The organism is Promicromonospora sp. NPDC023987, assembly GCF_040639055.1.
In the GTDB taxonomy this organism is placed as follows: Bacteria; Actinomycetota; Actinomycetes; order Actinomycetales; family Cellulomonadaceae; genus Promicromonospora.
In genome coordinates this window covers 1-42948 of sequence record NZ_JBEZZF010000050.1, presented here as the reverse complement: position 1 = coordinate 42948, position 42948 = coordinate 1, and the positions used below count along the sequence as shown (strand labels likewise).

The window sequence follows — 42948 nt, the reverse complement described above, 5'->3', positions numbered from 1 at the left end:
CTGCGCCGGCGTCGCCCGCCGATTCGGTTGGGACCCCACTCTGGTGCGGGCTCAGGTCAAGCGACCGATCTCAATTGCCTCACCTTGCAGCCGACCGAACTCGCAGCAGGCCCACAGCCGCGGCACGGCCTACCTCGGTCGGCGGGTCCTCCGGAGGCGGCCGGTCAGGTTCAGCACCTTGCTTGCCGCCCGGAGGACGGGGCCGCCGGTGCCGTTCGCGACGTGCAGCAGCTGCCGTAGCTGCTGGTGGGTCACGCCCGAGCCCGGCTGGTAGGCGAGGCGGCCGAGGGGCATCGCCCTGGTCATGACCATGACGTCGTCCGACAAGCCTGCTCCCTGCAGCATGCCCGTGACCGTCGGTCCGATGACGGGGTGCGCCATCGCCTCGCCCAGCGAGGAGTCGACGGTGAGCGGCACGACGACCACGTCCGGCGACACCTCCACGTCGGCGGAGACCCGGAGGTCCCTGCTGGAAGCGCCGACCTCGACCCGGTAGGTGCCGCCCTCGACCCGCCACCGGTCGGCGCGGACGTCCCAGTACGCGAGGTCGTCACGGGGTACTGCCAGCTCGACCGCACGGGACTCGCCCGGCACGAGGTCGACCACGGCGAACGCCGCGAGCGCGCGCGGGGCCCGCGGGACGGCGGAGCCAGGCACGGACACGTAGCACTGCACGACCTCGCGGCCGGCAACCTCGCCGGTGTTGGTGACGGTCAGGCGGACGGTGAGGCCGCCGCCGGTCGAGCCATTCCCGCCGGTCGAGCCATTCCCGCCGGTCGAGCTTGTCGAGACCCCCAGCCCCGAGTACGCGAACGTCGTGTACGACAGACCGTGGCCGAACGGGTACTGCACCGCCAGGTCGCGCGCGTCGTACCAGCGGTAGCCCACGTAGATGCCCTCGCCGTAGGTGACGTGCAGGCCCGTACCGGGGAAGCTCGTCCACGCCGGGGTGTCCTCGAGACGCAGGGGGATGGTCTCGGCCAGCCGGCCGGACGGGTTGACGCGCCCGAACAGCACGTCGGCCAGCGCACCACCACCGGCCTGGCCCAGCAGCCAGCCCTCCACGATCGCGGGCACCCGGTCGGCGAACCCGGACAGGCGGACCACCGAACCGTTGGACAGCACCACGACGACGCGCGGGTTGACCTCCAGCACCCGGTCCAGCAGGTCGAGCTGGACGGCCGGGAGCTCGATGTCCGAGCGGTCGCGACCCTCCGCCTCGGCGGACTGCGGCAGCCCGGCGAAGAAGACCACCACTGCCGCATCCCGGGCGGCGGCCACCGCGTCGGTGGCCAGCGCCTCGGCGGCGTCGGCCGATCGCCTCCAGAGCCGCCCGACCGCCCGCCTGCGGCGGGTCCCACCCGTGGGATCGAGCTCGTAGCCCGGGGCGAAGACGACCTCGGTCGCCGAGTCCTCGATCGCGACGAGGGCGTCGTCGAGCCGGGTCGGGACGATCTGGGACGAGCCCGAGCCCTGGTACCGCGGCGTGCGGGCGAGCTCGCCGACCACCGCGACACGCGTCTGCGGGGCCAGCGGCAACAGACCGCCGTCGTTCTTGAGCAGCACCACCGCGCGGCTCGCCGCCTCGCGGGCCAGGGCGTGGTGGGCGGCGTCGTGCCAGGACTCGGGGTCGTGGCCACGTTCGGCGAGCGACGCCGCCGCAGCTGCCGCACCACCCGCCGTCGCACCACGCGCCGCCTGGGCCGCGAGCGCCAGGGTGACGACCCGGGTGGCCGAGCGGTCGACGTCGGCCACGTCGAGGGCGCCCGACCGCACTACCGTGACGATCTCCTTGACCCGCCCCTCGCCCGCGGCGGGCATCTCCAGGTCGAGGCCCGCGCGGATACCCGCGATCCGGTCGTGGACCGCACCCCAGTCGGACATGACGAGGCCCTCGAAGCCCCACTCGCCACGCAGGATGTCGGTGGTGATGCGGCGGTCCTCGCCGGTGTGGGTGCCGTTGATGCGGTTGTACGACGACATGAGCGTGGCGGGCCGTGCGGTGGTGACCACCCGCTGGAAGCCACGCAGGTAGATCTCGCGGAGGGTGCGCTCGTCGATGTCGGCGGAGACGCGCATGCGCTCGGTCTCCTGGTTGTTCGCGGCGAAGTGCTTGAGGCTCGTGGCGACGCCGCCCAGCTGGATGCCGGTGACGAGGGCCGCGCCGATCTCGCCCGCGAGCAGCGGGTCCTCGGACACGTACTCGAAGTTGCGCCCGCACAGCGGGCTGCGCTTGATGTTGATGCCGGGACCGAGCACGACGTCGACGGCGCGCTGCTTCGCCTCGGCCGCGACGGCGTCGCCCACGCGCCGGACCAGGTCGACGTCGAACGTGCCGCCCAGCGCGACCGCCGGCGGGAAGCAGGTGGCGGGGACGGCACCCTCGATGTCGCCGACGTCGGGCGCGAGCCTGCGCACGCCGTGCGGGCCGTCCGCGAGGAACGTCGAGGGGACTCCCTGGACCTCCGCCGTGGTCCAGAAGGAGGAGCCGGACAGGAGCCGCGCCTTCTGGTCGAGGGTGAGCTTCCGGACGATCGCCGCTGGTGCCCCCGGTGTGCTGAGCTGCGGCCTCTTCGTCATGCGGTCACGTTATCGGTGGCCGCGTGAAAAAGCCGTGCGCTCCGACAACCACGGAGAGCACCCTGTGTCCATGACCCCACCCTCCGCAGTACCCGCTCCGACGACGTCGACGTGGCGGCTGATGGACGTGCCCCGCATCTCCTCCCTCGACGAGCCGGAGGCGTGGCTGTACCGAGGGATGGCGCAGCTGCACGCGGCCGCGGAGCTGGCCGATCTCGGCAACGCGGACGCCGCGCCGACGCCGGTCGGGATCATGGTCGCGCTGAACAACCAGGACTACGTGCGCAAGCTGCGCCGGCTCGCCGTCGTGGACACGCCCAGCGGCCCGCAGGTGGTGGGCAACGCCGTCCTGAATCTCCAGGTCCGCTCGAACCGGGAGCTCGCGATCGGCCTGGTCGTCGTGCATCCCGAGCACCGCCGGCAGGGCATCGGCACGGCGCTGGCGGAGTGGCTGCGCGCGACGGCCCACGCCGAGGGCCGGACGTCGGTGCTGTCGCCGGTCGACTTCGGCGCCGAGCAGGTCGGCGGCGAGATGCTGGTTCCGGAGTCGGGCAACGGGCACGTGTCGGCCGGCCTCCCGGGGGTTCACCTGGCGCAGGAGCAGGGGCTCGGCCTGCAGATCGTGGAGCGCCGCTCGCGGGTGGCCCTGCCGGTCGCCCCGGAGGTGGTGGAGCGGTTCGAGGCCGAGTCCCGTGCCGTGGCGGGCGACGCGTACCGGGTCCACACCTGGACCGCGCCGACGCCGGAGGAGTGGATCGAGCAGTACGCCGCGCTGGAGCAGGCCCTCGCGGACGACGAGCCCCGCGGCGGGCTCGACATGGAGTCCGACGTCTGGGACGCCGAGCGGATCCGCGGCGAGGAGGCCGCGATCGCGGCGAAGGGTGACGAGTACGTGGTGACGGCCGCCGAGCACGTGGCGACCGGCCGGCTCGTCGCGATGACGATGCTGCTGTGGAACGAGCAGAAGCCCGACCACACGGACCAGCAGGCGACCGTGGTGCTCAAGGAGCACCGCGGGCACCGGCTCGGGATGCTGGTCAAGGCGGTGAACCTGCGCGAGCACGCGCGGCTGCGGCCCGGGTCCCGGCGCATCTACACCTGGAACAACGAGGAGAACCCGCACATGCTCGCGATCAACGTCGCGCTCGGCTTCGTCCCGGCGGGCGGCTGCGCGACCTTCCAGGGCCCGCTGTGACGGACTGACCGGTTCAGCGGACGCACCCCGTCAGAGGAGCGTCGGGGTCAGGTCCGGGCCTTCGCCGAACGCCTCGTCGCCGTCGAACGGGTGCACCGGTCCGCCCAGGTTGGTGTGCCGCAGCCGGAGCAGGTCCTGGTCCACGCCGCCCGGGGTGAGCATGAGCATCCAGTCCTCTGCCAGGTCGTACAGCTCGGTCTCGAGCGTGCCGATCTTCAGGACCACGACGTCGGTACCCCGCGGGTCCAGGCCGATCGCCGTGAAGTCGGACTCCAGGTGATAGGGCCGGCGGCGTTCCGTCAGGACGACCTTCAGCCCGCCGGCCGCCACGACGCACACGTTCCCCGCCAGCGGGTCGTCGGTGCGCACGTGCTCGACCACGCCCCGCAGCAGCACGGGACCACCCGGGCCGTCGTCGATCCTGGCGCCCGCCGTCACCTCGACGACGGCGCCCACCCCGGCGTCGGCCACCGCGCGGGCGGCCTCTGGGTCGGGCAGCGAGGCGTAGATGGCGCTCCGACCGCCGGCCTCGGCCGGCACGGCGAACACCGGTTCGGCCAGGAGCCGCGCGAGGGTCCAGGTGACGTCGCCCGCGCCACCGGCCATGGGGTTGTCACCCGAGTCCGACAGGACGAAGGGCCGCGCGTCGCTCCCGAGCACCGCCGTCAGGCACTCCTCGTAGGTCCCGGCCGGCGCGACGAGCTCGAACTCGTCGCGCGCGTCCCAGTACCGGCGGGCCAGCCGCTCGGCCTCGCGAGCGATGAGCGCCTCGTCGTCGCCCGTCACGACGACGGCGGCCCGGCAGCGCGGTTCGTCCGCCCAGGCGTAGCCGACCCACACCGAGGCGTCCAGCACGCCGTCCAGCGCACCGACCCGCGCGACGTCCTCGTAGATGCCCCGTGCGGGCTCGAGCCGTGTGCTCGTCCGCTCCCCCGGCAGCAGCACCGGGATCGGCACCCAGGCCTTGCGGGGACGGCCCGCACCGTCGATCCGGCGCAGCAGGTTCGTGGCCGCACGCTCGCGCGCCTCGTCGTCGTCCTCGTGGGGGGTCATGCGGTGGCAGGTGATGAGATCGACGACCTCGGCGAGCTCCCGCGACACGTTCCCGTGCAGGTCCATGGAGGCGGAGACCAGACAGCCCGGCCCGACGGCGGCGCGCACCGCCCGCACGAGGTCCGCCTCCGCGTCGGTGTACCCGAGCACGGCCATGGCGCCGTGGATGTCGAGCAGCACGCCGTCGAACGGCCCCTGCGCCTCCAGGGCCAGGCCGATCTCGGTGCGGATCGTCTCGTACACCTCGGCTGGGACGGCGCCGCCGGGGAGGGCACCGGCCCGCAGGATGCCCACCCATTCGACGTCCCGGCGCAGGGGGGCGCCGTCCCGGAGGAACGGATACCGCCGGACCAGCTCGTTGCCGCGCAGAAGAGTGAACGCCTCCCAGCCCGAGCGGTGCGGGGAGAACGTGCTGGACTCGATGGCCATGCCGCAGATCGCGATCCGCGGTCGCTGGTGGGTACGGGTCACGCGCGCAGTGTAGGCGGGACGGGTTACGACTTTGTACGCATTCCACAGCAAAAGACCAGGTGGCCGGCAGTCGGGCTGCCGGTCACCTGGCCTCGTGCCAGTCGCGCTGGATCGCTCGTGCGGGGGTTACCCGCACGGGTCAGTCGTCGTCCTGGTCGTCGTCCGCGTCGTCCGGGGTGTTGTCGTCCCGGTCGTCGTAGTTCGAGTCGTCCGGCGAGTCCGCGGACTGGGCGGAGCCCGCGGTGTCGGTCGCCGACTCGTTGGGCGAGTCCGCCGACTCCGGCGAGGGGTCGTAGTTCGCGTCGCCCGGCGAGTCCGCCGACTGCGCGGAGCCCGCGGTGTCCCGAGCGGACTCGTTGGGCGAGTCCGCCGACTCCGGCGAGGGGTCGGCCGTCGCGGCGCCCGCACCGCCGTCGGACGGCGTCGCGGCGTCCAGGGCGACGGCCGCGGAGGACTCGGCACGCGGGGCCGGGTCGTTGAGCGCCGCTGCCGTGGTAGCACCGGCCACGCCGATCACTGCGGCGGCACCGACGATGGCCCAGCGCTTCTTCATGGTCGAGGGGTTCATCTCTGTGGCCTCCGGTCTCGCGGCACCCCCTTCGGGTGCCTCCTGAGATCAGTCTGCGTCGCCAGGATGAGGTGACGAGGAGACGCGGATGAGACGCCTCTCATGTAGGCACGGACCGTCGGGAGACGAGGCCGCGTCAGCCTCGGAACCGGTACCCCGCACCACGCACCGTCTCGATCCGGTCCACCCCGAGCTTCCTCCGCAGGTAGCGCACGTACACGTCCACCACGTTGGAGCCCGGGTCGAAGTCGTAGCCCCAGACGCGCGACAGCAGCTGCTCCCGCGACATGACCTGGCCCGGGTGCTGGAGGAACACCTCGGCGAGTGCGAACTCCCGCGCCGACAGCTCCACCTCGCGCCCCGCCACGGTGGCGGTGCGGGTGCGCAGGTCCAGGCCGACGTCGCCGTGCTCCAGCCGCTCCGGCGACGCGGCCTCTCCCGTGGCGCGCCGCAGCCGCAGCCGGATCCGGGCGAGCAGCTCGTCGAACCCGAACGGCTTGGACATGTAGTCGTCGGCCCCGCCCTCCAGGCCGGTCACCCGGTCGGACAGCGAGTCCCGTGCGGTCAGGATCAGCACCGGCAGCGTGGAGCCGACGTCGCGCAGGCGCTGCAGCACCGTGAACCCGTCCAGCACCGGCAGCCCGATGTCGAGGACCATGAGGTCGTAGCCGCCGGACATGGCGTGCGCCAGCGCCGTCGCGCCGTCGGACACCACGGTGGGCTGGAACCCGTGGGCCTTGAGCCCCTTGCGCACGAACTGCGCGATGCGCTCCTCGTCCTCCGCGATCAGGATCTGGTTCACGCTGCCTCCTCCGTCGCGGTTCCCTTGGCCGTGGGCTGGGCGCCCGGCGCGGCGCCGTCGGCCGGCCAGGTCATCACGAACCGCGCCCCGCCGGCGCGCTGTCCTGAGCGCGTCGAAGGATCCGACCGCTCGACCGCCACGTCCCCGCCATGCCCCTGGGCGATGGCCCGCACGATCGCCAGGCCCAGGCCCGATCCTGGCACCCCGCCCGTCGTGCTGCCCCGCGCGAACCGGTCGAAGATGCGATCGGCCTCGTCGGGCGGCACGCCAGGTCCGGTGTCGCGCACCCAGAGCCGCACCTGGCGGCCGGACGACCCCTGGAACACCTGCGTGCCGATGCCGACCTCGTCGTCCGGACCGGTGAACTTCACCGCGTTGTCGGCGAGCTGCAGCACCGCCTGGGTGAGCCGGTGCGCGTCGGCCACGACCTCGGCGTCGGCCCGTGCGTCCACCACCCAGCGCCGAGCGCCCAGCGCGCGGGCCTTGTCGTGCACGTCGTCGGTGAGCCGGCCCAGGTCCATCGGGACGGGCGTCACGAAGTCGGACCGCTCCGCCTTGGCGAGCAGGACCAGCTCCTCGACGATCTGGCCCATCCGGGACGTCTCGTCGAGCAGGAGGTCCCTGGTCTCGCGCACGTCCTCCGGATCGTCCGGGTCGAGCACCTCCAGGTGGCCCCGCAGGACGGTCAGTGGCGTGCGGAGCTCGTGCCCGGCGTCGTCCAGGAACTGGCGCTGCGTCTCGATGGCCGTGGACAGTCGGTCAAGCATCGTGTTGAACGCTCCCGCGAGCTCGCCGAGGTCGTCCTCGGTGGCGACGGGAACGCGCTGGGACAGGTCGGTCTCGGTCACGCGGGTCGCCGTCGAGCTCAGCTGCCGCAGCGGGCGCAGCAGACGGCTCACGACCAGCCACGCGGAGACCCCGAGCAGCACCAGCGCGACGCTGCAGACGATCGCGTAGGTCCGCATGACGTCGGTCTCCGCCCGGAGCGCCCGGTCCAGGGCGGACGCCATGACGTAGGCGCCCACCTCGTCCCGGTCGGGCACCGTCACCGGCACGACGACGAACCACACCCGGCCGATCTCCGTGTCGATCTCGCGCTGGACGGTCCGTTCCGACTGTGGCGTGAGGCTCTCGACGGCGGCCTGGACCACCGCGCTCTCCTCGACGAACCGGCCCATCGCCGGCGGGCTCGACTGCTGGTGAGTGCCGTCCAGGTAGCTCACGAACATCTCGTTGGCGCCCGGTACGTTCCGCTCCATGGCGACGCTCATGAGCCGGCCGGCGCCGCGGAACTCCTCGCCCGTCTCCGGGTCGACGCCGTTCTTCGCGAGCTGCTGGAGCTCCCCGATCTCCTGGTCGAAGTCCTCGGAGATGTCGTCCATGATCTGCTGGGTCTGGATGGCATGGGTGAGCAGGCCGGTCGCGAGCAGGCCGACGGCGGTCACCGCAACGACCACCGCCACCACCTTCGCCCGTACCGACGGCCGGCGCAGGCTCATGCGCGACCTCTGCCGGGCAGCGCGAGCCGTGACCCGTCCAGCCAGCCGGCCACGACGTCCAGGCGACGTGAGGTCGCTGCCTGCCAGCCGCGCTCCTGCACCCGGTGCGGACCCGTGGCCAGCGAGAGCAGCACGCCGGCGACGCGTGCGGCCAGGTCGCTCCGGTCGACGCCCCTGCCGCCCGGCGCGGCGACGAACCCCTCCGCGTAGTCCGCGGCGAGCCTGCGCATCCGGGCCACGTACGTCGCCTGCGCGGAGCCCGACCCGTGCACGAGGGACAGCACGTCCAGGTGCGCGACGAGGCATGCCAGGTCGTCGGCGCGGTGCCCCGGCCCGGCGGAGTCGACGTCGAGCAGACCGGTGATCCGGCCGTCGGTGAGCATGATCTGCGCCTCGTAGAGGTCGCCGTGCGTGGGATCCGACCCGGTTCCGCGCTCCGCGAGGCGCGTCCGGACGGCGCCGGCCAGGTCGGCGGCCCGACCCTCCTCCGCGGGCAGCGCCGCGCCGATGACGCCCGCGTAGTGCTCGGCCGACTCGCTCCAGGCGGGGCGTCGGGGCAGGTCGCGCACCTCGGCGGGCAGCCGGTCGAGCAGGTCCAGCACCTCCAGCGGCGACGGGATGGGTCCCCCGTCCCGGACCGCGGCACGCATCTCGGTGCCGTGCAGCGGGGACAGCACGAGGAGGCCGTCGTCGGACCAGCCGAGGGGACGCGGGACGGGCAGCCCGGCCTGCGACAGCAGCGTGTGCCGCTGGTGCAGGTCGGCCACCTTGCGGGGCCGCAGCACCTTGAGGAACACGCGGGCCGCCTCGGCCCTGGCCTCGATCACCGCGCGCCGGGTCGGCCGGTAGGCCCGGACCTTGAGCTCCGGGTGCGCGCGTGCCGCCGGGTCGACGCCCAGACCGGCCAGGAGCTCCTCCACGGCGGCGGGGTCGAACGCGCGGGGCAGTGCGGGCAGCGCCGGGTCGCCGGGGAAGCGCCATACGGCGACCGTCGCGTCGCCGTCGGACAGCGTGACCACGCCAGGCTTGCGGCCGTCGCGGGCGCGGCCCACGCTGGCACCGAGAGTCTCGGAACGCTCCACGCCGTCCCAGCGCACCGTCGCGCGATACGCCACGGTGGTGGTGGAGCCCGGGCGATGGTCGACCTGACGCACCCGCCAGCTCACGAGCTCGCCGCCGGCCGTCGCCACGGCGGCGTCGAGAAGAGCCGCGGCGGCGTCACCGGTCAACAGGTCGAGGTGGGTGCTCACCGGGCAATCCTCGCAGCCGCCACCCACCAAAGCCCGCCCATTCGCATGAGAATCCTCTAACCCTGACGGAGCGCGAATCGCGATGGACGGCGCTGCTCCCCTTCGAGGCCTAAGTTTCTTCGCTTTGAAGCGGCTCAAAGCGAAGAAGCTTAGGCCTCGAAGGAGGGAAACAGGGTCGTCTCAGCCGCGGAGCTCGCGGTACTTGGCGATCAGGGCCGCCGTCGACGGGTCCTGCGTCCGCAGCGCGTCCTCGTCACCGGCCACCGCCGGGGCGATCTCCAGCGCGAGCTTCTTGCCCAGCTCCACGCCCCACTGGTCGAACGAGTCGATGCCCCACACGACGCCCTGCACGAACGTGATGTGCTCGTACAGCGCGATCAGCTGGCCCAGCACGGACGGGGTCAGCGCGGGAGCGAGGATCGACGTCGTCGGCCGGTTGCCGCTGAACACCTTCGCCGAGACGAGCTCCTCGGCGACGCCCTCGGCCCGCACCTCGTCGGCCGTCTTGCCGAAGGCGAGCGCCTTCGTCTGCGCGAAGAAGTTCGCGAGGAACAGGCCGTGCACGTCGGCCTCGGCGTCACGCAGCGGGTACGCGGGGTTCGCGACCGCGATGAAGTCGGCCGGGATCAGCCGCGTGCCCTGGTGGATGAGCTGGTAGAACGCGTGCTGCCCGTTGGTGCCGGGCTCGCCCCAGAAGACCTCGCCGGTGTCGGACGTGACGGGCGTCCCGTCCCAGCGCACCGACTTGCCGTTGGACTCCATCGTGAGCTGCTGCAGGTACGCCGGGAACCGGTGCAGCTGCTGCGCGTACGGGAGGACGGCGTGCGTGTGCGCGTCGCGGAAGTTCACGTACCAGACGTTGAGCAGCCCCATCAGCGCGGGCACGTTGCGCTCGAACGGCGTCGTGCGGAAGTGCTCGTCCATCGCGTGGAAGCCGGCCAGCAGCTCGGCGAACGCGTCGGGCCCGATGGCCACGGCGAGCGACGTGCCGATCGCCGAGTCGACGGAGTAGCGGCCGCCCACCCAGTCCCAGAACCCGAACGCGTTCTCGGGGTCGATCCCGAACGCCTCCACCTTGTCCAGGGCGGTGGACACCGCCACGAAGTGCTTCGCGACGGCGTCGGCACGGCCCTCCTCGGAGTCCTCGATGGCGCCGGCGGCGGCGAGCGAGCGCACCAGCCAGTCGCGGGCGAGCCGCGCGTTGGTGAGGGTCTCCAGCGTGCCGAACGTCTTGGACGCGACGATGAACAGCGTGGTGGTGGGGTCGAGGTCGGCGGTCTTCTGCGCGACGTCGGTGGGGTCGATGTTGGAGACGAACCGGCACGCCAACCCGTCCTGCACGAACGGCTCGAGGGCCTCGTAGGCCATGACGGGGCCGAGGTCGGAGCCGCCGATACCGATGTTCACGATGGTCCGGATCGGCTCGCCGGTCACGCCGGTCCACTCCCCGGAGCGGACCTTTTCCGCGAAGGCGTACACCTTGGCGAGCTCGTCCTGCACGTCGCCAGTGATGTCCTGGCCGTCGACGGTCAGCGGCTCGTCGGACGGGCGGCGCAGCGCGGTGTGCAGGACTGCACGGTCCTCGGTGACGTTGATGTGCTCGCCCGCGAACATCGCGTCGCGGCGCTCGGCGAGCCTGACCTCGTCGGCCAGGGCGAGCAGCGAGGCGAGCACCTCGTCGGTGACCAGGTTCTTCGACAGGTCCACGTGGAGGTCGCCAGCCTGGTGGCTCAGGCGGCCGGCCCGGGCCGGGTCCGTGGCGAACCAGCCACGCAGATCCGGCTGGAGGTTCTTGGAGAGCTCGGTGAGCGAGCCCCAGGCAGTGGTGGTGGTGGCATCGACAGGCGAACGAGCCGGCTCTGAGGTCATGGGACAACCGTAGTGCGGTATGGCCCAGCGGGACCGGGTGGCCGGACAGGTGCGAGGCGTCTCACACCTGCCCGGCCGCGCGGGCTACGTCGCGGCCGGCAGACCGAGCGCGACGGCGGCGGCCCTGGCGAGCTCCGGGTCGGTCACCTCGTAGCCGGCGTCACCTCCGCCGCCGGGCCCCCCGGCGTCGGCCACCGAACGCTTCGCCGAGAGGTGCACCGCGTCCACACCGGTGCCCAGCAGGGCCGGGATGTCCGCAGGCGTCACGCCGCCGCCCGCCATGATCTCGATGCCCAGCTCGGCACTGCGCTCGACGAGTGCGGCCAGCCGGTCCAGCCCGGCACCCGCACGAGCCGCGCCGCCGGAGGTGAGCACGCGCGCGACGCCGAGCTCGGCCAGCGTGTCGAGGGCGGCCAGCGGGTCGGCGACCACGTCGAGCGCCCGGTGGAACGTCACCTCGGCGTCGTCGGCCGCGGCGATCAGGTCGCGCATCCGCGCCTCGTCGACCGTGCCGGACCGCGTCAGGGCGCCCAGCACCACGCCGTCCACCCCTGCGTCGCCCGCCAGCGTGACCTCGCGGAGCATCAGGTCGATCTCGGCGGGCGAGTACACGAAGCCGCCGGGCCGGGGGCGCACCAGCACGTGCACCTCGAGGATCGGCGCGGCGTCGGACGACGGCACCACCGCAGCGGCCTCGACCACCGCCTCGACGAGCGCGGCGCTCGGGGTGATGCCACCGGTGGCACCGAGCGCGGAGCAGAGCTCGACGCGCCGGGCACCGACGTCGGCGGCGATCACCGCCCCGGCCGGATCCTGGACAGCGAGCTCGAGAGCGACACGTTGGGGCACGTGCGCCAGCGTAACCGTGCACGGGGGCAGTCTGTCGCCCGCCGCGTCCGCAGCCGAGTCGGTAGGGTCCCTGACATGGCCATCGATCCCAGTGCGATCCTCCAGGGGCGCGCGCCCGGGCGGGCTTCGATCGGAGTGATCCTCGGGATCGTCTTCGCCTCCGTCTGCCTGCTCGTCATCCTCACGTTCGACGCCGTGACGGGTGGCGCCTCGTTCGTCGTCGGGCTGCTGCTGGCCGTCCTGCCGGTCGCCGTCTGGCTCCCGCTGGTGCTGGCCCTGGACCGGCTGGAGCCGGAGCCGCCGAACGCGCTGATCTTCGCGTTCCTGTGGGGCGCCGGCGTCGCGGCCCTGTTTGCGAGCATCCTGAACACGCTCGGGCTGTCGCTGCTCACCGAGACCGAGCTCACCGGCGAGCAGGAGGGCTGGTACGTCGTCGCCACGTTCGGTGCGCCCGTGGTCGAGGAGGTACTGAAGGGCGCGGTCCTGTTCAGCATGCTGTGGTGGCGGCGGCAGGAGCTGAACGGGCCCACCGACGGCGTCATCTACGCCGCGATGGTGGGCCTCGGCTTCGCCGCGACGGAGAACATCCAGTACTTCATCGACGCCGTCGAGGTGGACCAGCTCGGCTACGTGTTCGTGCTGCGGGCCATCGTCTCGCCGCTGCTGCACCCGCTGTGCACGGCGATGACGGGCATCGGTGTGGCGATGGCGGCCCTGTCCGGGCCCGGCCGGATCCGCCGGACCGCACCGCTGTACGGCCTGCTCGGCGCGATAGTTCTCCACAGCCTGTGGAACGGCTCCACGAAGTTCGGCCTGATCGGGCTGGCGGGCGCCTACCTCGTGGGGTTCGCCGTGCTGATCGGGGTCATCGTGGTCCTCGCGCGGGACCGCCGCCGGATCGTCCAGCTCATCGGTCACTACCTGCCGCTCTACGGGCCGGTCGGCATCGTGACGCCGGACGACCTGCGCATGCTGTCGACCCTGCCCGGACGCCGGGCGGCCCGCCAGTGGGCCAGGTCGGTGGGCGGCAAGAAGTCCGAGCGCGCCATGACCGACTACCAGCAGGCCGCGACCGAGCTGGCGCTCCTGCATCAGCGGGCGGGTGCGCAGAGGGACCTCGACCCGCACGGCCTGGAGCAGCAGCGGCAGTACCTGGTATGGGTCATGCAGCAGGCACGCGCGACGTTCGTGGCTCGCCAGCCGCACCCGCCGGCCAGCCCGTGGGGCGCCACGGGCTTCGCCCCGCCGACCCGCCCCTGACGCACCGTTGAGTGCTGGCTATTTGTGGGATCCGAGCGTGCTGAGCGACAGATACCCAGCACTCAACGGTCCACGGGGCGGGTTAGGTCCACCAGGAGCGCGCGGAGGAGGGTCGTGCGGTCTCCGATCCGGTCGACGAGGACGTGCTCGTCGTCGGCGTGCGCACCACCGCCGACGGCACCGAGACCGTCCAGCGTCGGTGTGCCGACGCCCGCGGTGAAGTTACCGTCGGACGCCCCGCCCACCGCCACGCCGGTGAGCGCGGGCAGCCCGGCCGCGGCGGCGAGCCGCGAGGCCCGGTCGAAGAGGCCGGCCGACAGCGCGCCCTCCAGCGGCGGCCGGTTGATCCCGCCCTCGATCTCGACGACGGCGTCGGGCAGCACGGGAGCGAGGGACCGCAGGGCGGCGTCGACCCGCTGCTGCTCGGCGACCGTGCGCGCCCGGACGTCGACGGCGAACGACGCGTCGGCCGGGACGGTGTTGCGCGTGGTGCCCGCCGTGGCGTCCGTCGGCGTCACCGTGGTGCCGAGCGCCGGGTCGCCCAGCGCGGCGACCGCGAGCACCTGGTGCGCCAGCTCGACCGACGCGTTCACGCCCTTCTCGGGCTCCAGCCCCGCGTGCGCGGCCCTGCCCTTCACGAGCACGCGGTAGATGGAGGTGCCCTTCCGCTCCAGCTTGAGCGCGCCGCCGTCGGCCGAGGCCTCCAGCACGAGCGCGGCGTCCGCCCCGCGCGCCTCGTCCTCGATGAGCGTCTGGGACGACGGCGAGCCGAGCTCCTCGTCGCCGGTCACCAGGAGGGTGACCCCGGTCCGGTCGTCGAGGGAGCCCAGCGCGTGCAGCGCCATGGCCAGGCCGGTCTTCATGTCGAAGCTGCCGGGGCCGCGCAGCACACCGTCCACGATGCCGAACGGGTGCGTCCGGAGCGTGCCGACGGGCCACACCGTGTCGTGGTGCGCCAGCACGAGCACACGCGTCGGCCCGCCCAGCCGCCACCGCAGGTGGATACCGAGCCGCTCGGGCTCCGCGCCCAGGTGCGCGGCACCGAGCCGCGCCACCAGGTCCGCGGAGCGGGCCAGCGCGTCCGGGTCGGACGACGGCGACTCGCACTCGACCAGCGTCCGCAGGTCCTGGATCAGCGAGTCGACGTCGGGCCGGGCGGGAGTCTCGTGGAAAGCCATGGACGCACGGTAGCCCGCGCTACGAGGTCCTCGCGGCGGTCCCCGAGCCGTAGCGCAGGCCCAGCGCCACGACCAGGCCCACCGCGACGTGCTCGGCCATCAGGACCGCGACGGCCCCCGGCGTGGTGCCGGAGGCGGCGCCAACCAGCGACCCGAGCAGGACGACGCCGCACAGCACGAGCCATGCCACCTCGCCGCCGCCCTTCGTGAGCCGTCCGAGCACGGCCCGCACGCCCCAGCCGGCCAGGCCGACGACGAGCGCGGCGACCAGCACGGCCACCACCGAGACGGACTGGGTGCTCGCTCCGGTGCGCGCCTCGAGCTCGACGCCGAGCGCCGCCCCGACCAGCCAGACCGCCACGGCGGCCGCCGCGCCGACGAGCGGCACCGTCCAGGCGGGCCACCGGCGCTGAGCTACCGCTGCTGCTGAGTTCTCGGTCATGGGAGTCCTCCTTCTCGGCACGTCCGTCGTGCCTGGAGCCAGCCTCCCGAGGTCCGGCCCGCCGGACATCAGCCTGCAGTACCGACCCGGCCGGCCCTTCAGTCGGGGAACCCCCTACTTCGGTCGGTTCTGCGCCCTGGCCGCCGTACGTAGGGTCGCCGACATGACACGTGATGACTCGCAGGACTGCCCGCCGGACGGCGACACCAGTGCCGGACGGCGCGGTCTCGGACGAGGGTCGCCGTGGCCGGTGGCGGTGCCTGCCATGGTGGTGCTCACCGCGGTGATGGTCTGGGCGGTCCTGGCCCAGCGGTCGGCGGTCCCCGGCCTCCTCGGGCCGGATCAGCTCACGGTGCTGGACTCCGTCGTGGCGGTCATCGCGCTCGCCCTCGTCCCCTTCCTCTGGTCGCGGCACCCGGTGGCGGTGGTGCTGGGCCTCACGGTCCTCGCCGCCGTCTCGCCCGTCGCCACGCCCGCGGCGACCGCGGGCACGCTGCAGGTCGCGCGCTGGTTCCCCCTCCGCACGGCGGTCCTCGTCGCGGTCGCGGGCGTCGGCGCACATGCCGTTCAGGCCCTCTGGCGCCCCGCGGCGCTGCCCTGGGGCTGGTGGCTGCTGTGCGACGTCGCCGTGCACGCGGCCCTCCTCGGCTGGGGCGCGTTCTGGCAGGCACGGGCGCAGGTGCTGCGCGACCTGCGGGAACGCGCTCGCCGCGCGGAGACCGACCGGGGCAAGGCACTGACAGAGGCCCGCGCCGCCGAGCGCAACCGGATCGCCGCCGAGATGCACGACGCCCTCGGCCACCGGCTGTCCCTGCTGGCCGCCACCGCGGGCGCCGTCGAGTTCCGGCCGGACGCCCCGCCGGAGCAGCTCGCGGCCGCCGCCGGCCGGGTCCGGACCGGCGCGGCCGACGCGCTGGAGGACCTGCGGCAGCTGGTGCGCCTGCTCCGCGACGGCTCGGACCGCCTGGCTCCGCCACCCACCCTCGCCGACATCCGGGGCCTGGTCGACGCCGCCCGGTCCGTCGGCACCTCCATCGACCTCGACCTACCGGACGGGCCGGCCGACGACGGGCCGCCGCCCGCCGTCGCCACCGCCGCCTACCGCGTGGTCCAGGAAGGGCTCACCAACGCGCGGCGGCACGCGCCCGGCGCCGCGGTCCGCGTCGCGGTGACCACGCGCGCGGACGAGGTCGTGGTCACCGTGGCCGACGACGGCCCGGCCCGCCCCGAGAGCGGCACGCCCGGTACCGGCCTGGTCGGCCTGCGTGAGCGTGTCGAGCTGCTGGGCGGCACGCTCGACGCGAGCCGCTCCCCCACCGGCTTTCTCCTGGGCGCGCGGATACCGTGGCGCTGATGGAGACCCGGATAGTGATCGTCGACGACGATGCGCTGGTACGCGCCGGACTGCGCCTCATGCTCGACGGCGCCGACGGGATCAGCGTGGTCGGCGAGGCCTGCGACGGCGGCGACGTGCCCCGGGTGCTCGACGCCCACCCGGCCGACGTCGTCCTCATGGACCTGCGGATGCCGGGTGTCGACGGGATCGAGGCCACCCGCCGGGTGCGGTCCCGGCCGTCCCCGCCCGCCGTCGTGGTGCTCACGACCTTCGACACCGACGCCGAGGTGGTCGGCGCGCTGCGCGCCGGTGCCGCCGGCTACCTGCTCAAGGACATGCCGCCGGCGCGCATAGCGGCGGCGGTCCGCGCGGCCGCCGTTGGCGAGCCGGTGCTCGCACCCGACATCGCGCGCCGCCTCATGGACACCGTCGCCGCCGGGGGTGGCGGGGCGGGGGAGGCACGGGCCGCGCTGGACCGGCTCACGAGCCGCGAGCGCGACGTCGCCGTGGAGATCGGGCGCGGCACGTCCAACGCGGAGATCGCGCGTCGGCTCCACCTCAGCATCCCGACGGTGAAGGCGCACGTCTCGAGCGTGCTCCTGAAGCTCGGCGTGGAGAACCGCACGCAGGTGGCGCTGCTGGTCCAGCAGGCCGGCGCGGACTGAGGCCCGGTCAGCCCCGCAGGCCCAGGAACTCCGCCACCCGCTCCGACGCAGGGGTGGTCCGCAGCTCGTGCGGCGCGGCCACCTGCAACAAGCGTCCGCTGTCCATCACACCGACCCGGTCGGCCACGGCGGACGCCTCGGTGTGGTCGTGGGTGACGAACACCGCCGTCGTGCCGGTCTCGACGAGCGCCGCACGGACCTCGCCCGCCAGCCGTTCCCGCAGCTGGCGGTCGAGCGCGGACAGCGGCTCGTCCAGCAGGAGCAGGCGCGGCCTCGGGGCCAGGGCCCGCGCGAGGGCCACGCGCTGCTGCTCCCCGCCGGACAGGGTGGCGACGGCCCGCCGCTCGTAGCCGGCCAGGCCCAGCAGGTCGAGCAGCGCGGCCACCCGCGCATCCCGTTCCGCCCGGGACAGCTCCTGGACCTCCAGCCCGTAGGCCACGTTCCGGCCCACGTCCCGGTGCGGGAACAGCTGGCCCTCCTGGAACATCAGCCCGAACCGGCGCTTGTGCACCGGCACTCCGGCGAGGTCCTCGCCGTCGTAGACGACGTGGCCCTCCGACAGCGGCTCCAGCCCGGCCACCGCGCGCAGCAGCGACGACTTGCCGCACCCGCTGGGCCCGAGCAGCGCGACCACCTCGCCGGGCGCGACGGTCAGCGACACCTTGTCCACCGCCGTCGTGACCCCGGCAGAGCCCCCACCGCGGGTCGAGCCTGTCGAGACCCCGTACCGGACCGAGACGTCCCGAACTTCCAGCCCTGCCATCAGAACTCCCCTCCGGCGCGCTCGTCGCGCAGCTGTTCCGCCACCATCATCACTGTCGCGGTCAGCACGGCGAGCACCACCGACGCCGCGAGCGCCATCCCGTAGTTCTCCGCCCCTGGCCGTCCGATGAGGCGGTAGATCACGACGGGCAGGGTGGCGCCGTCGGGCCGCGCGAGGAACGACGTGGCGCCGAACTCACCGAGCGACACGGCGAATGCGAACCCGGTGGCCAGCCCGACCGACCGCAGGGCGATCGGCAGGTCGACCGTCCGCAGCACGCGGCCCGGCCCGGAGCCGAGCACCGCGGCGACCTCGCGCAGCCGGGGATCGATCGCCCGCAGCACGGGCAGCACGGTACGCACGACGAGTGGCACGGCGACGACAGCCTGCGCGACGGGGACGAGCAGTCCGGAGGTCCGCAGGTCGACGCCGAGGACCGGCTGGTCCATGGTGATGAGGAACCCGAAGCCGACGGTCACGGCGGAGACGCCGAGCGGGAGCATGAACAGCCCGTCGAGCGTCCCCACGGCGCGCCGCACGCCGGCCGACCGGGGCCGACGGGACACCACGAGCGCCACGAGCCCCCCGACGACCAGGGAGATCACCGTCGCGGTCAGCGCGATCCGGAGCGAGGTAGCCGTGGCCTCCCACACGGTCACCACCAGCGCGTTCCGCTCACCCGTGGTCCCGAGGGCCACGTAGTTCCCCAGGCCCCAGGATCCGTCCGGCTCCCGGAAGGAGCGGGCCACCAGCCCGGCCAGCGGCAGCACCATGAGCCCGACGACGATCGCCGCACCCGCCAGCGCCGTCGTCACGTCCTGGGGCGACCGCCAGGACAGCCGCCGGGCCGAGCGGCGCGAGGACACGAGGCGCAGCGCGGCCTCGCGGCGGCTGCGCGCCCTGGCCGACACGGCCAGCGCACCCGAGATGACCACGAGCTGCATGATCGACAGCACCGAGGCAGACCGCAGGTCCAGGAACTGGGTGGTGCGGATCCAGATCTCGGTCTCGATGGTCCCGTACCGCACCCCGCCGAGCACCAGGACCACCCCGAACGCCGTGGCGCAGAACAGGAACACCACCGAGGCCGCCGACGCGACGGCCGGCGCGAGGGATGGCAGGGTCACCGTCCGGAACACGCGCGCGGGGCTCGCGCCGAGGGAGGCGGCGGCCTCCTCGGTCCGGGGGTCGAGCCGCTCCCAGAGCCCGCCGACGGTGCGCACCACCACCGACACGTTGAAGAAGACGAGCGCGACGACGATTCCCGCCAGCGATTCCTCCAGGCCGAGGAACCCGAGGGTGCCGCCCGGCGCGAACACGGTGCGGAACGCGACGCCGACCACGACGGCGGGCAGCACGAACGGCACGGTCACGAGCCCGCGCACCAGACCGCGGCCCGGGAACGACCGCCGGTACAGCAGGTAGGCGAGGGGCAGGCCGAGCAGCACGGAGAAGGCAGTGCCGAGCACCGCCTGGGTCAGCGTGAACCCGACGAGCCGCCAGGTGCGCGGGCGGAGGAGCACCTCGGTGAAGCCGGTGAGGTCGACGGCGCCGTCGGGCACGAACCCGCGGACCACGAGCGCGGCGACGGGCCAGGCGAAGAAGATCGCGAGGAAGCCGAGCGGAACCGCGACCGCCGCCGCCCACAACAGCGGCGCGGTCGCGCGCCGGCTCAGCCGAGCACTGTCTCGGTCCACCGCTCGATCCACTCGTCGCGGTGCGCGCTCACCTCGGTGGGCTCCACCTCGAACGGGGCGTCGGCCTGGGGCGCGAACTTCTCCCAGTCGGCGGGCAGCGGCACCGAGGAGTCGGCCGGGTACATGTACATCGACTCGGGCAGCGCGGACTGGACGTCCTCGGTCAGCAGGAAGTCGACGAGCGCCTGCGCGCCGTCGGGGTTGTCGGACCCGGCGAGCACGCCTGCGTACTCGACCTGCCGGAAGCAGGTCTCCAGCAGGGCGCTGGTGGTCGACTCGGAGCCGTCCTCACTCACGGTGAACGCCGGCGACGTCGCGTACGACAGCGCGAGCGGCCGCTCGCCGCCCTCGCCCGCACCCGAGAAGTCCACGTAGTACGCGTCCTCCCACGAGTCGGCGACCTTGACGCCGTTGTCCACGAGGGACGCCCAGTAGTCCTCGAACCCGTCCTCGCCGAACGCCCCGATGGTCGCCAGCAGGAACGCGAGCCCCGGGGACGACGTCGCCGGGTTGGTCACCACGAGCAGGTCGCGGTACTTCGGGTCGGCCAGGTCGTCCAGGGTCTTCGGCACCTCGAGGCCGGACTTCTCGAACCAGGCCTCGTCCGCGTTCACGCAGACGTCGCCCTGGTCGATCGGGGTGAGCGCCCCGCCGAGCTGCTCGGCGCCGTCGGGCAGGCTCGCGGGCGTGTACTCCTCGACCACGCCCTCCTCCAGCGCACGGGAGGCGAACGAGTTGTCGATGCCGAACACCGCGTCGCCGAGCGGCGCGTCCTTGGTGAGCACCAGCTGGTTCACCAGCGTCCCGGCGTCACCCACCGCGCTGACCTCGAGGGTCAGGCCGGACTCCTGCTCGAACTGGTCGACCAGCTTCTCGTCGAGGGCCCACGAGTCGTGGGTCACGAGGGTCACGGTGTCCGACGCCGACGGGTCGCCCCCGCCGGAACCGCCGGAACCGCCGGAACTGCCGGAACCGGCGGAGCCGGCGCCGCAGCCGGCGAGCAGGAGCGCCACGGAGAGCGCCCCCGCGACGGGTCCAGCCTGGATGGTGCCCCCGTGGGCACCGGAAAGACGCAACATCGTGCCTCGACTTCCTCCGCCGGTGTGATCCGGATCAGGTTCAAGGGTCTGCGGTTGTCCGCACTCTCAGCGCTGTCGGGCGCTCCCCTGTCGTTTCCCAGGCAGCCTACTGGCCCATCGGGGGCTACGGTGTGAATGTGGCCCAGATTGAGACGGAACAGACACTCGCCGAGAAGCTCGGCACGCTCGCCCTGACGCTCGCGGCCGGCTGGGTCGCGCAAAAGGCGGTCAGCATGGTGTGGAAGGGCGTGACCGGCAACGACGCACCCAACAAGCCGGACGACCCAGAGCTGGACCTGGTCCAGGCGACCGTGTTCGCGGCGGTCGCGGCGGGCACGGCGGTGTTCGCGAAGCGCCTGGCGACGAAGGGCGCGTCAAGGGCGGCCCTACGGCTCGCCGCCCGCCGCTCGGCCCGCTGACCGGTCCAGCTCCGGAGCCCGGCTCAGTGCGCCACCTTGCGTGGCCGCCGGGTGAGCAGGGGGTCGTGCCCGCGCGGCCTGCCCACTGGCTCGACACCGTCGAGTGCGCGGTCCAGCGCCGCCTGCGTGACGCCGGCCTGCTCGCTCTCCGCCCGCAGCCCGGTCATCACCTGGTCGGCCGCGAGGCGTAGCGGGATCCCCGCCCGGGTGGCGGCTTCGAGCAGCAGCTGGTCGGCAGTCTCGGCGGTCACCCCGCTGACCGCCATGATCACGCCCTTGGCCTGCTCGATCACGGCCTGGCTCACGAAGGCACGGGTCACCACTGCGGAGGACCGTCGGGCCAGGGCCTCCTTCTGGACCGGCGTGGCATCGACGACGTATCCGACCAGCTCCGGCGGGTGGCTCGGACCACCCCGCAAGCCCTGACCGATGACGACCACCGACCGCGTCCGGCCCTTCCGGTCCACGATCCGGTGTGAGCAGGCGAACGGGCGGCCGAGGCGGAGCGCCTCGGCGGCGGCGCGGACCACCCGGCTCCGGTCGTCCGGATGCTTGCGCGAGCTGAGCGCCTCGAGGCCTGGTTCCACCTCGTGCCGCTTCCACCCGTGCATGGTGTAGATCTCGTCGGACCACCACCAGATGCCCGACGAGAGGTCGACCCGAAAGCGGCCGACCAGCAGGTTGGTACCGAGGCCCAGGGCATGTGCCAGGTCGCCGGCCGAGAAGCTCGGTGGCTGTGTCGCGACATCGCCCCCGGCACCGTCCACAACACTGAGCGCGGGCTGTTTGAAAGAGGACATCTCAACCTCCCAGATCCGATGTGGACTGGGAGCCGCTTCATGACTCCGCGCCATCGATTGTAGAGCGGTTCGCAGGGTTCGACAGCCTGACGAGCCATCCCGCGGTGCCTGCGCACTGCGAGTGCCAGGCCCTCGTGCCAGCCTGAGACGGCCCACAGCGACCGACCACAGGCACCGGAGGTGCACCGTGAGCGAGACTCCCCACGACCTGACGGCGGGGCCGGGCACCGCACGCGGAGGCACGCCGGACGTCCTGGCCCCAGGCCCGCTGCGTGTCGACGTGGCGGTGGTGGGCGCCGGGCTCACCGGCGTGGTGACGGCCCAGTTGCTCACGGACGGCGGAGCGAACGTCGCCGTCCTCCACGCGGGCCCCGCACGAAGCACCACGACCGCCCGCTCGACCGGCAAGCTGTCGGTGCTGCAGGGCACCCGCCTCGCGCAGGTCGCGCGGTACGGGGACGACGTCGTGCGGGACTACCTCGCGGCGGGGTTCGCGGGCCTCGGGTGGCTGCGCCGCACCCTCGAGGACCTCGACGTGCCCGTCGACAACCGCGACGACCTGACCGTGGCGACCGCGCCGGAACAGGTGGCCGACGTCGACGCCGTGCTCGCGATCTGCGCGCGCCAGGGCCTCGCAGGCGTGCAGTGGGAGGAGGACCCGCCCTATCCCGTGCGGTCCTACGGCGCCGTTCGGCTGCCGGGCCAGGGCCAGGTCGACCCGCTGCACATGCTCTCGGCGCTCAGCGCCCGCCTGCGGTCTCGCGGCGTCCCGGTGCACGACGGCGTCCGGGTCCGGCAGGTGCGCCGGCTCAGCTCGGGCGTCGCGCTCCGCACCAACCGTGGCACCGTGCTGGCCGACCGCGTGGTGCTGGCCACCGGCACCCCGCCCGGCCGCCTGGGCGGCCTGTTCCTCCGGCTTGAGGCCGGCCGCAGCCTGCTCACCACCTGGGACGTGGCGGACCCGGGTGCCCTGCCGCCGGGCTTCGCCGAGACCATGTCGATCACGGCGGGTTCGCCCGTGCGCTCGCTGCGCACGGCCGGCGACCTGCTCATGGTGGGCGGCGAGGGCTACACCGTCGGCAGGGAGGCGCACCCCGACCGCCGGCTCGCCACGCTCGACGAGTGGACCCGCACCCACCTCCCCGTCGGTGCGCCCCGGCACGCGTGGGCGGCCCAGGACTACAGCAGCGACACCGGCCTGCCGCTCGTCGGCCCCGCGATACCGGGCGACGACCGGATGCTCGTCGCGACGGGCTACGCCAAGTGGGGGCTCACCAACGCCGCCGCCGCCGGGCTGGCACTCGCCGGCCGCCTGCTCGGCGACCCGGTGGAGTGGGGCCCGACGCTCGAGCCGTGGGCTCGTCCGGCGAGGCCGACGGCCCGCACCGCGGCCACTTTCGGCGAGCAGACCGCTGGCTGGGCCTGTGCCGCGACCCACCCGTCGGGAGGGCGGCCCGGAACGGTGCACGTGTCCAGGATCTGCCCGCACCTCGGCGGCGTCGTGCGGTGGAACGACCAGGAGCAGTCCTGGGACTGCCCCGTGCACGGCTCGCGCTTCGCCGCGGACGGCACCCTGCTCGAAGGACCGGCAACGGAGGACCTGGCACGACGCTGACCAGCGCGAATACCGTGCGGGAGCCGGCTGGGGCGCCGAGCAGCGGTTCGAGATGCGAGTGCTCCTGCCGCCGGAGAACGTAGGAGGACCGGAAGAAGCCCGGTGACGACCATCCGTGGAGGTCACTGTGCGAGTTCTCGGCGTGAATGCCCTCTTTCATGACCCGTCCGCGGCCCTCGTCGTGGACGGTCACGTCCTCGCAGCAGCCGAGGAGGAACGGTTCACCCGGCGCAAGCACGGCAAGCGTCCCCTCCCGTTCGCGGCCTGGGAGCTGCCGGAGCAGTCGATGCGCTGGTGCCTCGACGTCGGCGGCCTGGCCCCCGAGGACCTGGACGCCGTCGCGTACTCGTTCGACCCCGCGCTCGCCAAGCCCGCCGACGAGATGGGACTGCCCGACCCGTGGGACTGGCTGCGGCGCCGGTACGCCGAACGGGCCCCGCAGTTCATCGCCACGGCACTCCCCGGGCTGGACCCGGCCACCGTGCGCTTCGTGCCCCACGAGGTCGCCCACGCCGCATCGGCGGCGCTCGCCTCCCCGTACGGCACGTGCAGCGTCATGTCGCTCGACGGCCGCGGCGAGCGCTCGTCCTACCTCGCGGGCCGGTACACCGACGGGCGGCTGGAGGTGCTCGCGAGCCAGGAGCTGCCGCACTCCCTCGGCCTCGTCTACGAGTCCCTCACCGAGCACCTCGGCTTCCTGCGGTCCAGCGACGAGTACAAGGTGATGGCGCTCGCGTCGTACGGCAGCCCGCGGTTCCTGCCGGAGCTGCGGGAGCTGCTGCGCACCACGCCGGACGGCGGGTTCGTCGCCGAGGCGCCCGACTGGTCGCGGTGGGCGGCGCCGGCCACGCCGGGCGCCATCCAGGAACCGAGCGGCGCGGGCGGCCTGCCCCCCGACCAGGCGGACCTCGCCGCGTCGGTCCAGGCGCGGCTGGAGGAGCTGCTCGTCGAGCTCGCCACGGCGCTGCACGAGCAGACCGGCGACACCGCACTGACCATGGCCGGCGGCACCGCGCTGAACTGCGTGGCCAACTCGCGGCTGTGGCGCGAGACCCCCTTCGAGCACGTCTGGGTCCAGCCGGCCGCCGGCGACTCGGGAACCGCCCTCGGCGCGGCCCTGCAGCTCACGGCGGAAGCCGGGGTACGGACCGCGCCCATGCCCTCGGCCGCCCTTGGCCGCTCCTGGCCGGACGACGAGCTGGCCGAGGCGCTGCGGACGGCGCGCGTACCGTTCACGACGCCCGCCGACCTGCCCGCACAGGTGGCCGACGTGCTGGCCGACGACGGGATGGTGGCCTGGTTCGACGGCCGCTCCGAGTTCGGGCCACGCGCGCTGGGGCAGCGCTCGCTGCTGGCGCACCCCGGTGCGCGCGCCAACACCGAGCGCCTCAACGTGGTCAAGGGCCGTGAGCAGTTCCGGCCGGTCGCGCCGATGGTGCTCCTCGAGGACGCCCCGGAGATCTTCTCGGGCGGCCCGATCCCCAGCCCGTACATGCTGTTCGTCCACGACGTCGCCGCCGCCTGGCGCGACCGGATCCCGGCGACCGTCCACGTGGACGGTACCGCCCGCATCCAGACGGTGGACGACACGCAACCACGGCTCCAGGCGATGCTCCGGGCGTTCCGCGCCCGGACCGGGCTGCCGGTAGTCGTCAACACCAGCCTCAACACCGCGGGCCGACCCATGGTGGACAGCCCCCGTGACGCGCTCGAGCTCTTCGGCTCGGCGCCCGTCGACCTCCTGGTGCTCGGGCCGCACCTGGTCCGGCGAGCGGACCTGTTCGCGGCCGAGCGGACGCCGGGAGGTGCCCCGTGACCCCGTCCTGCTCGATAGTGGTCCCGACCGTCGGTCGCCCGGAGCTGCCCGCGCTGCTCGACTCGCTGCGCACCGCCTGGGCCGGTGGCCCGCGAGCGCCCGAGGTCGTCGTGGTCGACGACCGTCCGTTCCCGGGCTCGGGCCGCGGGCAGAACCCTGCCCTCGACCTCGGGCCCGACCCGGTCCAGGGGGTGCGTGTGCTCAGGACGGGCGGGCGCGGCCCGGCCGCCGCCCGCAACGTGGGCTGGCGCAGCGTGCGGACGGACTGGGTCGCCTTCCTGGACGACGACGTGCTGGTGCCCGAACGCTGGGCCGCCGCACTGGAGCAGGACCTGGCACTGGCCGGGCCCGACGTCGCCGGTGTGCAGGGCAGGATCGTGGTACCGCTGCCGAGGCACCGGCCCCCCACAGACCTCGAGCGCAACACCGCCGGCCTGGAGACCGCCGTGTGGGCGACTGCCGACATGGCCTACCGCCGGTCCGCGCTGCTGGCGGTGCACGGCTTCGACGAGCGCTTCCCTCGGGCGTACCGCGAGGACGCGGACCTGGCCCTGCGCGTGCGCAGGGCGGGCTGGGACCTCGAGCACGGTGTCCGGTTCGTCGAGCACCCCGTCCGGACCGCCGGGACCCTGGCGAGCGTGCGCGCCCAGGCCGGCAACGCGGACGACGCGCTGCTGCGCACGCTCCACGGCCGCGACTGGCGCAGGCTCACCGGAGCCGGCCAGGGCAGGCTGCCCTGGCACGTGGCGACGGTCGCGGCGGGGCTGACGGCGCTCGGGTCCTGCCTGGCCGCTGCCCGACCGACCGGACCGAACGCGCGCGCGGCGCGTGCGAGCGCCGCCCTCGCCGGCTCGGCCTGGGCCGGCCTCACCGCGGCGTTCGCGGCGAAGCGGCTCGCTCCCGGTCCCCGTCCCGGCGACGGCGGCTACGGCCCCGAGCTGTGCCGCATGGCCCTGACCAGCGTGCTCATCCCCTTCGCAGCCGTAGGCCGGCGGCTGCTGGGTACCTGGAGGTGGCGACGGGCACTCGGCGGGAACGTGCCGGCCTGGCCCCCGCCGATCCGTGCCGTCCTGTTCGACCGGGACGGCACGCTCGTCCACGACGTGCCCTACAACGGGGATCCGAGCGCGGTCGAACCGATGCCCGGCGCCCGGCGGCTCCTGGACGGGCTGCGGGCCGACGGCCTGCGGGTCGGGGTCGTCTCCAACCAGTCCGCCATCGGCAGGGGCCTGCTGACCAGCGCACAGGTGGACGCCGTGGACGAGCGGGTCCGCCGGCTGCTGGGCCCGTTCGACACCTGGCAGCGCTGCCCGCACCGGCCGGAGGACGAGTGCGCGTGCCGCAAGCCCGAGCCGGGTCTGGTGCTGCGGGCCGCGGAGGAGCTCCGCATGCTCCCGGCCGAGTGCGCGGTCGTCGGCGACATCGGCTCGGACGTGGGCGCCGCCGTGGCGTCCGGTGCGCGAAGCGTCCTGGTGCCGACCGAGGTGACCAGACGCGAGGAGCTGTCCGCGGCCCCCGTGGTGGCCGCCACTCTCGATGAGGTGGTGACACTGCTATGACCCCCACAAAGCACCGTGTCCGTGTTCTCGCGGTCCGGCTCGACAGCGACGGGGACGTGCTCCTGACCGGCCCCGCCGTGCGCGCGCTGGCCGCGACCTACGACCAGGTGGACCTGCTGGTCTCCGGCGAGGGCCTGCAGGCGGCGGAGCTGTTGCCCGGCGTGACGGAGGTCCTGCGGTTCGACGCGCCGTGGTCCGGGGCGGAGCCGCCCCGGGTCTCCGCCGAGGCCGTTCTCGACCTCGTGGCCGGGCTGATCGCCCGCCGCTATCAGCTCGCGGTCGTCTTCACGTCGTTCCATCAGTCACCGCTTCCCATGGCGCTGCTGGCCCGCCTGGCAGGCATACGCCACCTCGTCGGGGTGAGCGAGGACTACCCCGGGTCGCTGCTCGACGTGCGCCATCGCCGCCCTCCGGGCCTGCACGAGGTGGAGGCAGCCCTCGACCTCGCCGACCAGGCGGGTGCCCGGCTGCCGGCGGGCGACGACGGGCTGCTCGCCGTCCGGCGCCCGCTGCCCGCCGTGCCGGCGCGCGCCGAACACACGCTGGGGGCGGGGGGCGCCTGGCGACAGCGCGCCGTCGTCGTCCACCCGGGGGCCTCCGTGCCCGCCCGGGCGCCACTGCCCGAGGACGCTCGGGCCATGGCCGCGCGGCTGGCGCGCGACGGCTGGGACGTGCTCGTGACCGGCTCCGCCGCGGAACGGGACCTGACCGCCTACGTGGCCGGTGGCCACGCCACCGACCTGGGCGGACGGACCGGCCTGGCCGAGCTCGCCGCCGTCCTCGAGTCGGCGGCGTGCGTGGTGGTCGGCAACACCGGCCCGGCTCACCTGGCCGCGGCCGTCGGTACGCCGGTCGTCAGCCTGTTCGCCCCGGTCGTCCCCGCGGACCGGTGGGTGCCCTACGGGGTACCCCGGCTGGTGCTGGGCGACCAGGGCGCGGTGTGCCGCGGCACCCGGGCCCGCACGTGTCCCGTGCCGGGACACCCGTGCCTCGCGTCGGTCACGCCGGACCAGGTGTCCGACGCCGTCGAGCGGCTCACGCACCTGCCGCCCCGTGCGCCGACCGTCGCCGGGCGGCCCCGCGTCGAAGGGTGGCCGTCATGAGGATCCTGTTGTGGCACGTCCACGGGTCGTGGACCACAGCCTTCGTCCAGGGCGAGCACGAGTACCTGGTCCCGGTGCTGCCCGGCCGGCCGGCCGACGGTCGGGGGCGCGCCCGGACGTGGGACTGGCCGGACTCGGTACGGGAGCTGGGCCCGGGAGAGCTGCGGCGCGTGCTCGACACGGAGGGCGTGGACGCCGTGCTGCTCCAGCGGCCGCACGAGGCAGCGCTCCTGCACGAGTGGACCGGCCGCCGCGCCGGGTACGACGTGCCCGCCGTCTACCTGGAGCACGACGCTCCCGGCGGTCCCGCCGCCGCCACCCGGCACCCCCTGGCCGACGTCGGCGTCGTCGCCGACGGGCGGGTCCCGATCGTGCACGTCACCCAGTTCAACGCCCTCATGTGGGACACCGGCCCGGCCCGCACCGCCGTGATCGAGCACGGCGTCCCTGACCCGGGGCACCGCTACACGGGCGAGCGGGAGCGGGTCGCCGCGGTCGTGAACGAGCCGGTGCGCCGCTGGCGGGCCGCCGGGACCGACGTGCTGCTGCACGTGGCGCACGAGGTCCCCGCCGAGGTGTACGGCATGGGAACGGACCTCCTGGCGGAGCACCTCTCCCCCCTGGGCCCGACGGCGGCGGGGACCGCGGGGCGCCTGTACGACCTGCCGCAGCCGGAGCTGCACTCCCGACTCGCGGGCGCCCGCGCCTACCTGCACCCGTACCGGTGGACGAGTCTCGGGCTCGCCCTGCTGGAGGCCATGGCGCTGGGCCTGCCGGTCCTCGCGCTGCCCGTCACGGCCGCCTACGCCGCGGTCCCGCCAGAGGCCGGGGTGCTCAGCGCCGACCCCGACGAGCTCGCGGCGGTCGCCCGCCGGTGGCTCGCCGACCCGGCAGAGGCCGCCACGTACGGCAAGGCCGCCCGCGAGCACGTCCTGAACCACTACTCCCTCGACGTGTTCCTCAACCGCTGGACCACGCTGCTGACACAGGAGGTGTCCCGTGAAGATCGGCATGATCTCTGAGCACGCCAGCCCGCTCGCCACACTCGGGGAGGCTGACGCCGGTGGGCAGAACGTCCACGTCGCGGCGCTGGCCCGGCGCCTCGCGGCGGACGGCCACACCGTCGACGTGTACACGCGGCGGGACGATCCAGCGCTGCCGGAACGGGTGCCGCTGACGGACGGGGTCGACGTGGTGCACGTGGACGCCGGCCCGCCCGAACGCCTGCCCAAGGACGAGCTCCTGCGCTGGATGCACCAGTTCGGCGACGACCTCGCGGCGCGCTTCACCGAACCCGAGGCGCGGCCGGACGTGCTGCACGCCCACTTCTGGATGTCGGGTCTGGCGGCGCTGCGGGCCACCCGCCGGTCGGACAACGGTCACGTGCCCGCCGTCCCGGTGGTCCAGACCTTCCACGCGCTCGGTTCGGTCAAGCGCCGGTACCAGGGCGCCGCCGACACCAGCCCCACCGCACGGATACCGCTGGAGAAGACCCTGTGCGCGGACGTGGACCTGGTGATCGCCACCTGTCAGGACGAGGTGCGTGAGCTGCGCCGGCTGGGCGCGTCGGACGACCGGGTCCGCGTGGTGCCCTGCGGCGTCGACCTCGGTGTGTTCACGCCGGGCACGGCCCGGGCACGGCAGGCGGACGAGGCCCGGCCCGTGCGCCTGCTCTCGCTGGGCCGGCTCGTGGAGCGCAAGGGTGTCGCGACGATCGTCCAGGCCCTCGCCCGGCTGGGCGACCACGTTCCCGCGGTGGAGCTGCTGGTCGCCGGCGGGCCGCCGCTGCGCGAGCTCGACCGGGATCCGGAGGTACGCCGCCTGCGCGCCGAGGCCGAGCAGCTGGGCGTCGCCGACCAGGTCCGGTTCCTCGGTGCGGTGTCGCACGAGGACGTCCCGGAGCTCCTCCGCAGCGTCGACGTGGTGGCCTGCACTCCCTGGTACGAGCCGTTCGGGATAGTGCCGCTGGAGGCCGCGGCGTGCGGGCTGCCGGTGCTCGCCTCGGCGGTCGGCGGCATGCTCGACACGGTGGTGCACGACCGCACCGGCCTGCTCGTCCCGCCGCGTGACCCCGCCGCCGTCGCCGACGCGCTGCTGCGGTTGTCGGACCGCCGCTTCCGCCTCCGCCTCGGTGCCGCCGCCCGGGTGCGCGCCGAGCGCCAGTACGGCTGGGCCGCAGTGGCCCGGCAGACGGCCGAGGCCTACGCCGAGGTCGTCAGTTCCTCGTCCGCTCGCGGGCCCCTGCCGCAGTGGCCCGTGACGGACGCTCCGCTGGTCTCCGCAGGAGGTACCCGATGAGTTCCGAGCCCGTCCGCCCGTCCGCCCTCCAGCCCGACAGCTCCAGCGGCCGGAGCTGGCTGCGCCAGCACCGCGCCGACCTGACGATCGGCCTCGACCACGTCACCGCCAGCCTCGGCCGGATCGAGGCCTGGGGACAGGACCTCGCCGACCGGCTGCTCGCCGGTCAACGCCTGCTGGTGGCCGGCAATGGCGGCAGTGCCGCCGAGGCCCAGCACCTGACCGCCGAGCTGGTCGGCCGGTTCGAGGGCGAGCGCGTGCCGCTCGCGGCGATCGCCCTGCACGCCGAGACCTCCAGCCTCAGCGCGATCGTCAACGACTACGGCCAGGACGAGATGTTCGCCCGGCAGGTCGCCGCGCACGGCAGGCCCGGCGACGTCCTGCTGTGTCTGTCGACGTCCGGGTCGAGCGCCAACGTGCTCGTCGCGGCGCGGCGTGCCCACGAGCTCGGGCTCACCACCTGGGCCCTCACGGGGCAGGCGCCCAACCCCCTCGCGGCGCTGTGCGACGACGCGCTCACCGTCCCCTCGGAGTCGACGTCGGCGGTGCAGGAGGTCCACCTCGTCGTCGCGCACACGCTGTGCGCGGTGCTCGACACCAGGATCGCCGACCGCACGCGTGTCCGCCGAGCAGGCGCGCGGAAAGCGGGAGCAGAAAAGGCCGGGGCACAGAAGGCGGGGGCGCGCACATGAGCGGGAACGGCTCCGCCGTCGGCGACATCTCGCGCAAGCTGGCCGGCTCGGCTCCCGGCGCCGGCGCCGGCGCCGGCTCGGCCCGACCACGCATCGCCGTCGTCGGGGACCTCCTGCTCGACCGGGACGTCGACGGCTCGGTCACACGGCTCGCGCCGGACGCGCCGGTGCCCGTCGTCGACGTGGCAGAGGTGCGGCAGAGCCCCGGTGGCGCGGGGCTCGCCGCCCTGCTGTGCGCGCAGCAGGCCGACGTCGTCCTTGTCGCCCCCGTCGCCGACGACGCGGCCGGCCAGGAGCTACGTCGTCAGCTCGCGGACCTGACGCTCGTCCCGCTGGGCCATGACGGCCCGACGCGCCGCAAGACGCGCGTCCGGAGCACCGGCCAGGGCCTGGTCCGGGTGGACGACGGCGGGCCGGGCACCCCGGTCGGCGTCGACGCGGCGGCGGTGCGGCGCGTGCGCGACGCCGTCGCCGGTTGCGACGCGCTGCTCGTCGCCGACTACGGCGGCGGGGTGACCCGAGACCCACTCCTGCGGGAGCTGCTCGCCGAGTCGGCGGAGCGCGTGCCGCTCGTCTGGGACCCGCACCCGCGTGGCGGGGAGCCGGTCCCCGGCGCGGCGCTGGTGACGCCGAACGTGGCGGAGGCCGAACGGGCGGCGCGCCGGCTCCCCCAGGCGCCTGCCGCGGCCGACACCGAGGTGCCCGCGGTGGCCGACGTGCTGCGCCGGGCCTGGGACGCACACGCCGTGAGTGTCACGGCCGGGGACCGGGGCGCGTTCGTCGCCTCCCGGCGGGACGACGCCGAGCGCACCGGCGACGGCCCTGGCGTCGTCCGGCACCTGCCCGCGCAGGCCGCGCACGGTCCCGACCCGTGCGGCGCCGGTGACCGGTTCGCCGCGACGGTGGTGGACCGGCTGGCCCGCGGAGACGGTGCCGCCACCGCCGTCCGGGAGGGCGTGGTCGCCGCGAGCGCCTGGGTGGCCGCGGGTGGCGCCGACGGTTTCCGCCGGGGCCGCGAGGCCGCTGGGCAGCCCGCCGAGCGGAGCGGTCCCGAGTCCCTGGCGGAGCTCGGTGCCCGGCTGCGGGCGGCGGGCGGGGTGCTCGTCGCGACGAGCGGCTGCTTCGACCTGCTGCACGCCGGCCACGTCACCATGCTCGACGCCGCACGGCAGCTGGGCGAGCACCTCGTGGTGCTGGTGAACTCCGACCGTTCGGTGCGCCGCCTCAAGGGGCCCGAACGCCCGGTGGTGCCCCTGGCCGACCGGCTCCGCGTCCTGGAGAGCCTCGGTAGCGTCGACGCGGCAGTCGTGCTCGACGCCGACGAGCCGTCGGACGCCGTCGCGGCGCTCCGGCCCGACATCTGGGCCAAGGGCGGCGACTACACCGCGTCGGACCTGCCGGAGGCGACGGTCGTCCGGTCCTACGGCGGGCGCGTCGTGACCCTGCCCTATCTCCCGGGCCGCTCGACCACCGGGCTCTTCGGCCAGGTCCGAGCGTCCGAACCCGTTCCCGCCTCGATCCCACCGACCATGAGGAGGTCATCATGACCGCAGCCACCACCACTACCGGCACTCCGACCGCCGTCCCCGCTCCCGCGAGCTCCCCGCTCGCACCGAGATCGGTCGGCACGGTGTTCGTCACCGGTGGTGCGTCAGGTCTCGGCGCTGCGCTCGTCGACGTGCTGGCCGCCGTCGGCGGCACGCCCGCCGTCGTCGACCTGGCCGAACCGACCGCCGACGTGCCCTTCGCCAGCGCGGACCTCGGGGACCCGAACGCCGCGCAGGCCGCCGTCAGCTCGCTGGTGGACCAGGTGGGCCCACCCGATGCGGTGGTGACCGCCGCCGGGATCGACGCGTGCGGGCCGCTGCTCGACATCGACCCGGAGCACTGGGAGCGCGTGGTGCGCGTCAACCTGTTCGGCACGGTGTCGATGGTCCGGGCAGCTCTGCCGTACCTGGAGGAACGCCACGGCACGGTGGTCACCGTGGCCTCGACGCTCGCGCTGCGCGGTGCCGGCGACGCGACGGCGTACTGCGCGTCGAAGTGGGGCATCCGCGGGTTCACCCAGGCCCTCGCGGCCGAGTACGCGGGCCGGGTAGGCGTCACGTGCCTGATTCCCGGGGGGATGCGGACGCCGTTCTTCGACGGCCGTACCGAGCAGTACAAGCCGGGCCCCGACGCCGACCTCAACGACCCTGCCGCGACGGCCGCCGCCGTGGTGACCGCGCTGACGCAGCCGCCGGGGAGCGAGATCCGGGAGATGCTCGTCATGGCGTCGGGCGAGGCGTCATGGCCGTGACCGGGCGGCCCTTCGGGAGGCTGCCATGACCGTGCTCGTGCTCCGTGCGCTGGGCCTCGGGGACGCCCTGACCGGCGTGGCGGCGCTCCGTGGGGTGCGGCGGGCCTGGCCGGGACACCGGGTGGTGCTCGCGGCACCCCAGCCCATCGGCCAGTGGCTGACCGACCACGGGGTGGTGGACGCCGTGCTGCCTGCGCGCGGGCTGTCGCAGCTCCCGTGGCCGTGGGCCGGTCCCGGCGGTGCGCAGGACGCGCCGGGGTGCCTGGCGGTGAACCTGCACGGCCGCGGCCCGGAGAGCCACCGGGTGCTGCAGGCCACGCGGCCGGACGCCCTGGTCGCCTTCGCCAGCACGGCGGCCGGCCATCTCGGCCCCGACTGGGACGAGAGCGAGCACGAGGTGCTCCGCTGGTGCCGGCTGGTGCAGAGCATGGGTGGCCACTGCGGCCCGGAGGACCTGCGGCTCGGGCCCACAGACCCGCTGGGCGGGAGAAGCCAGGTGGGCGGGCAGTCGGAGGTGGTAGTCCATCCCGGAGCCGCCGCCGAGGCCCGCCGCTGGCCCGCCTCGCGGTGGGCTCAGGTCGTCGCGGCGCTCACCGCACAGGGGCACCGCGTCGTCCTGACCGGGTCGGAGGCCGAACGAGGCCTCTGCGCCCGTGTCCGGCAGGAGGCCGCGCGGGGTGACGCGGTGCGCAGCACCGCCGGCGAGCTCGGTCTGCCCGCACTGGCCGACCTGGTGTCCACGGCCCGGCTGCTGGTCAGCGGGGACACGGGCGTCGCCCACCTCGCCACGGCCTACGGCACGCCGTCCGTCACGCTGTTCGGGCCGACGCCGCCGGCGCTGTGGGGGCCGACCATCGACCTGCCCCGGCACGCCGTCGTCTGGCACGGCGAGCGAGACGCTCCGCCGCGGGACCCGAACGCGGACCGCCTGGACCCGGCACTCGCCCAGGTGCCGGTGGACGAGGTGGTCGCCGCGTGCGAGTCCGCGCTCACGCAGCTCCCTGCGACCGTGAGCGGAACCACGACACCGTCCTTGCCAGACCGTCCAGCCAGGCGACCTGGGGTTCCCAGCCCAGCTCGGTACGCGCCAGGGTGATGTCGGGGCAGCGCTTGCCCGGGTCGTCGAGGGGCCGCTCGACGTGCTCGACCGGCGACGCCGAACCCGTCGCCCGGATCACGTCCTCCGCGATCCGGGCGACGGTCAGCTCGTGCGGGTTGCCCAGGTTCATCGGCCCGGCGTGGCCGCTGTGCGCGAAGGCCAGCAGGCCCGCCACCAGGTCCTCGACGTAGCAGAGCGAGCGCGTCTGGCTGCCGTCGCCCGCGATCGTGAGCGGTTCTCCCGCGAGCGCCTGGCGCACGAACGTGGGTACCACACGCCCGTCGCGGGCCCGCATCCGGGGGCCGTAGGTGTTGAAGATCCGGACGATGCCGGTGTCGGTCCCGAGGGCGCGCCGATATCCCGCGGCGAGTGCCTCGCCGAACCGCTTGGACTCGTCGTAGACGCTCCGGGGGCCGACGCTGCTCACGTTGCCCCAGTACGCCTCGGTCTGTGGATGGACCTGTGGATCGCCGTACACCTCCGAGGTGGAGGCGAGGACGAGGCGCGCACCGTGCTCGTCGGCCAGCTCGAGCGCGGCCCGGGTGCCGCGCGACCCGGCGTCGAGCGTCTCGATCGGATGTTCGAGGTAGTCGACCGGCGAGGCCGGCGAGGCCAGGTGCAGCACCAGGTCGACGCCGGGGCGGAGCGCTGCCCGGACCGCGCGGGAGGTGAAGCCCTCTGCGACGTCGCAGTGCTCGAACCGGAACGCCGGGTGGCCACGGAGGCCCGCCACGTTGCCGAGCGACCCGGTGAGGAGGTTGTCGAGGCACACCACCTCGGCACCGGAGTCGACGAGCGCCTCGCACACCCTGCTGCCCACGAATCCGGCACCGCCGGTGACGACGGCCCTCATCACGGGGCCTCGCCGGGGCGTCGGGTCCAGGCGTCGCTGTTCATGGGTCGTCCTCTCGCGGAGGTCCGGCAGCCTGGTCTCGACCGCACGGTTCCACGGTGCACCGGAGCCGCTTCACTCGCAGCGGCGTTCCGGGCGGTCCGCCGCCGTGGCACCCTGGTCCCGTGAGCTTCACGCATCTTGACGACCGGGGCCAGGCCCGCATGGTCGACGTCACCGCCAAGCAGCCGACGATCCGCTCCGCGACGGCGTCGGGCACCGTCCGCTGTGCTCCCGCCGTCGTCCAGGCCCTGCGTGACGGCGCCGTCCCCAAGGGGGACGTGCTGGCGGTGGCCCGCATCGCGGGCATCGCGGCAGCCAAGCGGACGCCGGAACTGCTGCCGCTGGCGCACGTGATCGGCGTGCACGGCGCGGCGGTGGACCTCGAGGTGACCGACGACGGCGTCGTGATCTCGGCGACGGTCCGCACCGCCGACCGCACGGGTGTGGAGATGGAGGCGCTCACCGCCGTCGCGGTGGCGGGCCTCGCCGTGGTCGACATGGTCAAGGGCCTGGACAAGTCCGTCTCCCTGGCGGACGTGCGCCTCGAGCGCAAGACGGGCGGCAAGTCGGGCGACTGGGTGCGCGCGGAATGATCACCGTCCGCTACTTCGCCGGCGCTCGTGAGGCTGCCGGGGTCACCACCGAACAGCTGGTCGGGCCGACGTCGGTCGCTGCCCTCCGCGGTGCCCTCGCCGAGGCCCGTCCGGGCCTGGGCGAGGTGCTGCCGAGGTGCTCGCTCCTGGTCGCGGGTGCTAGGGCGACGTCGGACGATGCGCTGGTCCCGGACGACGCCACGGTCGACGTCCTCCCCCCGTTCGCCGGCGGCTGACCCCGGTCAGTGGTCGCCGCCGACGAGCTGGGAGCGGACGTGCGGCCAGAGCGTGAGCACCACCTCGAGCCCGTCCCGCACGCCGCCGGACGACCCGGGCAGGTTGACGACGAGCGCTCGTGCCCCGTCCGCCGTGCTGGCCAGGCCCGCCAGCCCGCGGGAGAGCGCGGCCGTCGGCACGCCTGCCGCGATGCCCTGCTGGCGGACGACCTCGGCGATCCCGGGGATCTCGTGGTCGAGCACAGCGCGCGTGCCCTCGGGCGTGAGATCGCGCGGCGCGATGCCCGTGCCGCCGGTGGTGATCACCAGCCGGGCTCCGTCGTCGAGCGCGGTCCGTACCGCGTCCCGGACCGACTCGACGCCGTCGGGAACGAGGTGGTTGCGCACGTCCGTGAGTCCCGCCTCCCGGAGCAGCGCCACCGCCGTCGGGCCGGACCGGTCCTCGGCCTCGCCGCGTGCGCAACGGTCGGAGACGGTGATCACCGCTACCCGGTCGGACGTCATACCGACACGCTATCTGCCTCCGGCTCCTGGGACCGCGCTGCCTCGACGGCCTTGTCCAGGCGGTACGCGCGCACCGACCAGGCGACGGCGGCAGCCCAGCCGACCCAGAGCACGACGTAGACGGCGATCTGCACGCCGTCGGTCGCGGCGATCCAGTCGCTGCCCAGGAGCGTGCGCGAGTTGGTGAGGACGATCACGCCGCCCACGGCGGAGCCGAGGACACGCGGCGGGACGAGGCGGACCAGCCAGGCGGCGATGGGCGCCGCTATCAGGCCGCCGATGAGGAGGGCGAGCACCCAGGTGACGTCGATGCCCGCACCGCTGAGGCCCACGAAGAAGCCCACGCTCGCCGCGATCGCGACGAAGAACTCGCTGGTGTCGATCGAGCCGATCACCTTGCGCGGCTCCATCCGGCCGCTCGCGAGGATCGCGGGCGTACCAACCGGGCCCCAGCCGCCACCGCCGGTGGCGTCCATGAAGCCGGCGACGAGGCCGAGCGGCGTGAGGAAACGCCGGCGCAGCGGCTTGTCGGAGCGCGCGGGCAGACCCTGCACCGTGAAGCGGAGCAGCACGTAGAGACCCAGCCCCAGCAGGATCACCGACATGACCGGGCCAGCGATCTCGGTCGAGAGCGACGACAGGAACGTGGCACCGGCGAACGCACCGATCGCACCGGGGATGCCGATGCGGGCCACCACCCTCCAGTCCACGTTGCCGAAGCGCCAGTGCGAGGCGCCGGACGCGAGCGTGGTGCCGATCTCGGCGAGGTGCACCGTGGCCGACGCCGCAGCGGGGTTCGTGCCGATCGCCAGCAGCAGCGTCGTCGAGGTGACGCCGTAGGCCATGCCCAGGCTGCCGTCCACCAGCTGGGCGCCGAGACCGACGAGCGCCAGCAGGATCAGGGTTCTCATGGTCTTCGACCTTCCACGTCCACGGGATACGGCACGGGCCGCAGCGGGACGGCCGGAGTCAGAGTAACCACCTAACCCGGTCGGATACAACAGGCATTTCATGCATCGGATAAGTGGCCATGCGGACAGCAGCCGGGTGGACCATGGATCGTGCGGAACCGGCAGGGGCGCTTAGGGGTTGGCCCAGGCCGAGTCGCCCTGGGTCAGGGCGCGGACGTCGTCGGGCAAGGTGCCCGACACCAGGTCGGCGAGCGAGACCGCCTCCAGCACGGCGCGGACGTTGGCACGCAGCGCGACCCACACGTGGAGCAGGGGGGCGGCCGGGCCCTGGAACTCCAGGTCCGACGGACGGTTGCCGCGGACGAAGACCAGCGGGCCGTCGACGGCGCGCACGACGTCGGCGATGGTGATCGAGTCGGCCGCGCGCGCCAGCCGGTAGCCGCCGCCCGCGCCCCGGTGGCTCGTGACGAGCCCGTCGCGCCGCAGATCGCTCAGGATCCCCTCCAGGAAGCGGTGCGGAATATCCTGCGCGCGGGCCAGGGTCTCGGCGCGGACAGGCCCGTCGTGGTCGGCGGCCGCCAGCTCGGCGGCTGCCCGGACGGCGTAGTCGGCTCGTGCGGAGATCCTCATGCCCCCATTCTCCCCTGTACGTCGCGCACGGCGTGCCGGGATAGCCTCGGCACCGTGTCGAGACTCGCGAAGCTGCCAACGGGCGCGCCCCGCCGGGCGCTCGCACCGGGCGTGGCCGCGGCGCTGACCGCCGGCCTGTCCCTGACGGGATGCGCCCCGACGTCCGACGGCGAGACGCTGACCGTGCTGGCCGCCGCCTCGCTGCGCGAGCCGTTCGCCGCGCTCGAGGCCACGTTCGAGGAAGCGCACCCCGGCGTGGACGTCACGCTGTCGTTCGGCGGGTCGTCCGGTCTCGCCGACCAGGTCGAGGCGGGCGCCCCCGCCGACGTCGTCGCCACCGCGGACGAGACCACCATGGCCCGCCTTTCCGACGCCGGGCTGGTCGCCACCCCGACCGTCTTCGCCACGAACGTGCTCACGATAGTGGTGCCCACCGATAACCCTGCCGGTGTCGAGGGCCTCGCTGACCTCGAAAGTCGCGACGTCGACGTCGTGCTCTGCGCGCCAGAGGTCCCGTGCGGACGCGCCGCCGCCGCCGTGGCCGACGGCGCCGGCGTCACGCCGCACACGGTGAGCGCGGAGCCGAGCGTCACGGACGTGCTGGCCAAGGTCGCGCTCGGCGAGGCCGACGCCGGCCTCGTCTACGTCACCGACGCCGCCACGGAACCGGACGACGTCGAGACCGTCCCCACCCCCGAGGCCGCCGACGTCGTCAACCGGTACCCCCTGGCGGTGCTGGCCGATCCGCCCGCCCCTGACCTGGCCGCCGAGTGGGTAGCCCTCGTCACCGGCGAGGAGGGCCGGTCGGCGCTGTCGGAGGCGGGATTCGGTACGCCGTGAACGGGCTGCCGCGGTGGGTGGTCCTGCCGGCCACGCTCGGCGCGCTGCTGGTGGTGCTGCCGGTCGCGTCGCTGCTGACCCGGGTCGACGTCGGCTCGCTCTGGCCGCTCCTGACCGCTCCCGGCGCCCGCGACGCGCTCTGGCTGTCGCTGCGCACCTCGGTCGTCGCGACCGTCCTGTGCGTGGTGCTCGGCGTCCCGCTCGCGCTGCTGCTGGCCCGCGCCTCCTTCCCCGGACGCCGGGTCGTGCGCGCGCTCCTCCTGCTACCCCTCGTGCTGCCGCCCGTGGTGGGCGGCCTCGCGCTGCTCACCCTGCTCGGGCGCAGCGGCCTGCTGGGCGGCGTGCTCGAGGTGCTCGGGATGCGCGTCCCCTTCACGACGGCGGCCGTGGTGCTCGCGCAGGCCTTCGTGGCCCTGCCGTTCCTGGTCCTGACGCTGGACGGTGCCCTGCGGTCCCACGACACCGCGCACGAGGACGTCGCCGCGACGCTCGGCGCCCTGCCGACCCGGATCCTGCTGCGGGTGACGCTGCCCGCGCTCGCGCCGGCGCTGGTCTCGGGAACAGTCCTGGCGTTCGCGCGGGCGCTCGGCGAGTTCGGCGCGACCATCACGTTCGCGGGTGCGCTCCAGGGTGTCACCCAGACCCTGCCCCTCGAGATCTACCTGCAGCGCTCGTCGGATCCCGACGCCGCCGTCGCGCTCTCCCTAGTACTGGTGGTCGTCGCGCTGGCGATCATCGTCGCCGCGTACGGTCCGTGGTTCCGCCAGATCCCGGAACAGGGCGCACCTGGCGCGGCGGTGGCCGATGGACCGACGCCCGCGCACGGCCGGTTCTCGTCGAACGTCGCGGCGGAACCGGAGGCGTGGCCGTCGGAGGCTGCTCGGCCGGGCGTGCGGTCGGGTGTGCGCTCTGGCGTGCGCCGGCCGCCCGCCGCTGTGCGTGTCCACGTCCGGGTACCGGAACGTGGCGTCGACGTCTCCTTCGACGTGGCGCCGGGCGAGGTGGTCGCCGTCCTCGGCCCGAACGGCGCGGGCAAGTCGACGCTGCTCCAGGCGGTCGCAGGCCTCGGCGGACACCGCGGGGACGTCACGGTCACCATCGGGGACCGAGTCCTCGCGGGTCCCGGCGCGCCCGCCACCCCGCCGCGTGACCGGCACGTCGGCTGGCTCGGGCAGCGCCCGCTGTTGTTACGGCACCTGTCCGTCGCCGACAACGTGGCCTTCGGGCCCGTCTCCCGCGGGATGCCCCGGGCCGAAGCCCGCACGCTCGCTCAGTCCCTCCTGTCCGACGTCGGAGCGGCGCACCTCGCCGGACGACGCCCCCACGAGCTCTCCGGCGGCCAGGCCCAGCGCGTCGCGATCGCTCGCGCGCTGGCCACCGACCCTGATGTGCTGCTGGTGGACGAACCGTTCTCAGCGCTCGACGTCGGTGCGGCCCAGCATGCCCGGCTGCTGCTGCAGGCGGCGCACCGGACCTCACCCCGCAGCACCCTGCTCGTCACGCACGACCTTCTGGACGTCGCCCAGCTCGCCGACCGGGTCATCGTGCTCGAGGAGGGCCACGTGGTCGAGGACGGTCCCGCCAGAGAGGTGCTCACCCGGCCGCGCTCGACCTTCGGTGGGCGCTTCGCCGGCGTGAACCTCCTGGTGGGCACGGTTGTCGCGCCCCCGGGCGGAGGCGGTCCAGGACGCGCGACAGAAGCCGCCGAGGGGTCAGGCGCCGTCCTGGCTACCGCGCTCGGTGAGGTCCACGGGACCACGGAGGACGTGCTGGACCCCGATGCCGAGGCCGTCGCCCTCTTCGAGCCGCGCGCGGTGTCGGTACACCGGGACCCGCCGGGCGGCAGCCCGCGCAACGCCTTCCCTGTGCTGCTCACCGGGATCGAACCCCATGGCCCGCTGCTCCGGATGTGGGCCACCGCCGAGCGGCCCCGCCACGGCGGTCACGGCGACGTGCTCGGCGGTGGGCGCGCCGGTGGCGGCGCCGGCGGGCGCGCCGGTGAGGGTGCCGCTCGGCGTGCAGACGGACCGGCGGCCCCGGAACAGATAGCTGCCGACCTCACGGCCGCTGCCGTCACCGAGCTCGGCGCGGTCCCGGGCGAGCAGCTCTGGTTCGTCGTGAAGGCGGCCGAGGTGACGGTGCTCCAGCGGTGAACGGGTCGGTTCGCGCTCGCTGCCTCAGGCCAGGATCTGGCCCACTCGCTGCGCCGAGGCTGCGAACGAGCCGGTGAGCGGCAGCTCGGGCAGGATCACTGCCTGGGCTGCGTGGTAGACGTCGGGCTTGCCCACCCACGTGCGGCCCGACGGCCGGTTCTCCGTGTCCAGCTCGTGGTGCCAGGACCCGTGCTCGGCGTCGATCAGGTTCGCCCGGATCCAGGCCCACCACTCGTTCTCGAGCTCGGCGTAGCGCGGCTCGCCCGTGACCCGCCCCAGCACGTGGGCGGTAGCGGCCGCTTCAGCCGCGACCCAGTGGAAGCGGCGCGCCTCGACAGGGGTGCCCGACCAGTCGGTGGTGTAGACGAAACCACCGCCGTCGGGGTCCCACCCGTCCTCGACCGCACGGTCGAACAGCGCGACGGCCGCGTCGGTCCGGTGGCCCGACGTGCCGGCCTCCGCGTCGATCTGCAGCAGCAGCCGCGCCCACTCGAGCCCGTGGCCGGGGGTCGCACCGTACGGCTTGAACGGATCCTGAGGCCGGTCGGCGTTGTACTCGAGCAGGGGGTTCCATGCGGCATCGAAGTGCTCGGGGATCCGCCACTCGTTCGTCGAGGCCCAGCCCACCACCCGATCACCGATCGCCGCTGCCCGGTCCAACCACAGGCCGTCGCCCGTCGCGGCGCGCGCGGCGAGCAGCGCCTCGACGGAGTGCATGTTCGCGTTCACCCCGCGGTAGTCCGACGCCGACGACCAGTCACGTGAACGCTCATCCAGGTGCAGCTCCTGCTCCGGTTCCCAGAACCGCGCGTCGAGCACGGCGAGTGCCGTGGTAAGCAGCTCCGACGCACCGCGGATGCCGGCAACCTTGCCGGTCGAGGCCGCGAGCACCACGAACGCGTGTGCGTAGGCCTCCTTGGCACCGACCAGCTCGTCGCCCTCACCCCTGGCGGCGAGCCACCCGCCGAACTCGGCGTCTGCCAGCACGTCCTGAAGGCCACTGAGAGCGCGCTCGGCGTGCTCGTCCGCGCCACTCACTCCGAGCAGATGCCCGACGGCGAAGATGTGTGCCATCCGCGCCGTGATCCACGTCTCCACTGGATGTGAGTGGTCCGGGCGCCCCAGGTCGTCCAGCCAACACGCGGCCCCGTCCGCACGGATCGCCCCCTCAGCAAAACGCAGCAACGAGACGAAGTGGTCCCTGCGCCACGCGGACTCGGTGGTGCGTGCGGACTGGTTGGTGGTGCCCGCACCAGTGCGGGTTGTGTCTGCGTTCACACAGTCACGATAGCGGCGGCGCCTGTGTACCCGGCAAGTTGCCCAGCGACACCACCGGCCGCCTCTGCGCGGCACCGTGCCGTCGGCTGCTGCGCGCCGGCGCTGCTTCGCGCCAGCCCAGTGATTGCGCCCGAATTCCGCGGTGATTTCGGGCGGGATCGCTGGGTAGGCGCGAGATCGTTGGGTGGGCGCGGGTTGGTGGGTTTGGTTTTGGGGGGAATGCAGTCAGGGGGTGGAGTCCCTGCACCAACCCTGTGGGTTCGTGCGGGGACTCCACCCCCTGCTGGGAATGGTTGTCCGGCGGCGTCCTACTCTCCCACCCCGTCTCCAGGGCAGTACCATCGGCGCTGTAGGGCTGAGCTTCCGGGTTCGGAATGGGACCGGGCGTTTCCCCTACGCTATGACCACCGTAACACTATCGAGAAGGCAAACCCCTACCACCCACACACACCCAAAAAAAAGGGGGCGGGGGGGTTGGGGGTTGGTGCCCGTGACTCGGGAACCGCATAGTGGACGCGTAACAATCAAAGACTCTTATTAACAGTGATGTGGTGTTATGAAGTTATCGGCAGTTAGTACCGGTCAGCTCCGACAGTCGTTAGTCCTGTCTTCCACATCCGGCCTATCAACCCAGTGGTCTGCTGGGTGCCTC

At 74.0% G+C, this 42948-nt stretch carries 38 protein-coding genes, 1 rRNA gene and 1 riboswitch; of the genes, 19 read left to right on the top strand and 20 right to left on the bottom strand.

Features of this window, described 5'->3' with window-relative positions; all coding sequences use genetic code 11:
* Positions 1–129 precede the first annotated feature (129 nt).
* Positions 130–2580, bottom strand: coding sequence for a glycoside hydrolase family 3 C-terminal domain-containing protein (locus tag AB0F40_RS19760; RefSeq protein ID WP_357471354.1), 2451 nt, complete (start codon positions 2578–2580; stop codon positions 130–132).
* Between the two features lie 70 nt (positions 2581–2650).
* Here AB0F40_RS19760 and AB0F40_RS19755 point away from each other — a divergent pair, with 70 nt between their 5' ends.
* Complete coding sequence (locus tag AB0F40_RS19755) at positions 2651–3775, top strand: GNAT family N-acetyltransferase (RefSeq protein WP_357471351.1); 1125 nt, start codon at positions 2651–2653, stop codon at positions 3773–3775.
* 30 nt (positions 3776–3805) lie between these two features.
* Here the strand turns inward: AB0F40_RS19755 and AB0F40_RS19750 are convergent, their stop codons facing one another.
* The 7 genes from AB0F40_RS19750 to AB0F40_RS19720 all read right to left on the bottom strand — a co-directional run bounded on the left by AB0F40_RS19750 (position 3806) and on the right by AB0F40_RS19720 (position 12136).
* On the bottom strand, positions 3806–5257 hold the full coding sequence (locus tag AB0F40_RS19750; RefSeq protein ID WP_357471357.1) for a M81 family metallopeptidase: 1452 nt from the start codon (positions 5255–5257) through the stop codon (positions 3806–3808).
* Between the two features lie 181 nt (positions 5258–5438).
* Positions 5439–5867, bottom strand: coding sequence for a hypothetical protein (locus tag AB0F40_RS19745; RefSeq protein WP_357471348.1), 429 nt, complete (start codon positions 5865–5867; stop codon positions 5439–5441).
* A gap of 136 nt (positions 5868–6003) precedes the next feature.
* A complete protein-coding gene (locus AB0F40_RS19740; protein WP_357471345.1) occupies positions 6004–6669 on the bottom strand; it encodes a response regulator transcription factor in 666 nt (221 codons plus the stop codon).
* Positions 6666–8168, bottom strand: coding sequence for a HAMP domain-containing sensor histidine kinase (locus tag AB0F40_RS19735; protein WP_357471342.1), 1503 nt, complete (start codon positions 8166–8168; stop codon positions 6666–6668). The genes AB0F40_RS19740 and AB0F40_RS19735 overlap by 4 nt, the downstream gene beginning before the upstream one ends.
* Positions 8165–9418: a phosphotransferase gene (locus AB0F40_RS19730; protein ID WP_357471339.1), complete on the bottom strand. Its 1254-nt coding sequence runs from the start codon at positions 9416–9418 to the stop codon at positions 8165–8167. The genes AB0F40_RS19735 and AB0F40_RS19730 overlap by 4 nt, the downstream gene beginning before the upstream one ends.
* 180 nt (positions 9419–9598) lie before the next feature.
* On the bottom strand, positions 9599–11287 hold the full coding sequence (pgi, locus tag AB0F40_RS19725) for a glucose-6-phosphate isomerase (RefSeq protein ID WP_357471336.1): 1689 nt from the start codon (positions 11285–11287) through the stop codon (positions 9599–9601).
* An 84-nt stretch (positions 11288–11371) separates the two neighbouring features.
* Positions 11372–12136 carry a copper homeostasis protein CutC gene (locus AB0F40_RS19720; RefSeq protein WP_357471333.1) on the bottom strand — a complete coding sequence of 255 codons (765 nt, stop codon included), beginning with the start codon at positions 12134–12136 and terminating at the stop codon, positions 11372–11374.
* Positions 12137–12211: 75 nt separating this feature from the next.
* Between AB0F40_RS19720 and AB0F40_RS19715 the strand changes: the two genes are divergently transcribed.
* Positions 12212–13396, top strand: a complete 1185-nt coding sequence (locus AB0F40_RS19715) for a PrsW family intramembrane metalloprotease (RefSeq protein ID WP_357471330.1) — start codon at positions 12212–12214, stop codon at positions 13394–13396.
* Between the two features lie 62 nt (positions 13397–13458).
* On the opposite strand, the gene AB0F40_RS19710 is transcribed toward AB0F40_RS19715, so the two are convergent.
* Both AB0F40_RS19710 and AB0F40_RS19705 read right to left on the bottom strand, forming a co-directional pair.
* Complete coding sequence (locus AB0F40_RS19710; RefSeq protein WP_357471327.1) at positions 13459–14574, bottom strand: M20 family metallopeptidase; 1116 nt, start codon at positions 14572–14574, stop codon at positions 13459–13461.
* Positions 14575–14593: 19 nt separating this feature from the next.
* Positions 14594–15016, bottom strand: a complete 423-nt coding sequence (locus AB0F40_RS19705) for a DUF6069 family protein (RefSeq protein ID WP_357471324.1) — start codon at positions 15014–15016, stop codon at positions 14594–14596.
* Between the two features lie 163 nt (positions 15017–15179).
* Here AB0F40_RS19705 and AB0F40_RS19700 point away from each other — a divergent pair, with 163 nt between their 5' ends.
* Together AB0F40_RS19700 and AB0F40_RS19695 are read left to right on the top strand one after the other, a co-directional pair.
* On the top strand, positions 15180–16370 hold the full coding sequence (locus AB0F40_RS19700) for a sensor histidine kinase (RefSeq protein ID WP_357471321.1): 1191 nt from the start codon (positions 15180–15182) through the stop codon (positions 16368–16370).
* Entirely contained in the window at positions 16370–17017 is a 648-nt protein-coding gene (locus AB0F40_RS19695) for a response regulator transcription factor (RefSeq protein WP_357471318.1), read from the top strand. Before AB0F40_RS19700 ends, AB0F40_RS19695 begins: the two co-directional genes overlap by 1 nt.
* Before the next feature lie 7 nt (positions 17018–17024).
* Here the strand turns inward: AB0F40_RS19695 and AB0F40_RS19690 are convergent, their stop codons facing one another.
* The 3 genes from AB0F40_RS19690 to AB0F40_RS19680 form a co-directional block, all read right to left on the bottom strand.
* The gene (locus tag AB0F40_RS19690) at positions 17025–17780 is read right to left on the bottom strand and encodes an ABC transporter ATP-binding protein (protein WP_357471316.1); all 756 of its coding nucleotides are present in this window, start codon (positions 17778–17780) and stop codon (positions 17025–17027) included.
* Positions 17780–19477, bottom strand: coding sequence for an iron ABC transporter permease (locus AB0F40_RS19685; protein ID WP_357471313.1), 1698 nt, complete (start codon positions 19475–19477; stop codon positions 17780–17782). The genes AB0F40_RS19690 and AB0F40_RS19685 overlap by 1 nt, the downstream gene beginning before the upstream one ends.
* On the bottom strand, positions 19453–20556 hold the full coding sequence (locus tag AB0F40_RS19680; RefSeq protein ID WP_357471310.1) for a thiamine ABC transporter substrate-binding protein: 1104 nt from the start codon (positions 20554–20556) through the stop codon (positions 19453–19455). Before AB0F40_RS19680 ends, AB0F40_RS19685 begins: the two co-directional genes overlap by 25 nt.
* Positions 20551–20655, bottom strand: a riboswitch (TPP riboswitch). (Overlaps the previous gene by 6 nt.)
* Positions 20656–20693: 38 nt before the next feature.
* Between AB0F40_RS19680 and AB0F40_RS19675 the strand changes: the two genes are divergently transcribed.
* A complete protein-coding gene (locus AB0F40_RS19675; RefSeq protein ID WP_357471308.1) occupies positions 20694–20975 on the top strand; it encodes a DUF4235 domain-containing protein in 282 nt (93 codons plus the stop codon).
* A 23-nt stretch (positions 20976–20998) separates the two neighbouring features.
* Here the strand turns inward: AB0F40_RS19675 and AB0F40_RS19670 are convergent, their stop codons facing one another.
* Positions 20999–21775, bottom strand: a complete 777-nt coding sequence (locus AB0F40_RS19670; RefSeq protein ID WP_357471306.1) for a PAS and ANTAR domain-containing protein — start codon at positions 21773–21775, stop codon at positions 20999–21001.
* Between the two features lie 187 nt (positions 21776–21962).
* On the opposite strand from AB0F40_RS19670, the gene AB0F40_RS19665 reads away from it, so the two are divergent.
* The 10 genes from AB0F40_RS19665 to AB0F40_RS19620 all read left to right on the top strand — a co-directional run bounded on the left by AB0F40_RS19665 (position 21963) and on the right by AB0F40_RS19620 (position 34253).
* The gene (locus AB0F40_RS19665; protein WP_357471304.1) at positions 21963–23390 is read left to right on the top strand and encodes an FAD-dependent oxidoreductase; all 1428 of its coding nucleotides are present in this window, start codon (positions 21963–21965) and stop codon (positions 23388–23390) included.
* Positions 23391–23532: 142 nt separating this feature from the next.
* Positions 23533–25206, top strand: a complete 1674-nt coding sequence (locus AB0F40_RS19660; RefSeq protein WP_357471302.1) for a carbamoyltransferase C-terminal domain-containing protein — start codon at positions 23533–23535, stop codon at positions 25204–25206.
* Positions 25203–26765, top strand: a complete 1563-nt coding sequence (locus AB0F40_RS19655; RefSeq protein ID WP_357471300.1) for an HAD-IIIA family hydrolase — start codon at positions 25203–25205, stop codon at positions 26763–26765. Before AB0F40_RS19660 ends, AB0F40_RS19655 begins: the two co-directional genes overlap by 4 nt.
* The gene (locus AB0F40_RS19650) at positions 26762–27868 is read left to right on the top strand and encodes a glycosyltransferase family 9 protein (RefSeq protein ID WP_357471297.1); all 1107 of its coding nucleotides are present in this window, start codon (positions 26762–26764) and stop codon (positions 27866–27868) included. The genes AB0F40_RS19655 and AB0F40_RS19650 overlap by 4 nt, the downstream gene beginning before the upstream one ends.
* Positions 27865–28890, top strand: a complete 1026-nt coding sequence (locus tag AB0F40_RS19645) for a glycosyltransferase family 4 protein (RefSeq protein WP_357471294.1) — start codon at positions 27865–27867, stop codon at positions 28888–28890. The genes AB0F40_RS19650 and AB0F40_RS19645 overlap by 4 nt, the downstream gene beginning before the upstream one ends.
* Positions 28868–30166, top strand: coding sequence for a glycosyltransferase (locus AB0F40_RS19640; protein ID WP_357471291.1), 1299 nt, complete (start codon positions 28868–28870; stop codon positions 30164–30166). Before AB0F40_RS19645 ends, AB0F40_RS19640 begins: the two co-directional genes overlap by 23 nt.
* Positions 30163–30858: an SIS domain-containing protein gene (locus tag AB0F40_RS19635; protein ID WP_357471288.1), complete on the top strand. Its 696-nt coding sequence runs from the start codon at positions 30163–30165 to the stop codon at positions 30856–30858. The genes AB0F40_RS19640 and AB0F40_RS19635 overlap by 4 nt, the downstream gene beginning before the upstream one ends.
* Complete coding sequence (locus AB0F40_RS19630; protein WP_357471285.1) at positions 30855–32405, top strand: PfkB family carbohydrate kinase; 1551 nt, start codon at positions 30855–30857, stop codon at positions 32403–32405. The genes AB0F40_RS19635 and AB0F40_RS19630 overlap by 4 nt, the downstream gene beginning before the upstream one ends.
* The gene (locus tag AB0F40_RS19625) at positions 32402–33157 is read left to right on the top strand and encodes an SDR family NAD(P)-dependent oxidoreductase (RefSeq protein WP_357471282.1); all 756 of its coding nucleotides are present in this window, start codon (positions 32402–32404) and stop codon (positions 33155–33157) included. Before AB0F40_RS19630 ends, AB0F40_RS19625 begins: the two co-directional genes overlap by 4 nt.
* Positions 33158–33182: 25 nt before the next feature.
* Positions 33183–34253 (top strand): glycosyltransferase family 9 protein, encoded by a 1071-nt coding sequence (locus AB0F40_RS19620; RefSeq protein ID WP_357471280.1) that lies wholly within the window; start codon positions 33183–33185, stop codon positions 34251–34253.
* On the opposite strand, the gene AB0F40_RS19615 is transcribed toward AB0F40_RS19620, so the two are convergent.
* Positions 34147–35109 (bottom strand): NAD-dependent epimerase/dehydratase family protein, encoded by a 963-nt coding sequence (locus AB0F40_RS19615; RefSeq protein ID WP_357471277.1) that lies wholly within the window; start codon positions 35107–35109, stop codon positions 34147–34149. The two genes, AB0F40_RS19620 and AB0F40_RS19615, sit on opposite strands and share 107 nt — an antisense overlap.
* 164 nt (positions 35110–35273) lie before the next feature.
* On the opposite strand from AB0F40_RS19615, the gene moaC reads away from it, so the two are divergent.
* Positions 35274–35744, top strand: a complete 471-nt coding sequence (moaC, locus tag AB0F40_RS19610) for a cyclic pyranopterin monophosphate synthase MoaC (protein WP_357471274.1) — start codon at positions 35274–35276, stop codon at positions 35742–35744.
* The gene (locus AB0F40_RS19605) at positions 35741–35980 is read left to right on the top strand and encodes a MoaD/ThiS family protein (protein ID WP_357471271.1); all 240 of its coding nucleotides are present in this window, start codon (positions 35741–35743) and stop codon (positions 35978–35980) included. Before moaC ends, AB0F40_RS19605 begins: the two co-directional genes overlap by 4 nt.
* A gap of 6 nt (positions 35981–35986) precedes the next feature.
* Here AB0F40_RS19605 and AB0F40_RS19600 read toward each other — a convergent pair whose 3' ends face one another.
* The 3 genes from AB0F40_RS19600 to AB0F40_RS19590 form a co-directional block, all read right to left on the bottom strand.
* The gene (locus AB0F40_RS19600; protein WP_357471268.1) at positions 35987–36484 is read right to left on the bottom strand and encodes a MogA/MoaB family molybdenum cofactor biosynthesis protein; all 498 of its coding nucleotides are present in this window, start codon (positions 36482–36484) and stop codon (positions 35987–35989) included.
* Complete coding sequence (locus tag AB0F40_RS19595; protein WP_357471265.1) at positions 36481–37395, bottom strand: sulfite exporter TauE/SafE family protein; 915 nt, start codon at positions 37393–37395, stop codon at positions 36481–36483. The genes AB0F40_RS19600 and AB0F40_RS19595 overlap by 4 nt, the downstream gene beginning before the upstream one ends.
* 171 nt (positions 37396–37566) lie before the next feature.
* Positions 37567–38025, bottom strand: a complete 459-nt coding sequence (locus tag AB0F40_RS19590; protein WP_357471262.1) for an Rrf2 family transcriptional regulator — start codon at positions 38023–38025, stop codon at positions 37567–37569.
* Positions 38026–38079: 54 nt separating this feature from the next.
* Between AB0F40_RS19590 and modA the strand changes: the two genes are divergently transcribed.
* Positions 38080–38865, top strand: coding sequence for a molybdate ABC transporter substrate-binding protein (gene modA, locus AB0F40_RS19585; protein ID WP_357471260.1), 786 nt, complete (start codon positions 38080–38082; stop codon positions 38863–38865).
* A complete protein-coding gene (locus AB0F40_RS19580) occupies positions 38862–41018 on the top strand; it encodes an ABC transporter permease (protein WP_357471257.1) in 2157 nt (718 codons plus the stop codon). Before modA ends, AB0F40_RS19580 begins: the two co-directional genes overlap by 4 nt.
* A gap of 24 nt (positions 41019–41042) precedes the next feature.
* Here the strand turns inward: AB0F40_RS19580 and AB0F40_RS19575 are convergent, their stop codons facing one another.
* Together AB0F40_RS19575 and rrf are read right to left on the bottom strand one after the other, a co-directional pair.
* Positions 41043–42296 carry an AGE family epimerase/isomerase gene (locus tag AB0F40_RS19575; RefSeq protein ID WP_357471255.1) on the bottom strand — a complete coding sequence of 418 codons (1254 nt, stop codon included), beginning with the start codon at positions 42294–42296 and terminating at the stop codon, positions 41043–41045.
* A 295-nt stretch (positions 42297–42591) separates the two neighbouring features.
* A 5S ribosomal RNA gene (rrf, locus tag AB0F40_RS19570) occupies positions 42592–42708 on the bottom strand.
* Between the last annotated feature and the right edge of the window lie 240 nt (positions 42709–42948).

Coding starts and splice junctions, on each gene's coding strand:
- AB0F40_RS19760 (WP_357471354.1), bottom strand. CDS start 2,580: ATGACGAAGAGGCCGCAGCTCAGCACACCGGGGGCACCAGCGGCGATC.
- AB0F40_RS19755 (WP_357471351.1), top strand. CDS start 2,651: ATGACCCCACCCTCCGCAGTACCCGCTCCGACGACGTCGACGTGGCGG.
- AB0F40_RS19750 (WP_357471357.1), bottom strand. CDS start 5,257: ATGGCCATCGAGTCCAGCACGTTCTCCCCGCACCGCTCGGGCTGGGAG.
- AB0F40_RS19745 (WP_357471348.1), bottom strand. CDS start 5,867: ATGAACCCCTCGACCATGAAGAAGCGCTGGGCCATCGTCGGTGCCGCC.
- AB0F40_RS19735 (WP_357471342.1), bottom strand. CDS start 8,168: ATGAGCCTGCGCCGGCCGTCGGTACGGGCGAAGGTGGTGGCGGTGGTC.
- pgi (WP_357471336.1), bottom strand. CDS start 11,287: ATGACCTCAGAGCCGGCTCGTTCGCCTGTCGATGCCACCACCACCACT.
- AB0F40_RS19715 (WP_357471330.1), top strand. CDS start 12,212: ATGGCCATCGATCCCAGTGCGATCCTCCAGGGGCGCGCGCCCGGGCGG.
- AB0F40_RS19710 (WP_357471327.1), bottom strand. CDS start 14,574: ATGGCTTTCCACGAGACTCCCGCCCGGCCCGACGTCGACTCGCTGATC.
- AB0F40_RS19705 (WP_357471324.1), bottom strand. CDS start 15,016: ATGACCGAGAACTCAGCAGCAGCGGTAGCTCAGCGCCGGTGGCCCGCC.
- AB0F40_RS19700 (WP_357471321.1), top strand. CDS start 15,180: ATGACACGTGATGACTCGCAGGACTGCCCGCCGGACGGCGACACCAGT.
- AB0F40_RS19695 (WP_357471318.1), top strand. CDS start 16,370: ATGGAGACCCGGATAGTGATCGTCGACGACGATGCGCTGGTACGCGCC.
- AB0F40_RS19690 (WP_357471316.1), bottom strand. CDS start 17,780: ATGGCAGGGCTGGAAGTTCGGGACGTCTCGGTCCGGTACGGGGTCTCG.
- AB0F40_RS19680 (WP_357471310.1), bottom strand. CDS start 20,556: ATGTTGCGTCTTTCCGGTGCCCACGGGGGCACCATCCAGGCTGGACCC.
- AB0F40_RS19670 (WP_357471306.1), bottom strand. CDS start 21,775: ATGTCCTCTTTCAAACAGCCCGCGCTCAGTGTTGTGGACGGTGCCGGG.
- AB0F40_RS19650 (WP_357471297.1), top strand. CDS start 26,762: ATGACCCCCACAAAGCACCGTGTCCGTGTTCTCGCGGTCCGGCTCGAC.
- AB0F40_RS19645 (WP_357471294.1), top strand. CDS start 27,865: ATGAGGATCCTGTTGTGGCACGTCCACGGGTCGTGGACCACAGCCTTC.
- AB0F40_RS19635 (WP_357471288.1), top strand. CDS start 30,163: ATGAGTTCCGAGCCCGTCCGCCCGTCCGCCCTCCAGCCCGACAGCTCC.
- AB0F40_RS19630 (WP_357471285.1), top strand. CDS start 30,855: ATGAGCGGGAACGGCTCCGCCGTCGGCGACATCTCGCGCAAGCTGGCC.
- AB0F40_RS19625 (WP_357471282.1), top strand. CDS start 32,402: ATGACCGCAGCCACCACCACTACCGGCACTCCGACCGCCGTCCCCGCT.
- AB0F40_RS19620 (WP_357471280.1), top strand. CDS start 33,183: ATGACCGTGCTCGTGCTCCGTGCGCTGGGCCTCGGGGACGCCCTGACC.
- AB0F40_RS19615 (WP_357471277.1), bottom strand. CDS start 35,109: ATGAGGGCCGTCGTCACCGGCGGTGCCGGATTCGTGGGCAGCAGGGTG.
- AB0F40_RS19605 (WP_357471271.1), top strand. CDS start 35,741: ATGATCACCGTCCGCTACTTCGCCGGCGCTCGTGAGGCTGCCGGGGTC.
- AB0F40_RS19600 (WP_357471268.1), bottom strand. CDS start 36,484: ATGACGTCCGACCGGGTAGCGGTGATCACCGTCTCCGACCGTTGCGCA.
- AB0F40_RS19595 (WP_357471265.1), bottom strand. CDS start 37,395: ATGAGAACCCTGATCCTGCTGGCGCTCGTCGGTCTCGGCGCCCAGCTG.
- AB0F40_RS19590 (WP_357471262.1), bottom strand. CDS start 38,025: ATGAGGATCTCCGCACGAGCCGACTACGCCGTCCGGGCAGCCGCCGAG.